This is a genomic window from Comamonas sp. FUJ_7 (assembly GCF_057369555.1).
This window is the reverse complement of the sequence record NZ_JBXXZI010000003.1, coordinates 55,668-109,178: the sequence shown is the minus strand read 5'-3', so window position 1 is coordinate 109,178 and position 53,511 is coordinate 55,668. Positions and strand designations below refer to the sequence as shown.

General features: G+C 57.5%; 60 protein-coding genes and 1 pseudogene (2 of these 61 running past the window's edge). 26 read left to right on the top strand and 35 right to left on the bottom strand.

Annotation, left to right across the window (positions count from 1 at the left end; translation table 11 throughout):
- From rpoH to AC2I9W_RS05965, 3 genes are all read right to left on the bottom strand, one after another.
- Positions 1-746 carry the 5' portion of an RNA polymerase sigma factor RpoH gene (gene rpoH, locus AC2I9W_RS05975; protein WP_486409098.1) on the bottom strand. Its footprint begins 199 nt before the window's first position, so 746 of the gene's 945 nt are visible here — the first part of the coding sequence; it begins with the start codon at positions 744-746; the stop codon falls past the left edge of the window.
- Between the two features lie 86 nt (positions 747-832).
- Positions 833-1,795 carry a LysR family transcriptional regulator gene (locus AC2I9W_RS05970; protein ID WP_486409097.1) on the bottom strand — a complete coding sequence of 321 codons (963 nt, stop codon included), beginning with the start codon at positions 1,793-1,795 and terminating at the stop codon, positions 833-835.
- Positions 1,796-2,809, bottom strand: a complete 1,014-nt coding sequence (locus tag AC2I9W_RS05965; RefSeq protein WP_486409096.1) for a Bug family tripartite tricarboxylate transporter substrate binding protein — start codon at positions 2,807-2,809, stop codon at positions 1,796-1,798.
- 111 nt (positions 2,810-2,920) lie between these two features.
- On the opposite strand from AC2I9W_RS05965, the gene AC2I9W_RS05960 reads away from it, so the two are divergent.
- Both AC2I9W_RS05960 and AC2I9W_RS05955 read left to right on the top strand, forming a co-directional pair.
- A complete protein-coding gene (locus AC2I9W_RS05960; protein ID WP_486409095.1) occupies positions 2,921-4,678 on the top strand; it encodes an IlvD/Edd family dehydratase in 1,758 nt (585 codons plus the stop codon).
- Between the two features lie 6 nt (positions 4,679-4,684).
- Entirely contained in the window at positions 4,685-5,365 is a 681-nt protein-coding gene (locus tag AC2I9W_RS05955; RefSeq protein ID WP_486409094.1) for a GntR family transcriptional regulator, read from the top strand.
- 5 nt (positions 5,366-5,370) lie between these two features.
- Here the strand turns inward: AC2I9W_RS05955 and AC2I9W_RS05950 are convergent, their stop codons facing one another.
- Together AC2I9W_RS05950 and AC2I9W_RS05945 are read right to left on the bottom strand one after the other, a co-directional pair.
- Positions 5,371-6,186, bottom strand: a complete 816-nt coding sequence (locus AC2I9W_RS05950) for a beta-keto acid cleavage family enzyme (RefSeq protein WP_486409093.1) — start codon at positions 6,184-6,186, stop codon at positions 5,371-5,373.
- 12 nt (positions 6,187-6,198) lie between these two features.
- The gene (locus tag AC2I9W_RS05945; RefSeq protein WP_486409092.1) at positions 6,199-7,185 is read right to left on the bottom strand and encodes a 3-hydroxyacyl-CoA dehydrogenase family protein; all 987 of its coding nucleotides are present in this window, start codon (positions 7,183-7,185) and stop codon (positions 6,199-6,201) included.
- 396 nt (positions 7,186-7,581) lie between these two features.
- Here AC2I9W_RS05945 and AC2I9W_RS05940 point away from each other — a divergent pair, with 396 nt between their 5' ends.
- Both AC2I9W_RS05940 and cutA read left to right on the top strand, forming a co-directional pair.
- Entirely contained in the window at positions 7,582-8,586 is a 1,005-nt protein-coding gene (locus AC2I9W_RS05940; protein ID WP_486409091.1) for a 2-dehydropantoate 2-reductase, read from the top strand.
- A 42-nt stretch (positions 8,587-8,628) separates the two neighbouring features.
- Positions 8,629-9,003, top strand: coding sequence for a divalent-cation tolerance protein CutA (gene cutA, locus AC2I9W_RS05935; protein ID WP_486409090.1), 375 nt, complete (start codon positions 8,629-8,631; stop codon positions 9,001-9,003).
- Between the two features lie 103 nt (positions 9,004-9,106).
- Here the strand turns inward: cutA and ftsY are convergent, their stop codons facing one another.
- Positions 9,107-10,273, bottom strand: a complete 1,167-nt coding sequence (ftsY, locus tag AC2I9W_RS05930; protein ID WP_486409089.1) for a signal recognition particle-docking protein FtsY — start codon at positions 10,271-10,273, stop codon at positions 9,107-9,109.
- 64 nt (positions 10,274-10,337) lie between these two features.
- On the opposite strand from ftsY, the gene AC2I9W_RS05925 reads away from it, so the two are divergent.
- From AC2I9W_RS05925 to coaD, 4 genes are all read left to right on the top strand, one after another.
- Positions 10,338-11,768 carry a M16 family metallopeptidase gene (locus AC2I9W_RS05925; RefSeq protein WP_486409300.1) on the top strand — a complete coding sequence of 477 codons (1,431 nt, stop codon included), beginning with the start codon at positions 10,338-10,340 and terminating at the stop codon, positions 11,766-11,768.
- A gap of 17 nt (positions 11,769-11,785) precedes the next feature.
- Complete coding sequence (locus tag AC2I9W_RS05920) at positions 11,786-13,138, top strand: M16 family metallopeptidase (protein WP_486409088.1); 1,353 nt, start codon at positions 11,786-11,788, stop codon at positions 13,136-13,138.
- Positions 13,135-13,839 (top strand): 16S rRNA (guanine(966)-N(2))-methyltransferase RsmD, encoded by a 705-nt coding sequence (gene rsmD / locus AC2I9W_RS05915; protein WP_486409087.1) that lies wholly within the window; start codon positions 13,135-13,137, stop codon positions 13,837-13,839. The genes AC2I9W_RS05920 and rsmD overlap by 4 nt, the downstream gene beginning before the upstream one ends.
- Before the next feature lie 160 nt (positions 13,840-13,999).
- Positions 14,000-14,494, top strand: coding sequence for a pantetheine-phosphate adenylyltransferase (coaD, locus tag AC2I9W_RS05910; protein WP_486409086.1), 495 nt, complete (start codon positions 14,000-14,002; stop codon positions 14,492-14,494).
- A 4-nt stretch (positions 14,495-14,498) separates the two neighbouring features.
- Here the strand turns inward: coaD and AC2I9W_RS05905 are convergent, their stop codons facing one another.
- The 6 genes and pseudogenes from AC2I9W_RS05905 to AC2I9W_RS05880 all read right to left on the bottom strand — a co-directional run bounded on the left by AC2I9W_RS05905 (position 14,499) and on the right by AC2I9W_RS05880 (position 19,629).
- On the bottom strand, positions 14,499-15,566 hold the full coding sequence (locus AC2I9W_RS05905; RefSeq protein WP_486409085.1) for a zinc-binding metallopeptidase family protein: 1,068 nt from the start codon (positions 15,564-15,566) through the stop codon (positions 14,499-14,501).
- Between the two features lie 127 nt (positions 15,567-15,693).
- The gene (locus tag AC2I9W_RS05900) at positions 15,694-16,014 is read right to left on the bottom strand and encodes a BON domain-containing protein (protein ID WP_158393255.1); all 321 of its coding nucleotides are present in this window, start codon (positions 16,012-16,014) and stop codon (positions 15,694-15,696) included.
- A gap of 58 nt (positions 16,015-16,072) precedes the next feature.
- Positions 16,073-16,594: a hypothetical protein gene (locus AC2I9W_RS05895; RefSeq protein WP_486409084.1), complete on the bottom strand. Its 522-nt coding sequence runs from the start codon at positions 16,592-16,594 to the stop codon at positions 16,073-16,075.
- 166 nt (positions 16,595-16,760) lie between these two features.
- Positions 16,761-16,922, bottom strand: coding sequence for a DUF1328 domain-containing protein (locus AC2I9W_RS05890; protein ID WP_158393253.1), 162 nt, complete (start codon positions 16,920-16,922; stop codon positions 16,761-16,763).
- A gap of 198 nt (positions 16,923-17,120) precedes the next feature.
- Positions 17,121-18,201: pseudogene (locus AC2I9W_RS05885) on the bottom strand (IS3 family transposase).
- Positions 18,202-18,279: 78 nt separating this feature from the next.
- A complete protein-coding gene (locus tag AC2I9W_RS05880) occupies positions 18,280-19,629 on the bottom strand; it encodes a sensor histidine kinase (RefSeq protein WP_486409083.1) in 1,350 nt (449 codons plus the stop codon).
- 133 nt (positions 19,630-19,762) lie between these two features.
- Here AC2I9W_RS05880 and AC2I9W_RS05875 point away from each other — a divergent pair, with 133 nt between their 5' ends.
- Positions 19,763-20,395, top strand: coding sequence for a response regulator (locus AC2I9W_RS05875; protein ID WP_158393249.1), 633 nt, complete (start codon positions 19,763-19,765; stop codon positions 20,393-20,395).
- 53 nt (positions 20,396-20,448) lie between these two features.
- Here AC2I9W_RS05875 and AC2I9W_RS05870 read toward each other — a convergent pair whose 3' ends face one another.
- From AC2I9W_RS05870 to gpmA, 4 genes are all read right to left on the bottom strand, one after another.
- Entirely contained in the window at positions 20,449-20,829 is a 381-nt protein-coding gene (locus AC2I9W_RS05870; protein ID WP_486409082.1) for a response regulator, read from the bottom strand.
- A 122-nt stretch (positions 20,830-20,951) separates the two neighbouring features.
- Positions 20,952-21,707, bottom strand: coding sequence for a HesA/MoeB/ThiF family protein (locus tag AC2I9W_RS05865; protein ID WP_486409081.1), 756 nt, complete (start codon positions 21,705-21,707; stop codon positions 20,952-20,954).
- A 77-nt stretch (positions 21,708-21,784) separates the two neighbouring features.
- On the bottom strand, positions 21,785-23,299 hold the full coding sequence (locus tag AC2I9W_RS05860) for a S41 family peptidase (protein WP_486409080.1): 1,515 nt from the start codon (positions 23,297-23,299) through the stop codon (positions 21,785-21,787).
- Between the two features lie 123 nt (positions 23,300-23,422).
- Complete coding sequence (gene gpmA, locus AC2I9W_RS05855; protein WP_158393241.1) at positions 23,423-24,166, bottom strand: 2,3-diphosphoglycerate-dependent phosphoglycerate mutase; 744 nt, start codon at positions 24,164-24,166, stop codon at positions 23,423-23,425.
- A gap of 287 nt (positions 24,167-24,453) precedes the next feature.
- On the opposite strand from gpmA, the gene AC2I9W_RS05850 reads away from it, so the two are divergent.
- The 4 genes from AC2I9W_RS05850 (at position 24,454) to AC2I9W_RS05835 (ending at position 26,982) form a co-directional block, all read left to right on the top strand.
- Complete coding sequence (locus AC2I9W_RS05850; protein WP_486409079.1) at positions 24,454-24,861, top strand: rhodanese-like domain-containing protein; 408 nt, start codon at positions 24,454-24,456, stop codon at positions 24,859-24,861.
- Positions 24,862-24,936: 75 nt separating this feature from the next.
- A complete protein-coding gene (gene grxC / locus AC2I9W_RS05845; RefSeq protein WP_486409078.1) occupies positions 24,937-25,194 on the top strand; it encodes a glutaredoxin 3 in 258 nt (85 codons plus the stop codon).
- 190 nt (positions 25,195-25,384) lie between these two features.
- On the top strand, positions 25,385-25,846 hold the full coding sequence (gene secB, locus AC2I9W_RS05840) for a protein-export chaperone SecB (RefSeq protein WP_158393235.1): 462 nt from the start codon (positions 25,385-25,387) through the stop codon (positions 25,844-25,846).
- Positions 25,847-25,971: 125 nt separating this feature from the next.
- A complete protein-coding gene (locus tag AC2I9W_RS05835) occupies positions 25,972-26,982 on the top strand; it encodes an NAD(P)H-dependent glycerol-3-phosphate dehydrogenase (RefSeq protein ID WP_486409077.1) in 1,011 nt (336 codons plus the stop codon).
- 261 nt (positions 26,983-27,243) lie between these two features.
- Here the strand turns inward: AC2I9W_RS05835 and lysA are convergent, their stop codons facing one another.
- The gene (lysA, locus tag AC2I9W_RS05830; RefSeq protein ID WP_486409076.1) at positions 27,244-28,491 is read right to left on the bottom strand and encodes a diaminopimelate decarboxylase; all 1,248 of its coding nucleotides are present in this window, start codon (positions 28,489-28,491) and stop codon (positions 27,244-27,246) included.
- A 148-nt stretch (positions 28,492-28,639) separates the two neighbouring features.
- Between lysA and AC2I9W_RS05825 the strand changes: the two genes are divergently transcribed.
- On the top strand, positions 28,640-29,563 hold the full coding sequence (locus AC2I9W_RS05825) for a LysR family transcriptional regulator (protein WP_486409075.1): 924 nt from the start codon (positions 28,640-28,642) through the stop codon (positions 29,561-29,563).
- On the opposite strand, the gene AC2I9W_RS05820 is transcribed toward AC2I9W_RS05825, so the two are convergent.
- Complete coding sequence (locus AC2I9W_RS05820) at positions 29,553-31,034, bottom strand: SulP family inorganic anion transporter (RefSeq protein WP_486409074.1); 1,482 nt, start codon at positions 31,032-31,034, stop codon at positions 29,553-29,555. The genes AC2I9W_RS05825 and AC2I9W_RS05820 overlap by 11 nt on opposite strands.
- A 308-nt stretch (positions 31,035-31,342) precedes the next feature.
- On the opposite strand from AC2I9W_RS05820, the gene AC2I9W_RS05815 reads away from it, so the two are divergent.
- Positions 31,343-32,287 (top strand): 5'/3'-nucleotidase SurE, encoded by a 945-nt coding sequence (locus AC2I9W_RS05815; protein WP_486409073.1) that lies wholly within the window; start codon positions 31,343-31,345, stop codon positions 32,285-32,287.
- A 15-nt stretch (positions 32,288-32,302) separates the two neighbouring features.
- Positions 32,303-32,971, top strand: coding sequence for a hypothetical protein (locus AC2I9W_RS05810; RefSeq protein WP_486409072.1), 669 nt, complete (start codon positions 32,303-32,305; stop codon positions 32,969-32,971).
- 57 nt (positions 32,972-33,028) lie between these two features.
- On the opposite strand, the gene AC2I9W_RS05805 is transcribed toward AC2I9W_RS05810, so the two are convergent.
- Positions 33,029-33,481 (bottom strand): MaoC family dehydratase, encoded by a 453-nt coding sequence (locus tag AC2I9W_RS05805; protein ID WP_486409071.1) that lies wholly within the window; start codon positions 33,479-33,481, stop codon positions 33,029-33,031.
- 110 nt (positions 33,482-33,591) lie between these two features.
- Between AC2I9W_RS05805 and AC2I9W_RS05800 the strand changes: the two genes are divergently transcribed.
- On the top strand, positions 33,592-33,993 hold the full coding sequence (locus tag AC2I9W_RS05800) for a hypothetical protein (protein WP_486409070.1): 402 nt from the start codon (positions 33,592-33,594) through the stop codon (positions 33,991-33,993).
- 178 nt (positions 33,994-34,171) lie between these two features.
- Here AC2I9W_RS05800 and panC read toward each other — a convergent pair whose 3' ends face one another.
- Genes panC through panB form a run of 3 tightly spaced genes read right to left on the bottom strand, consistent with a single transcriptional unit; the run spans position 34,172 to position 36,461 of the window.
- A complete protein-coding gene (gene panC / locus AC2I9W_RS05795) occupies positions 34,172-35,020 on the bottom strand; it encodes a pantoate--beta-alanine ligase (RefSeq protein WP_486409069.1) in 849 nt (282 codons plus the stop codon).
- An 11-nt stretch (positions 35,021-35,031) separates the two neighbouring features.
- A complete protein-coding gene (locus AC2I9W_RS05790; protein WP_486409068.1) occupies positions 35,032-35,556 on the bottom strand; it encodes a DUF2004 domain-containing protein in 525 nt (174 codons plus the stop codon).
- Positions 35,557-35,591: 35 nt separating this feature from the next.
- On the bottom strand, positions 35,592-36,461 hold the full coding sequence (gene panB / locus AC2I9W_RS05785; RefSeq protein ID WP_486409067.1) for a 3-methyl-2-oxobutanoate hydroxymethyltransferase: 870 nt from the start codon (positions 36,459-36,461) through the stop codon (positions 35,592-35,594).
- A gap of 154 nt (positions 36,462-36,615) precedes the next feature.
- On the opposite strand from panB, the gene AC2I9W_RS05780 reads away from it, so the two are divergent.
- The 6 genes from AC2I9W_RS05780 to yiaA all read left to right on the top strand — a co-directional run bounded on the left by AC2I9W_RS05780 (position 36,616) and on the right by yiaA (position 41,058).
- On the top strand, positions 36,616-37,353 hold the full coding sequence (locus AC2I9W_RS05780; protein ID WP_486409066.1) for a Crp/Fnr family transcriptional regulator: 738 nt from the start codon (positions 36,616-36,618) through the stop codon (positions 37,351-37,353).
- Between the two features lie 125 nt (positions 37,354-37,478).
- Positions 37,479-37,793 carry a DUF4148 domain-containing protein gene (locus AC2I9W_RS05775; protein ID WP_486409065.1) on the top strand — a complete coding sequence of 105 codons (315 nt, stop codon included), beginning with the start codon at positions 37,479-37,481 and terminating at the stop codon, positions 37,791-37,793.
- Between the two features lie 171 nt (positions 37,794-37,964).
- Positions 37,965-39,158: an aminodeoxychorismate synthase component I gene (gene pabB, locus AC2I9W_RS05770; protein WP_486409064.1), complete on the top strand. Its 1,194-nt coding sequence runs from the start codon at positions 37,965-37,967 to the stop codon at positions 39,156-39,158.
- Positions 39,155-39,787: an aminotransferase class IV gene (locus AC2I9W_RS05765; RefSeq protein WP_486409063.1), complete on the top strand. Its 633-nt coding sequence runs from the start codon at positions 39,155-39,157 to the stop codon at positions 39,785-39,787. Before pabB ends, AC2I9W_RS05765 begins: the two co-directional genes overlap by 4 nt.
- Positions 39,788-39,836: 49 nt before the next feature.
- The gene (locus AC2I9W_RS05760; protein ID WP_486409062.1) at positions 39,837-40,409 is read left to right on the top strand and encodes a DUF4274 domain-containing protein; all 573 of its coding nucleotides are present in this window, start codon (positions 39,837-39,839) and stop codon (positions 40,407-40,409) included.
- 133 nt (positions 40,410-40,542) lie between these two features.
- Positions 40,543-41,058, top strand: a complete 516-nt coding sequence (yiaA, locus tag AC2I9W_RS05755) for an inner membrane protein YiaA (protein ID WP_486409061.1) — start codon at positions 40,543-40,545, stop codon at positions 41,056-41,058.
- Between the two features lie 16 nt (positions 41,059-41,074).
- Here yiaA and AC2I9W_RS05750 read toward each other — a convergent pair whose 3' ends face one another.
- From AC2I9W_RS05750 to panD, 3 genes are all read right to left on the bottom strand, one after another.
- Positions 41,075-41,785: a tRNA-uridine aminocarboxypropyltransferase gene (locus AC2I9W_RS05750; RefSeq protein ID WP_486409060.1), complete on the bottom strand. Its 711-nt coding sequence runs from the start codon at positions 41,783-41,785 to the stop codon at positions 41,075-41,077.
- A gap of 130 nt (positions 41,786-41,915) precedes the next feature.
- Positions 41,916-42,281, bottom strand: coding sequence for a 5-carboxymethyl-2-hydroxymuconate Delta-isomerase (locus tag AC2I9W_RS05745; RefSeq protein WP_486409059.1), 366 nt, complete (start codon positions 42,279-42,281; stop codon positions 41,916-41,918).
- A gap of 33 nt (positions 42,282-42,314) precedes the next feature.
- The gene (gene panD, locus AC2I9W_RS05740) at positions 42,315-42,695 is read right to left on the bottom strand and encodes an aspartate 1-decarboxylase (protein WP_158393201.1); all 381 of its coding nucleotides are present in this window, start codon (positions 42,693-42,695) and stop codon (positions 42,315-42,317) included.
- A 350-nt stretch (positions 42,696-43,045) separates the two neighbouring features.
- On the opposite strand from panD, the gene AC2I9W_RS05735 reads away from it, so the two are divergent.
- Positions 43,046-44,074 carry a porin gene (locus tag AC2I9W_RS05735; RefSeq protein WP_486409058.1) on the top strand — a complete coding sequence of 343 codons (1,029 nt, stop codon included), beginning with the start codon at positions 43,046-43,048 and terminating at the stop codon, positions 44,072-44,074.
- Between the two features lie 287 nt (positions 44,075-44,361).
- On the opposite strand, the gene AC2I9W_RS05730 is transcribed toward AC2I9W_RS05735, so the two are convergent.
- The 3 genes from AC2I9W_RS05730 to AC2I9W_RS05720 form a co-directional block, all read right to left on the bottom strand.
- Positions 44,362-45,219, bottom strand: coding sequence for a segregation and condensation protein A (locus tag AC2I9W_RS05730; protein WP_486409057.1), 858 nt, complete (start codon positions 45,217-45,219; stop codon positions 44,362-44,364).
- A gap of 68 nt (positions 45,220-45,287) precedes the next feature.
- Positions 45,288-45,494: a DUF3460 family protein gene (locus AC2I9W_RS05725; protein WP_486409056.1), complete on the bottom strand. Its 207-nt coding sequence runs from the start codon at positions 45,492-45,494 to the stop codon at positions 45,288-45,290.
- Between the two features lie 65 nt (positions 45,495-45,559).
- Positions 45,560-46,018, bottom strand: a complete 459-nt coding sequence (locus AC2I9W_RS05720; protein ID WP_486409055.1) for a hypothetical protein — start codon at positions 46,016-46,018, stop codon at positions 45,560-45,562.
- Between the two features lie 107 nt (positions 46,019-46,125).
- Between AC2I9W_RS05720 and AC2I9W_RS05715 the strand changes: the two genes are divergently transcribed.
- Both AC2I9W_RS05715 and AC2I9W_RS05710 read left to right on the top strand, forming a co-directional pair.
- Positions 46,126-46,629: an outer membrane protein assembly factor BamE gene (locus AC2I9W_RS05715; protein WP_486409054.1), complete on the top strand. Its 504-nt coding sequence runs from the start codon at positions 46,126-46,128 to the stop codon at positions 46,627-46,629.
- 274 nt (positions 46,630-46,903) lie between these two features.
- Entirely contained in the window at positions 46,904-47,611 is a 708-nt protein-coding gene (locus AC2I9W_RS05710) for a YitT family protein (protein ID WP_486409299.1), read from the top strand.
- Between the two features lie 83 nt (positions 47,612-47,694).
- Here the strand turns inward: AC2I9W_RS05710 and soxZ are convergent, their stop codons facing one another.
- The 7 genes from soxZ to AC2I9W_RS05675 all read right to left on the bottom strand — a co-directional run.
- On the bottom strand, positions 47,695-48,024 hold the full coding sequence (gene soxZ / locus AC2I9W_RS05705; protein WP_486409053.1) for a thiosulfate oxidation carrier complex protein SoxZ: 330 nt from the start codon (positions 48,022-48,024) through the stop codon (positions 47,695-47,697).
- Positions 48,025-48,035: 11 nt separating this feature from the next.
- Positions 48,036-48,536: a thiosulfate oxidation carrier protein SoxY gene (locus AC2I9W_RS05700; protein ID WP_486409052.1), complete on the bottom strand. Its 501-nt coding sequence runs from the start codon at positions 48,534-48,536 to the stop codon at positions 48,036-48,038.
- Between the two features lie 159 nt (positions 48,537-48,695).
- On the bottom strand, positions 48,696-50,027 hold the full coding sequence (locus AC2I9W_RS05695; RefSeq protein WP_486409051.1) for an FAD-dependent oxidoreductase: 1,332 nt from the start codon (positions 50,025-50,027) through the stop codon (positions 48,696-48,698).
- Between the two features lie 202 nt (positions 50,028-50,229).
- A complete protein-coding gene (locus AC2I9W_RS05690; protein ID WP_486409050.1) occupies positions 50,230-51,252 on the bottom strand; it encodes a YeeE/YedE thiosulfate transporter family protein in 1,023 nt (340 codons plus the stop codon).
- A gap of 183 nt (positions 51,253-51,435) precedes the next feature.
- The gene (locus AC2I9W_RS05685; protein WP_486409049.1) at positions 51,436-52,713 is read right to left on the bottom strand and encodes an FCSD flavin-binding domain-containing protein; all 1,278 of its coding nucleotides are present in this window, start codon (positions 52,711-52,713) and stop codon (positions 51,436-51,438) included.
- A complete protein-coding gene (locus AC2I9W_RS05680) occupies positions 52,714-53,058 on the bottom strand; it encodes a c-type cytochrome (RefSeq protein ID WP_486409048.1) in 345 nt (114 codons plus the stop codon).
- 269 nt (positions 53,059-53,327) lie between these two features.
- Positions 53,328-53,511, bottom strand: partial view of a hypothetical protein gene (locus AC2I9W_RS05675; protein ID WP_486409047.1) — the 3' end only. 215 nt of this gene lie beyond the right edge of the window; only the last 184 of its 399 coding nucleotides appear in the window; its start codon lies beyond the right edge, outside the window; its stop codon occupies positions 53,328-53,330.

The following is a 53,511-nucleotide window of genomic DNA, read 5'->3' as shown; positions in this document are numbered from 1 at the left end:
AGGCCATCTGTGGCCAGATGATCGCGCTGGCGCGATTCAATCATGGCAGTGGGCTCATGGTTGGCATCGGCCAGATAAGCGATAGGTCCAAAAGACTGCTCGCCGTCATCGCTGGGCGAAGGATCCAGCAGCACATCCCCACCGGCCAGACGCGTTTCCATCTCCATGACCTCTTCACGCTTGACGTTAAGCTTGGCCGCCATGGCGTCAATCTCGTGAGTGGTTAGCGTCTCACGCATCATGGCCTCGTCATCAGCCATGGCAGCGTCAGACTTCATGTCGTGTTTCATCGAGCGCAAATTGAAGAACAGTTTGCGCTGGGCCTTGGTCGTCGCAACCTTGACCATGCGCCAGTTCTTCAAGATGTATTCGTGGATCTCGGCCTTGATCCAGTGCATGGCGTAACTTACCAAGCGTACGCCTTGATCAGGGTCAAAGCGCTTGACGGCTTTCATCAGACCCACATTACCTTCCTGAATCAGGTCGCCGTGAGGCAGGCCATAACCCAAGTACTGGCGGGAAATCGACACCACCAGACGTAGGTGCGACATCACCAGACGCCCGGCGGCGTCCAGATCATTGTGTTCTTTGAGCTTGCGTGCATATGTCTGCTCTTCTTCAAGGGTGAGCATGGGCAGACGATTGACCGCCGAGATATAGGCATCCAGGTTGCCCAGCGGAGGTACCAGCGCCCAAGGGTTCGCGGGCGCCAAGGCAGTCGCAATGGAGCCGGAGGCAGTTTTCATTGCAGGTTTCCTTTCTTCCATAATCTTCATATTAGCACTCTGTTAGAGGGAGTGCTAAAGACAAAGTTCCCGGAGAGATGTAAGGTTTATAGAACTTTGCATAGGCGCTGTCTAATTAGCAAACCTAGCGCTTGTGATGCAGAGCTTCGTGGAGTATGTCTACGTGTCACCATGCCTAATGGACGCTGAATCCCAGGTGCAGACAGCTGCACTTTCACGATGTGGTCAGTCTGAAGCAATGAAATTGCAGTTTCTGGCAAAGCACTTACCCCTAGGCCTTCTCTGACCAGTGCACCAATAGTTGCAATATGGTCGACTTCAAAGACAGGGTTGAAATGAAGGCTCATAGACAGCAGTTCGGCATCAATGTACTGACGAACACTTGCTGATCCAGACATGGAAATGTGCGGATAGTCCAATGTGCTTTCGATGGCGACAGGGCCTACTTGGTTGCACAAAGGGTGCCCTTCTGGGCAAATGAGAAGGAATTGATCTTCGGTCAATTGTTCGTAGGCCAAGTCTTCTTGCTTGGGGTCAGCCGCGGTCAACGCAAAGTCAACCTTGCCATTGCGCACTAAATCAAATGCAGGACCTGACAGGGTATCTAGCAAGGACAGTTGTACCCCAGGGTGCATTCGAGTGAACTCAGCAAATACCTTGGGAACAAGTGAAGCCGCAAGAGAAGGCAGCGCAGCTACTGTGACTGAGCCTGTTTTCAGCTGCACAGTATCGGATACTGCTCTTAGTGCGCGTTGTGTGTCGAGTAGGAGGCCTTGTGCATGGGTGATAAACACATGCCCTGCGTCAGTCAGCTCAACTGCACGGGTCGTCCGTTCAAATAGTTTTGCACCAATTTGAGCTTCTACTCGTGCGATTAGGGCAGAGAGCGCAGATTGCGAGAGGTGTACAAGAAGGGCGGCTTGGCCAAAGCTCTTGGTTTGGCTCAGGGCCACAACTGCCCTTAGGTCTTTGGTCGATAGGTTGGCTTCCACAGAAGTGAGTATAAGTAGCCACAGGGTTGCAGTTGCCTGCAACCCTGCTTGCTGCATTTACTCTGCCTTGATATTGCTGTCCTTGATCAGCTTTGCCCATTTTGCATATTCGGCATTGATGATCTTGGTCGATTCATCCGGTGTGCCATAGGTGGCAATGGTGCCCTGTGCGAGCATGGAGTCTTTGACGTCTTGCTTGGAAAGAATCACTTTCAATGCAGCGTTGATTTTTTGGACAACTGCAGCTGGCGTCCCTGCTGGGGCAGAGAGAGCAAACATTGAGCTCACTTGCATCTCTGGCAGGCCAGCCTCAACAGCAGTTGGGACGTCAGGGATTGATGGCACTCGCTCTTTGGTTGTGGTCGCCAAAGCCCGAAGTTTTCCAGCCTTGATTTGGCTCTGTGCGGCAGGGACCGTGTCGATCATTGCATTGACTTGACCGCCCAGAAGGTCGGCAAGCGCAGGACCGCTTCCTTTATAGGGAACATGAACTACGTCAACCTGTGCTTGACGTTGGAACATCTCGATCGCAAGGTGCTGAGGCGAGCCGTTGCCTGCTGATGCCAAGGTAACGGAGCCTGGCTTTTCCTTGGCGAGAGCTACTAGCTCTTTGACAGATTTCGCAGGGATATTGGGGTTGACGACAAAGACCAGTGGAACTGTTCCCACTACCGAGATATGCGAGAAGCTCTTGTGGATGTCGAATGGTGTGACAGCAGGAGTCAGCGCTGCATTGATCGTGTGGCTGGTAAACGCACCCATCAGCAAGGTGTAGCCGTCAGCGGGTGATTTTGCTACTTGCCCTGCACCAAGGCTGCCGCCAGCGCCCGCGCGATTGTCGACTACAAACTGCTGGCCAAGTGCTTCAGAAAGCTGTTTCGCCAATACTCGGCCGATGACATCGGTTGCTCCACCTGGAGCATAGGGAACAACCAGCCTGACGGGTTTGTTTGGGTAGTCAGATTGAGCTTGGGCAGCTTCTGTTGCACCTAACGCTACCAAGGCTGTTGCAGCCATGACCGAAAGAGTTGCTCGACGCGTCTTGAAGGTATTTCGACTTGTGAATTTCATGAGGTCTCCTTTAGGGTTTTCAGGGGTGCGCTTTCTTGTTTGAGCGCTCGATTTTTTTCTTAATCAATAATATTATTAATAATTAATGCATCAACCGTGGTTAACCCTCCCATGACGAACAAGCCAAAGCAACAACCCTCGATTCATCCTGAAGCTGCATCGAGCGGTATCTCCAAAGGACTCACTAACTATGGTGATCGTGGGTTCTCTCTTTTTTTGCGAAAAGCTTTCATCAAAGGGGCTGGTTACACAGACAAGGCTCTGGATCGGCCCGTAATTGGCATTTCGAACACAGGGAGTTCCTACAACCCATGTCACGGCAACATGCCGCAGCTGATGGAAGCGGTGAAGCGAGGCATCTTGATGGCGGGCGGCCTGCCGATGGATTTCCCCACCATCTCCTTGCATGAGAGCTTTTCTCAGCCAACCAGCATGTATCTGCGCAACCTGATGTCGATGGATACGGAGGAAATGCTTCGTGCCCAGCCTATGGATGCTGTGGTGCTGATCGGTGGTTGCGACAAGACAGTGCCAGCGCAGTTGATGGGCGCTGCTTCGGTGGGCCTGCCCGCAGTTCAATTGGTGACTGGTTCGATGCTCACGGGCTCGCATCGAAGTGAAAGAGTGGGTGCGTGTACGGATTGCCGACGTTATTGGGGCAAGTTCCGGGCAGAAGAAATTGATGCCGAAGAGATCTCCGATGTGAACAACCAACTGGTTGCTAGCGTAGGAACTTGCTCGGTGGCTGGGACGGCAAGCACCATGGCTTGTATTGCAGAGGCGCTCGGTATCGGCATTCCTGGTAGTGCAACACCACCTGCAGTCACTGCAGACCGCATCCGAATTGCAGAGCGCTCGGGTGAGGTCGCTGTGCAGATGGCGAGAGCAGGGTTGACGATTGACAAGATCCTTACCCCTGCAGCTTTCGAAAATGCGATGCGTGTTCTCTTGGCTATGGGGGGCTCTACCAATGCCATTGTTCACCTGGCTGCTATTGCAGGTCGACTGGGCTATGAGCTCGACTTGAAGGCTCTGGATGCTATGAGTCGCAATACGCCTGTGCTGTTGGATCTCAAGCCTTCGGGAGATCACTACATGGAAGACTTTCATGCAGCTGGTGGCATGCATACATTGCTGAGAGAGCTCAAACCTCTGCTGCACTTGGATGCGCTGACTGTGACGGGTAGAACTTTGGGGGAGGAGCTGGAGGCTGCTGGAGCAGACTTCAAGCAGCATGTAGTAAAGACGATGGATGCGCCCTTGTATCCTCAAGGAGGCATCGCAGTTCTGTATGGCAACCTTGCACCAGGTGGAGCGATCATCAAGCAGTCTGCCGCCACCCCTGAGTTGATGGAGCATGAGGGGCGAGCTGTTGTTTTCGAGAATGCCGAAGATTTGGCTGCGCGTATTGACTCGCCCGATCTGGATGTCCGAGCCGAGGATGTCCTCGTTCTTAAAAATATTGGGCCCAAAGGAGCCGCGATGCCAGAGGCTGGCTATCTTCCTATTCCCAAGAAGCTTGCTGCCCAAGGTGTGAAAGACATGGTTCGTGTTTCGGATGGGCGTATGAGTGGCACTGCGTTCGGCACCATCGTCTTGCACGTAACGCCAGAGGCTGCCATTGGAGGCCCTTTGGCTTGGGTTCAAACGGGAGACAGAATTCGCCTCTCTGTGCGTGAACGCAGTATTGAATGGCTGGTCAGCGAAGAAGAGCTGGCTTTGCGTCAGAATGCCAAGACTGTTCAAGTTCCATCCGCTGAGCGAGGCTACGCTCATCTGTTCAAGAAAACTGTTTTGCAGGCTGATCGAGGCGCAGACTTTGATTTCTTGACGGCCACAGAACGCAAAGGTTCGATTCCAAGGAGTTAAGTCCATATGCCGACGGGCGTTAATGCCAATGAGCGCCGTCCCACCGAGGACGGCGCATCTGCTATTGCCGCGATACTGGAGGAAGACATCGTTCTGGGGCTTTTGGCGCCCAGGGTGCGTCTTGTCGAAGATGATCTGATGGACAGATTTGGAGCCAAGCGCCATGTCGTGCGAGATGCGTTGGCTCAACTGGAGGTCGTGGGACTGCTTGAACGCAAGCGCAATATTGGCTCCATGGTGAAAGCCTTTGGTAAAGATGAAGTGATTCATCTTTATGAAATGCGAGAGATCCTTGAAGCCGAGGCGATGCGCAAGATACCGCTGCCTTTGTCTAGCGAAGCGCTGAGACAGTTGAAGAGCATTCAGGCCGGACATGACGAAGCGATCCAAAATCAGGATCCGCGCGGCATTTTCAGGACCAACCATGAATTTCATCGACTTTTGTTTGCTCAATGCGGCAATGCTTTCTTGTCGCAGTCCATTGAGGAATTCGCCCGTCGAACGCATGCGATTCGATTTGGTGCACTGATGTCCAGAGAGAGGCAGCTGCAATCGCAAAAGGAGCACCATGAATTGCTGACGTTGCTGGAGGCTGGTAAGAGAGAGCCGCTGATCGCCTTGACCTTGGCGCATCTTGTGCCTCCAAGAGATCATTACTTGAAGGCACAAGAGGCGTTGCTACCTTGAGGCGCTCAGTTCAGGAACAGGTCGCGGATGTTCTGAGCAGTGGCCAATGGGCGTCCCAGAGCCATAGCCCCCTGGGCCACTTGAGTGACCAAGGATGCATTGCTGGCAGCTTGCTCGCCGCTCTTGAGAAATAGATTGTTTTCGAAGCCAACTCGCGCATGACCACCCAAGCTTGCTGCAGCGATGGCGCATGCGTTTTCCTGAGGGCCAAATGCACACATGGCCCATGGATAGGCGTTGTCATTGACTTCAAGAAAAGGCAGCAGGTCGCTCGGCGACGAGGTTTGCCCAGCTGAGTAACGACCAAGCACAAAGAGCAGGAACCACTTGTTTTCCGGAATGACGCCAGATGCTCGCAGCCGTTGCCAAGCTTGAACATCGGCAGCGTCATAAAGAATCACCTGGGTCATCACATTGCTGTCTTTGAGCCACGTGAAAAACGCCTGGATATCAGACTCGGGAACCTCGGGCTTGAGAATTTCTCGCAGTCCCACGGAAAGTGCTTCTGGGCTTACGTCCCGAGCGACCTGCATTTGCTCATATGGTTGGTAAACCTGAGCAGCTTCGGTTGTGATCTGTACAACTAACTCCTGCCCAACAGCTTTACGCACCGCAGCAGTGGCTTCCAGATAGGCATGAGCATCCAGCAGGTGCTTGCCGTCTGGTTTGCGCACATGCATGTGAATCATGGATGCACCAGAGTCCAGGCATTCTTTGGCTGCTTGCGCCAGCTCTGCAGCTGTCAGAGGAACGTTGGCGTGCTGCTCTTTTGTCTTGTAAGCCCCGTTAGGAGCCACGGTCACGATCAAAGGTTGATTCATCATGAGCTCCTTTTATTGATCTGCAGCATCGCCAACAGGAGGCAATTCGCTCTTCAGAATCTCAAGACCTGCCAGCAGCGTTCTTTGATAGCGCTGCTTCTCTTGCGCAATGCTCTCAGGCGTCCACTTGAAGAAGCCTTCGCCGGTCTTCATACCGAATTTGCCTTCAGCCACTTTTTGGGCGAGGCATTGGCTGGGCTCTTTGTTGGCGGCAAGTGACGGATACATCGTTGTCCCGGCGGCGCAGTGAACTTCAAGGCCTGCGTGGTCGCGCTGCAGAACGGGACCTGCCGCGAGAAATCGAAAGCCGAAGCCAAAGCGCACTGCGGCGTCTACGTCTTCGGGTGAAGCAATGCCTGCGTCGATCAATGCAAAGGCTTCGCGTGCAAGTGCATGCTGAAGGCGGTTGGCGAGAAAGCCAGGAAGATCCTTTTTAACAAGGACAGGTACCATGCCGCATTGACGCATAAAGGCGTAAAGGTTCTCTGCACACTCTTTGTTGGATGCTTCGCCGCATACAACCTCAACCAGAGGTGTCAGGTGGGCAGGCATGAAAAAGTGCAGCCCCAACATGCGATCTTGTGTCTGCAGTCCCTCGGCAATCGCGGTGATGGGGAAGCTTGAGCTGTTGCTGGCTAGTAGTGCGTCTTTGCGGGCCTTCTGCTCAAGTTGCTTGAACAGAGCCTGTTTGATATCCAAGCGTTCGGGAATGCACTCAATCACAACATCGACGGATGCCCAGTCGATGTCATCCAGTGATGAAGCTACCGACAGTTTTTCAAGGTGTTGGGCCGCATCCAGTTGGTTGAGCCCATTCAGTACGAGCTCGGATACCTTTGCTGCACGATCTGAGTTGGACTCGATGACGGTCGTTTTGCTGCCACCACGACAAAGAACAACTGCAACGTCTGCTCCCATAGTGCCGCCACCAACAACAACGGCGTGTGAACGGGATGGGCGGAAAAAGTGCTTTGGTGCACTAAAGGTTGCTTTCTCCAACTGAGGTCTCCAAGTTTTTAATCTTGGAAAGAGTTTGATGTTATTTAATAAATTTGTTAAACAAATTTATTTTATTGATTGATCTGTTTTATTAATGAATAGAGTCTTAAAAATGTCTGCTGCAGTGAAAGGTAGTCCATTGCCATAAATGGTTAGTTCAGGCGATTGTTGCCGCTACCCTGAGCTTTCTTTTCAGAAAATACAAAACTGAGGAGGAAGAATTCTGGAAAGTAGAACTCTCAATGAGAAACGAGTACAAAACTAGCCTCTTCACGCAGCGCTAAGCCCTTGATTTTTGCGGAGGTGAGTACCAGGCTCCATGAGAATCGATAAGTTAAGTGCCTGCTGGCACTGAGCTGACATCTGCTTCCTTGATAGTTAGAACGAGAGACAAGAATGAATCCGAAAAAAGTGTGTATTTACGGCGCAGGAGCCATTGGCGGTTGGCTGGGCGTAGCACTGGCCAAAGCCGGCTGCGAGTTGAGCGCGGTGGCGCGTGGGCAGACGTTGGCCGCACTGCAGCACAACGGCCTGACATTGATGCATGGTGAGGAGCGCGAGACCGTGACCATCAACGCGCAACAAGACCCCGCTGCGCTGTGCGTCCAGGATGTGGTGGTGATAGCCGTCAAAGCCCCGGCCATGCCCGACGTGGCGCGCCAGATTGGATCTCTGATCGGCCCGCAGACTTTGGTACTGACGGCGATGAATGGCGTACCTTGGTGGTTTCTGGCCGGTGGTGTGGATGCCAGCCTGCGAGGCCTGCAGCTCAAGACGGTGGACCCGCAGGGCGATATTGCCCGAGCCATTCCCACGGAGCAGGTCATTGGCTCGGTGGTGCATGCCAGTTGTTCACTCGATGCGCCGGGCGTGGTGCGCCGTCACTTTGGCAACAGCATCATCGTGGGCGAGCCCATGGCGCTGCCCGGCGATGCTGCCACGGAACGTCTGCTGGCGTTGGGCGAGCTGCTGCGTGCGGGCGGGCTGGAGGTCAAGGTCTCGGGCAACATCCAGCGCGATGCCTGGTACAAGCTCTGGGGCAATATGACCATGAACCCCGTCAGTGCCATCACGGGCGCAACCACGGACAAGATTCTGGGCGACGAGTTGGTGCGCAACTTCATCACCGCCGTGATGTTTGAGGCCAAGGAAATCGGCGCGCGCATCGGCCTGCCGATTGCCGACAGCCCGCAGGACAGGCATCAGGTCACGCTCAAGCTGGGCGGCTTCAAAACCTCAATGCTGCAAGATGTGGAAGCAGGCAAACCTGTGGAGCTGGATGCGCTGGGGGGAGCGGTGCGAGAAATGGGCGCCATGTGTGGCATTCCCACTCCGTTTACCGATGCGCTTCTGGGGCTGACGCGGCTGCGTGCGCAGCAGCTGGGTTTGTATCCGTTGTAACGCTCAGAATATCTGGGCCGCCTTGGTTCTAGACTGGGCGACATGAACACCACATTGACCCAGACTGCACCCTCCCAGTCCTCTTCATCTCAGGATCTGCCTTGGAGCACGCTGTGCGTGGTGACCACGACCGTGGGGCATTCGGCGGAAGCAGAAGACATGGCACGGGCACTGGTGGCCGCGAAGGTTGCGGCCTGTGTGCAGACCGAGCGCGTCACCTCGTATTACGAGTGGGATGGGGTACTGCAGACCAGTGCCGAGTGGCGGCTGGTTTGCAAGACATTGCCTGAGGTGCTGCCGCGATTGACGCAACTCATTCGTGAGCAGCACAGCTATGAGGTTCCGCAGATCACCATGCGCACCGAACGTTGCCTGGGTGATTACGCCCAATGGCTCAAGCAGCAAGTGCAAGCCTGAAAGCGCGGGCTTAAATAAAAAAGGAGCGCCTTGCGCGCCCTTCAGTGCTCAATCTATCTGAAAACTCGATAGATAAAGCGCTGGCAGCTATGGTTCTTGTGCTTCAGGACAGCAGGGCCTGGGCGAATTCGCGGGCGCTAAAGGTTTCCAGATCTTCGATCTTCTCGCCCACGCCGATGAAGTAGACGGGCACGGGGCGCTCCTGCGCAATCGCAGCCAGAACACCGCCCTTGGCCGTGCCGTCGAGCTTGGTCACGATCAGGCCCGTGAGCTGCAGCGCATCGTCAAAAGCGCGCACCTGGGTCAGGGCGTTCTGACCGGTATTGCCATCGATGACCAGCAGCACTTCGTGCGGCGCCGTGCCATCGGCCTTGCTCACCACGCGCTTGATCTTTTTCAGCTCTTCCATCAGGTGCAGCTGCGTGGGCAGGCGACCTGCGGTATCGACCAGCACTACATCTTTCTTGCGTGCCTTGCCGGCAGAGACCGCATCGAAGCTCACGGCTGCGGGGTCGCCGCCATCCTGGCTGATGATTTCCACGGTGTTGCGATTAGCCCAGACGCCGAGCTGCTCGCGCGCCGCAGCGCGGAAGGTGTCGGCAGCAGCCAGCAGCACGGATTGCTCGCTGTCGGCCAGATGTTTGGTCAGCTTGCCGATGGAGGTGGTTTTGCCAGCGCCGTTGACGCCAGCCACCATGATGACGGTGGGCTGGTGCTCGCCAATGGACAGGGGCTTTTCCAGGGGCCTCAGCAAGTCGGTCAGCGCATCGGCCAGCAGCGCCTTGACGGCGGCGGGATCGGTGGTCTTGGTTTCCTTGACGCGGCGCTTCAAGTCGTCGAGCAGATGCTGGGTGGCCTTGACGCCGGTGTCTGCCATCAGCAGCGCATCTTCCAGCTCTTCATAGAGCGTGTCGTCAATCTGCGTGCCGGTAAAGACGGTGGCAATGCTGGAGCCGGTCTTGCGCAGACCGGCTTTGAGGCGTTCCATCCAGCTTTGACGGGAATTCTGGTCTTCTGGCTTTGCGGTAGGCTCGGGGGCTGCTACAAAATCCTGAGTGGTTGGCCGCTCTTCGCTGGGCTTGGCTGCAGAGCCGCCACCGAAGGTCTTGCTCCACCAGGAGCTGTTGCCATTTTCGGCAGACGCCGCAGGCGTATGCTGTGCAGCAGGCGTGGTCTGCTCGGCAGGAGCGGGCACCGCAGCGGCTTGGTCTGCGGGCGTGGTGTCCACCACATCGGTGGGACTGGGCTTTTTCTTGAAAAAACTGAACATTGGCTGGTTTTTAGAATCGCATCATTCTATGAAACATGTACGTGCACTCCCTGTACTGGGCTTAATGGCCTGTTTGAGCGCTGGGGCAGCCTTGGCTGCACCGGGCGCATCGTCGCAACCTGTGTCTGCCGCAGCCGTGCAAGCTGCACCTGCCGTGCAGCAGTTCACACTGAAGAACGGCATGCAGTTGATTGTGCAACCAGACCGGCGTGCCCCTACGGCCGTGCATATGGTCTGGGTACGTGTGGGCTCCATGGACGAGGTCGATGGCACTACAGGCATAGCCCATGCGCTGGAGCACATGATGTTCAAGGGCTCCAAGACCGTCAAGCCGGGCGATTTCTCGCGCCGCGTGGCGGCACTGGGAGGTCAGGAAAATGCGTTTACCTGGCGTGATTACACGGGCTACTACCAGCAGATTCCGTCCAGCCGGCTGGAAGATGTGATGAAGCTGGAGTCTGACCGCTTTGCCAGCAATCAGTGGCCGGACTCCGAATTCAAGAAAGAAATCGAGGTCATCAAGGAAGAGCGCCGCATGCGCACCGAGGATCAGCCGCGCGCCATGTTGATGGAGCAACTGATGGCGGCGACCTTCATGGCTTCGCCCTATCGCCGCCCCGTGGTGGGATGGATGAGCGATCTGGACTCCATGACGCCTGACGATGTGCGCGACTTTCACAAGCGCTGGTATGTGCCGGCCAATGCAGCCGTGGTGGTGGTGGGTGATGTGAATGTGTCTCAGGTGCGTGCCTGGGCCGAGAAGTACTACGGCAGCATCCCTGCACGGGCTGTGCCCGAGCGCAAGCCGCAGATCGAGCCCAAGCAGATCGGCGTGCGTCGCATTGAGGTCAAACAGCCCGCAGAGCAGGCCTTTATCGCCATGGCCTATCGCGTACCTACCTTGAACAAGGTGGAGAAGCTGCAGGCCGACGACAAGGATGCGCTGGCGCTGCTGGTGCTGACTGCCGTGCTCGATGGCTATGACGGCGCTCGTCTGGAGCGCGCTCTGGTGCAGGGCGAAGGCCAGGCCAATGGCCGCGTGGCAGACAGCGCAGGCAGCTCAGCCTCCATCATGGGCCGTGGCCCTAGCCTGTTCATGCTGACGGGCGTTCCCGCCAAGGGCAAGACTGCTGCTGATGTGGAGGCCGCCCTGCGTGCCCAGATTCAGAAGATCGCCCAAGAAGGCGTGCAGGCCGACGAGCTGGAGCGCGTGAAGACACAGTGGATGGCATCGAACGTCTATGAGCGCGATTCCGTTATGGGTCAGGCCCAGAACCTGGGCAATTACTGGATTCAGGGCATGCCGTTGGACGCAGAAGACAAGCTGCTGGCCGAGCTGAAAAAAGTCACTTCGGACGACGTCAAGGCCGTAGCCGCCAAGTACTTTGGTGACGACCAGCTCACGGTGGGCACGCTGGTGCCCCAGCCTTTGCCTGCGGGCAGCAAGGCTCGCCCCATGTCTGGCAAGGCCGATACAGGTGGCACTGTTCACTGAGCGCAGCGGAGAAAACAATGCAAACTATGAAAAAGATAGCTGCTAGCGCTTTTGTAGCAAGCGCTGGGTTGGGATTTTTAACGCAATCTGCTTGGGCCTTGTTGCCTATTGAACACTGGACTCAGCCCAGCGGCGCTCAGGTCTGGCTAGTGCAAAGCCCTGGCATCCCCATGGTGGATGTGCAGATTGACTTTGACGCGGGCAGCCGCCGCGATCCTGAAGACAAAGTGGGGCTAGCCGCAGCCGCAGCCATGATGGCTTCCAAAGGCATCAAGGCCGCGGGCGATGCGCCTGCGTTGGATGAAAATGCTCTGGGTCAGGCATGGGCCGACCTGGGTGCCAGCTTTGGTGCCAATGTGGGCCGCGACAGCTTTACCTATGGTCTGCGTTCACTGACCCAGCCTGATCTGCTGCAAAAAGCCGTGGCTTTAGCTGCGCGTCAGGTGGCGACCCCGAGCTGGCCCGAGGCCGTTTGGCAGCGTGATCGTGAACGCTGGAGTGCAGCCCTCAAGGAGGCCGACACCCGTCCTGGTACCGTGGCATCCAAGGCCTTTCGCAAGGCTGTCTTTGGCAACTCTCCCTATGGTTACCAGACCACGGTCGACAGTCTCGCCAAGATCGATATCTCTGCCATGCAGGACTTTCACCGCAAGCTGATTGCAGCCTGCCGCGCCAAGGTTAGCGTGGTGGGTGCTGTGAGCCGCCAGCAGGCCGATGCCATGGTCAAGCAGCTGCTGGGTCCGCTGCAGGCGACCAATGGCAATGACTGCGCGCCGTTGCCCGAAGTGGCCAAGGTGCAGGATTTGACAGAAGCCAAGGTCGAGAACATTCCGTTCGAGTCCGCCCAGGCCCAGGTCATCCTTGGCCAGCCCGGTATTGCGCGTAACAGCCCCGATTTTCTGGCCGTGATGCTGGGCAATCACATTCTGGGCGGCGGCGGTTTTACCTCGCGCCTGATGGAGGAGGTGCGTGAAAAGCGTGGCTTGACCTATGGCGTCTCTAGCGACTTTTCGCCGGGTCTGGACCGTGGGGCTTTTGTGATCGGTCTGCAGACCCGACCCGACCAAGCGGCAGAGGCTTTGAAGGTCTCTCAGGAAGTGCTGCGAAAATTCATAGCAGAAGGCCCGACCGAGAAAGAACTCATGGCGGCCAAGGACAACCTGATTGGTGGCTTTGCGCTGCGAATCGACAGCAACCGCAAGCTGCTGGGCAATGTGGCCAACATCGCCTGGAACGGCTTGCCACTTGACTATCTGGAGCACTGGACCGAACGCGTTCAGGCTCTGACCACCAAGGACGTAAAGGATGCCATGCAGCGCATGGTGCAACCCGAGCGCATGGTGACTGTGACTTTGGGAGCGAAACAATGAGCCGCAGTGCTATCAAGCTGCACACCCCGGCGGGCCGCAAGGCACTGGACAAAATGATTCAGGAGGGCGAGCGCAAGGCGCAGGAGCTGGCTGCGATCCGTCCCGGTCGTCCTGGCGTCAAGGCCGGGCCTTCAGTCAAGCCTGCTGCCACCGGTGCAGGTGAAATCCGCATCATTGGCGGTCAGTGGCGCCGCACGCGTCTGGCCGTGGCGCAAAAGCCTGGTCTGCGCCCCACGCCTGATCGTGTGCGCGAGACCTTGTTTAACTGGCTGGGTCAGGACCTGACCAACTGGAAAGTGCTGGACGCCTTTGCCGGTACCGGAGCGCTGGGCATTGAGGCAGCATCGCGTGGTGCCACCAGCGTCATCATGAACGAGCAGGATGCGGCCTTGGTGCAGCAACTGCAGCAACTGCAGCAAAAGCTGGACGCCAAGATGCTCAAGGTGCAGCGCGGCGATGCGCTGAGCTGCCTGAAGACCGTGACTGCACAGGATCTGGTGCTGCTGGATCCGCCGTTTGATCTGGTGGAGCTGTTCGAGCCCGCTTTGAAGGCCGCCATCAATGCGGTGGCGGACGGCGGCTATATCTATTTGGAAGCCCCAGAAGCCTGGAGCGAAGAGCGCTTGGCTGAGATGGGGTTGGAGCTGCATCGTTACCTGAAGGCGGGATCTGTCCACGCCCATCTGCTGCGAAAAAACTAAGCTGAATGCTATTGATATAAGAGCTGCTGGCGCTTTTCCATAAAGCGTTAGCAGCTCTTTTTTATCTAAATTTCATCTTGATAGAGGGCAAATGCATAATGCCTTGTCATGCTGCGCTGCAGCAGCGTTCAGTACAAGACCCGCAGGAGAGAGATAAGCCATGAGTCAGGATCTGATTGCCGTTTACCCCGGAACCTTTGACCCCATCACCTTGGGTCATGAAGACGTTGTGCGCAGGGCTGCGCAGCTTTTTGGCAAGGTGATCGTGGCAGTGGCGGCAGGGCATCACAAGAAGACGCTGTTCACGCTGGATGAGCGCATTGCCATGGTGCGCGAGGCTTGCTCTAAATACCCGCAGGTGCAGGTGGAGAGCTTTGACGGCTTGCTGGCGCACTTTGTGCTGGCTCGCGGCGCCAAAGCCATGGTGCGTGGTCTGCGTGCGGTGACGGACTTTGACTATGAGTTTCAGCTGGCAGGCATGAACCGTACCCTGATGCCGGATGTGGAAACTGTTTTTCTCACACCCAGTGATCGTTATCAGTTCATCAGCTCTACCTTTGTGCGTGAGATTGCATCGCTGGATGGTGAAGTGGACAAGTTCGTCTCCGAGGGCGTGCATACCAAGCTAATGGCCAAGGTCGGTCGCACGGCTTAGGCATTCAACGGCGTGGGCTTGGCAGTCCGGTGCGGTGACTTTGAATGACTTCGTGCACAAAGCGCAGCTTGTCCCAGGCAGGGGCCGAGATGGCGAAGGGATAGGCATCTCCGTGACCAAGGCTGCGATTCAGGCTGTTGTGTAGCAGCGTGAGCGGTATCCATTGGGACTGCATGATCGCAAAGTCAGTTGGCGCAGGCCCGAGCGGGTTCTGAATGACCTGTTGGCCTGCGCTGGGAGTATCTGGAACCGTGATGCAGGTTCCGTAGCTGGCAGCTGTCTCAAGCAAGTCCACCATATGCAGGTAATGTGCCCAGGTCTCTGCCCAGTCCTCCCAAGGATGGGATGCCGCATAGGCGCTGATGAAGTGGTTTTGCCAGCTGCTATCCAGCGGGTCTTTGCCATAGTGCTGCTGTAGAGCCAGAGCATAGTCTTGATGCTCATAGCCAAACAGAGCTCTAAAGCGCTCCAGGTTTGAGCTGCCCGCTATTAATTGGTCCCAGTAAAAGTGTCCCGATTCATGGCGCAAGTGTCCAATCAGCGTGCGATAGGGCTCCTGCAGTGCCAGACGACGTCTGGCGCGCTCATCATCATCCGCCTCGACGACATTGAGTGTGATCATGCCGCTGGCATGACCGGTCATCACAGGACTTTGCCCTGGTAGATCGGCAAGCAGGGCAAAACGGGGTTCGGCGATGCGATGCTCGCAGGGGTCTAGCAAGCCGAGTTTGGCCAAGGTATAGAACAGGCATCGCTTGGCAACTTCTATCTTGGCCCAGCGCAGCTCATTGATGGGATCCGTGTTGTCGGGCAGCCATTCAGTCTGGCGGCATGAAACGCATAGGTGCTGAGGGTCGGAAGCCTCAATCGCAAAATTACACAGGCTGATATTGTGACGATGGGCGCAAGGGCGGTAGCGTGCATTGGGGCTGACCATGGTGGTATCAGCGGCAGGTAAAATGCCAACACGCAGTTGGTCTGGCAAGAATGCCTGAGAAGCACCGCAATGCACACATTGCAGGCTTTCAAAGTAGATCAGGTGACCACAGGCCTCGCAGTTGAAAACTTGCATGCAAATACTTTAAGGGCGATGGCTTGCAAAACCACAAAAAAAGAAAAAGTCGGCTTGAAGCCGACTCTTGAGTGAGGGGAGAACAGGCTAGAGACATGGCCTGCCAACCCGGTGTGTTGTCAGAAGGTCAGGGCTTGACCACGATGCTGTTGCGCACTTCCCGTACATGCTTGGTGGTGCGAGCAATTTCCGCAGCACGTGCCTTTTCTGCTTCCGATTTGGCAAAACCTGAAAGCTGAACGACACCATTCATTGTTTCCACACTGATGGCGGTTGCAGAGACGCTCTTGTCTTCAGCCATTTTGGCCTTCACTGCCGTAGTAATTCCGGCATCGTCCACATAGGAGCCCACAGTTTGCTGATCACGAGCCACAGAGCAGGCTGTGGTACCAAGCACTGCGGTTGCTGCGACGAGGCTAAAAGCCAAAGCACGAGTCAAATTTTTCATCTGCTTTTCTCCTTTGGGTTGGAAATTTTTGCGTAAGGGTTTGCTATAAAAATAGGGGCTATTTTTTACGTGAGCGCCCCAGGAAAAAGGCCGTCGCAAGAGCGGCACCAGTGGCAGCCGCAATCATTATGGAGCGGCCCGGTTGCTCGACGACATACTTATTGGTTGCATCGGCTGCAGTATTGATTTGTCGGCGAGCCTTGTGAGAGCTTTCAGCCCAGAAGTTGATACTGCGTTCAGCCAGGTCCTGTGCACGGTGGGCCAGACTGTCTATCAGTGGACTCTCTTCTTCATCAGCATTGCGCATGTGACGCCCGGATGAGTCGATGGCTTCAGACGCAGTGCGACGTGCACGACGTGCAGTATCTTGAATCGTGTCAGTGATCTCGTCAGCAGCCTCTTGGCCATCTTGCAGCATTTTTTTGGCGGCTTGCTTGCCTGTATCCACTGCATCCTCTGCTACATCTGCTGCTTTGTTGGCAGCTTTCTTTGCTGCCTCCTTGGCATCAACTGCGATTTCTTTCGCTGCATCCTTGAGGTCTTCTACCGTGTCTTTGGCATCTTTTGCAACTTGGCTCATGGTTGGGAACTCCCGAAGTCTGGAAATTTTTGTGCTGGCAAGTCATAAAGCGTGCCATATCTTGGATATCTAAGCCTCTGAGGATCAGAAGCTGGCTCCAATGATGGCGAATCCTTAAATTTTGTGCAATGTATGACTACAAAGTTCTACATATTGACGGCAATCGCTACTTCTTGACTATGCCTACGAGGAAGGTAATGACTGCCATGACCAGAAAAACAAAAAACAGGATTTTGGCAATACCTACGGCGCTTGCTGCGATGCCGCCAAAACCAAAGACCGCAGCAATCAATGCGATGACTAGGAAGACGATGGCGTAGTGCAACATAATTTTCTCCATTGAAATACATGTCTCTTGATGGATTCAAAAGACCATGCTTCCACTGTAGAGAGTTGCTTGGTGGCCGTTTGCCGGTGAGATTCAGTCAGAAGAGTCGGAACACCAATGGGCCCAAGCGTAGGTCAATTTCGATAGCCTGAACAATATTGGTAATCCCCCCATAAACCACCGCTCTGAGAAGTAGAGCTATGCGGCCATGGCCAGCCGCTGTTTAGGGGTGATCCCGCCCAATGCCATGTTTGGGCGTTCATGGTTGTAGCGCCACATCCATTGCGTGGCGAACTCCCGAACCTCATCGAGGTCGTTCCAATAATACTGTGACAGCCATTCGTAGCGCACCGTTCTGTTGAAGCGCTCCACATAGGCATTCTGTTGGGGCTTGCCAGGCTGGATGTGCTCGATGCGGATTCCTTGGCTGCTGGCCCAGTGCAGCAACGTGGCGCTGATGTACTCCGGCCCGTTGTCACAACGTATCACTCGTGGCTTTCCACGCCAGGCGATGACCTGCGTCAGAGTCCGAATCACACGATGCGATGGCAATGAGAAGTCCACCTCAATGCCCAAAGCTTCACGGTTGAAGTCATCGATCACGTTAAGCAGCCGTATGCTGCGACCGTCTTCCAGTTGGTCATGCATGAAGTCCATCGACCAGACTTCGTTACAGGTCTCGGGCACCGTCAGTGGCTCAGGCTTCTCACGTACCAGACGCTTGCGTGGCTTGATGCGCAAATTCAGCTCCAACTCCCGGTAGATACGGTAGACGCGTTTGTGGTTCCAGGCAAAGCCACGCACATTGCGCAGATGAAGAAAGCACAGGCCAAAGCCCCAGTTGCGGTTGTTGTCGGCCAGGCGCAGCAGCCACTGGCCGATTTCGTCGTCCTCCATACTGCGCTGAGCCACATAGCGATAGCAGGCTTGGCTGATCTGGAATGCCTGGCAGGCAGACCGGATCGACACGCCGTGCTGCTGCATTGCGCCATCTCACGTCGGCGAGATGGCTTCACCACTTTTTTGCGAGAGCCTCCGAGACGATCTCCGCCTTGATCTTCTGCTCGACGTACATCTTGCGCAGTCGCCGGTTCTCCTCTTCGAGCTCCTTCATGCGAGCCATGAGCGAAGCGTCCATGCCGCCAAACTTGGCTCGCCACTTGTAGAACGTTGCCGAGCTGACACCCAGTTCACGACAGAGCTCGGGGACTGTCAGGCCCGCCTCTGCTCGCTTGAGTGCGTCGATGATCTGGCTGTCGGTGAAACGTGATTTCTTCATGGTAGAGATTCTCCTGTGAGAGTCTCTACTTCTCAGTGCGCTGGAATTGCGGGGGGATTACCTATTCACTTCTCATTTTTAGCTATTGATGCTGGAGAGAGGAATGACGGCAGAGATGGTAGTGCCCTTGCCAGGCTGCGAGGCTACTGTCAGCCTGCCTCCAACAGCCTCGACTCGGTGTCTCATGCCGGCCAGACCGTGTGAATTGGGGCGCATGCTAGCTGGCTCAAAGCCTTGACCATCATCTTGAATTTGCACTGCTACATACGTGGGGTAGTTGTGCACAGTGACGATCACATGGTTGGCTTTGGCGTATTTTCCGATATTGGTTAATGACTCTTGAACTATTCGGTAGACAGTCAATTGTGTGGAGTCCGGTAAGTCAACAGGCTCTAAACTGCATTCCACTTCAATGCTGCTGCGATCTCCGAACTCGCGAGTCAGAATCTCCAGAGCGGTGGTCAGCCCTAGGTTTGACAAAGAAGATGGGCGTAGGTTTTCAATGATGCGGCGCTTGAGAGCGATGCCGCTGTTGAGCGTTTCGATGAGATGGGTCACGCGCTCAGCGATTTCTGGTGCGGATATATCAATCTTGGACTTGAGACGAGCAACATCCAGCTTTGCGGCTGTGAGAAGAGAGCCAAGCTCATCATGCAGCTCTCGTGCTAGATGAGCTCGCTCGTCTTCTCGAACTTGTTGCAGATGGGTGGCAAGCTCAGTCAAGGTGGCAGTGCGTTCGCGTACGACTTCCTCCAGACGATTGCGTTCTTCGCGCTGAATCTCTTGCTCTCGAAGGTGAGCGTGTTGAAGCGCACTCGCCTGACGCAGATACATGAAGAACCCAAGAATTCCAAGGGCTGTGACGGTTGCAATGCCGAGGCGCGATAAGCCCAGTGTCTGATCGATATCGGAAAGGTTGGATTTGACGCGTTGGTCGATGCTGCGCATCAAAGACTGGGTATGAGTGCGTATGGCCTCCATGTTCTCTACACCCACATCCGTAAACATGACGAAGCGCCAAGCCTCAGTGTTTCCCTGCTGGTATAGGCGCAGGCTTAACTCCATCTCACTGGTTTTTCGCTCAATTTGTCTGGCAAGTGGCGTGAATATGGCCAGGTCTTTGGGGTCCATGATGAAGACCTTGCGCAATTCGTCCATGCTTCCGCCGATGGCTGTTATTGCGGAGGTATAAGGGGATAAATATCTATCCTCGCCTGTCAGCAGATAGCCGCGAAGACCTGTCTCCGCATCAAGCATTTGCTGCATCAGTGCATTGAGCTTGGCCCTTGTTGATTGATTCTGTGTAAGAGTTTCCAGTGCTTGTAATGAGCGCTTATAGCCAGCTTCATTAATGCTTACCATTAAGACTGCCGCAATGACTGCGATCGTCAGGCTGACTGCAATTTTGCGGATATTTGTCCAGCGCATCTACATCCTCTCACCTACAAGGCAAATCCCTGATATTCTGCATAATCCTAGCGTCAATGACTGACATCATAGTGCGGGTTTTAAGAATGTTATGCGCTTTGAGAGGAGCGCAACTTCCTGAAAAGAGGTGTTCATGATCAAAGTAGGCATAGTGGATGACCATGCAATTGTTCGATCAGGACTACGCCAATTCCTGTCGGAGCATGTGGATCTGAGAGTGGTCGGAGAGGCGGGTAATGGGCGAGAAGCCATTGACCTGGTTCGAGAGCAAGAAATTGACGTGCTGCTGATGGACTTGTCCATGCCTGGGCAAAGTGGCATCGATGCTTTAGCCATGCTCAGAGCCAAAGCGCCAGATATGGGGATTTTGATACTTAGTGGATACCCTGAGGAGCACTATGCAATCAATCTGATTCGACAAGGCGCTAGTGGATACTTGAATAAGGAGTGTGACCCTCAGGATATTGCAGAGGCAATTCGAACGGTGGCTTTAGGACGGCGCTATTTGACGCCTACTGTTGCAGATCTTCTGGCTCAACAGCTCAATCGCAAAGATGATGTCCCTGCACATGAGCAATTGTCTGAACGCGAGTTTCAAGTTTTCCTGAAGCTTGCCAGAGGAGAGACCGCAGGTGATATTGCGAAATCTCTTTCCTTGAGTGTAAAGACTGTGAGTACCTACCGAACAAGGCTTATGGAGAAAATGGGGCTCTCTTCAAATAGTGATTTGACTTACTATGCCTTGAAGAATCGCCTGATTGATTAATCAAAAATGCTAAATAAAAAAGGCTTGAATGTTCAAGCCTTTTTTATTTGGTTTCAAGCTTTACAATCGCTGAGATTGATGCAGAAGTCTATTAGGGTGTCAATTTCATTGGATTTGTCAAATACTGAGTTCGCATTGAGCTCAAGGCAGCGTTCTCTAACATCAGCTGTTGCATAGTTGCTCAGTACTACCAGTGTCTTGCTAGGGTCTCTATGTTGGAGCGAGGCCACGATACCCAGACCACTTCCTTCTCGCAAAAACAGGTCAACAATGACCAAGTCCCAAGCGTTTGAATGTTGACTCAACCATTGAATAGCATCAGTTTCAGTCTCTGCAGCCCCTACTGCTTCAATGTTGGCAAGCTCCGCCAGCGTCGCAATCAAATTTTCGCGAATCGTAGGGTTGTCTTCAACGAAAAAAGTACGTAATTTCACGGCAGTAGTTGCTTGATGAAGAAGTGACTTAGAGATTTCTGATTCTTCAAAATCTCATAAAGGTAAACTTATTACGCTCAAAGAGAAGCGCTATTGTATGGTTCTTTTTTATAAATAATTCCTTATGAGCAACAGGTTTCACAGGTTTCACAGGTTTTAACCCTAGCTAGTTTCATCCTACTCCACTCCATGGAGCGAGCGTCCAGCATTTGAAGTTGTCCGACAGAGGAATGGCCAAACCCGGCAATGATTTTCAATGCTTCTGCAGCCTGCATAGTTCCGATCAGGCCGACCACGGGGGCAAAGACACCCATGGTCGAACACTGCACTTCCTCAAATTCCGCATTGGGTGGGAAAACGCATGCATAACATGGACTGTCTGGGTTGCGAGGATCAATGACCATCAACTGACCATCAAAGCGGATGGCTGCACCTTCAATCAGGGGAACTTTGTGGCGTACGCAAGCTGTATTGATGAGGTGTCGGGTTTTGTAGTTGTCGGTGCAATCGAGGACAACACTCGCTTGAGGAAGCAGATCATCTAGCAAGGCTGGAGTTGCAAGCTGCTGGACGCAATGAATCTCGATTCCTGGGTTGATGGCTAGCACGGCAGCACGAATAGACTCTACTTTCGGCATGTCTATACGTTCCGTTGTGTGTGCTATTTGGCGCTGCAAATTGGTCAGGTCGACGGTGTCATTGTCGACAATGGTGATACGACCCACACCGGCAGAGCCAAGGTAAAGCGCGGCAGGGGAGCCGAGGCCGCCTGCTCCAATGATCACTACATGAGAAGCCAGGATGCGCTCCTGACCATCGATGCCGATTTCATCGAGCATGATGTGGCGAGAGTAGCGCAGCAGTTGGTCGTCATTCATCGGTTTGCTTCCATGATTCCAAGAGAAAAGCCGGGCAAGCCCGGCTGATCCTATTGAGTGGGCTGCCAGCCCGGGGACTAATTTTTATTGTTATCCGATTCGATTTTTTCAGGAGCCTTCTTGGACTCGGATGACTTCTTGTCGGCAGAGGTTTCATCGCCAGGCTTTTCTTCGGCTTTGCGCTCCGTCAGAGTTTTGCTGACTTTGACGGGCTGTCCCTTGAGCTTGTTCAATGCTTGTTGCAGTTGGAAATCTTTTTCCGAGCCGAACTCAGGCAAGCGGCGCTCTGCTACAGGCTTCTTGGCCTCTTCTTCCAGACGCTTTCGCGCTTCTTCGCGAGCCTTCTCAAGCGCTTCGTTCTTGACTTCGGCTTCTTGCCCGCTGGACAGGTGCTTTTCCAAGTCTGCTTCTCGCATGCCCAGAGCGGCATACAGATTGCCTTCTGCAGTTTCATCAACCATCAGATCAGGGACAATGCCCTTGGCTTGAATGGATTTTCCGCTGGGTGTGTAGTAGCGTGCTGTCGTCAGCTTGAGTGCGGTCTCGGGACCCAGTGGACGAACGGTTTGTACCGAACCCTTGCCAAAAGACTGGCTGCCCATGATGGTGGCACGCTTGTGATCTTGCAGTGCACCGGCCACGATTTCGCTGGCAGAGGCCGAGCCTTCGTTGACCAAAACCACCAGCGGCAGCTTTTTCAAGGCAGCAGGCAGGCGTTGCAAAGGATCGCCAAAGCCTCGTGGGGCATAGAACTCGGGCGAGGCTTTATAGACAGCCTTGCTTTCAGCCAACTGGCCATTGGTGGAGACCACGGGGACATCGGGCGGCAAAAAGGCTGCAGAGATGGCCACCGCAGCATCAAGCAAGCCGCCTGGATCATTGCGCAGATCCAGTACCAAGCCCTTCAGGTTGGGGTCCTGCTTGTAGATCTCTTCGACCTTGCGGACAAAGTCATCGACAGTGCGTTCCTGGAACTGGCTCAGACGAATCCATGCGTAGCCAGGTTCGACCATCTTGCCCTTGACAGACTGAGTCTTGATTTCCTCGCGGATGATGGTGACGGGGAAGCTGCGACTCTCGTCCTTGCGCAGGATGTTCAGGCGTACTTTGGTGTTGGGTTCACCACGCATACGCTTGACGGCATCATTGAGTGACAGGCCTTTGACTGCCGTGTCGTCGATCTTGGTGATCAGATCGCCAGTCTTGAGCCCAGCACGAAATGCCGGAGAGCCTTCGATGGGAGAGACGATCTTGATCAACCCATCTTCCATGGTGATCTCGATGCCTACACCCACGAATTTGCCGGAAGTGCCTTCCTTGAATTCTTTGTAAGTCTTCTTGTCGAAGTACTGCGAGTGGGGGTCCAAGCTGGAAACCATGCCGGAGATGGCATCGGTGATCAGCTTCTTGTCGCTGACCTGCTCAACATAGTCGGTCTTGATCAGGCCGAAAACGGCTGAAAGCTGCTGGATTTCCTCCAGTGGCAGAGGCGTGACACCCCCACGGGCCAGCGTCTGCAGGGATACGGTAGTCAATGCACCAGCGACCACGCCTACAGAGATCCAGCCTGCAATTTTGATTTTTTGACCCATAGCACCCCTTAAACCATTCGCAATATACACCTTGGACGACAGAAGACTTATGAGGTTCCATAGGCCTTCTTTGACTGAGTCAGCCCTGGTTCAGCGCGCCGAAGCCAGGGCTGTGTATGGGACTCAGGCCTTGCCTTGAGCTGCCACGGCTGCTGCTGCCTTGGCGGCGGCTTCCGCGTCGCCAAGGTAGTAGTGACGGATGGGCTTGAGGTCAGCGTCCAGTTCGTAGACCAGAGGAATGCCGTTGGGCACGTTGACGGCCACGATCTTGTCGTCAGCAATATTGTCCAGATATTTGATCAAGGCGCGGATGGAGTTGCCGTGAGCCGCCACGACCACGCGCTTGCCGGCCTTGATGGCGGGGGCAATGGACTCGTTCCAGAAGGGCACGACGCGCTCGACCGTGTCCTTGAGGCATTCGGTCAGAGGAATCTGCTCGGGCTGCAGCTTGGCATAGCGCACATCGCTGCGTTCGCTGCGCGGGTCTGTCGCTTCCAGAGCGGGAGGCGGCACATCGTAGCTGCGGCGCCAGATCAGCACTTGCTCGTCGCCGTACTGCTTGGCCATGTCAGCCTTGTTCAGGCCTTGCAGACCACCATAGTGACGCTCGTTGAGGCGCCAGCTGTGCACCACGGGCAGCCAGGTGCGGTCCATTTCATCTTGCACATGCCACAGAGTGCGAATGGCGCGCTTGAGCACACTGGTGTAGGCCACATCGAAGTCATAGCCTTCGGCCTTGAGCAATTGGCCGGCCTTCTTGGCCTGTTCGACGCCGGTGGCAGTCAGATCCACATCGGTCCAGCCGGTGAAGCGGTTTTCAAGGTTCCAGGTGGATTCACCGTGGCGGATCAGAACGAGCTTGTACATGGATTCTCTCAAAGTAGCGAAGCAGTAATGACTCAAAGTCAAAACCGCACATTCTAGAGGCAGGCCCTTTGCCCAGGCCCTGGATATGGAAAGAGGGTGCCGGCTTTTCTCCTTGCTGGGCTGGATTCCTGTGGGGCTTTTCGGTCATTGAAGAGAGCGCCTGCTCTCTTGGCGGGCTATGCCAGACGGGAGTGAGGGATTGAAGAGTGCAGGTTGGAAGGATGAACTCAAGGCTGGAAACGCTCTCAGCCTCTAAAATCAGCAGGTTTGCCATCCCAAGGAATGACGTGAATTTCATCATTGAAAACTGGTATTTGATCCTGATTGCTGTGGCGTCAGGCGTGATGCTGCTTGTGCCTGCATTGCGCGGAGCCACAGGTGGCTCCCTGTCCGCAGCCGCTGCCGTGCATCTGATCAACCGCGAAAAAGCGGTGGTCATTGATGTCTGTGAGCCTGAAGAGTTTGCTGCGGGCCATGTCAATGCAGCCAAGAACCTGCCTCTGAGCCAGTTGGAAGAAAAGCTGCCCACGACCGTCAAGAACAAGCAGTTGCCTGTTGTGCTGGTCTGTGCCTCTGGTGCTCGTGCCGTGCGTGCGGAAGCCGTGGCCAAGAAGCTGGGCTACGAAAAGGCCCAGGCACTGGCAGGTGGCATGAAGGCCTGGCGCGATGCCGGCCTGCCGGTTGAAAAAGCCTGATTCAGCCCTCAGCTGTTTATTTTGAGCGGTGCAGCAGACGCCTGTACCGACAGAGAGATCAAAGGAAGTTGCCCCATGCAAGCCGTAAAGATGTACACCACCGCCGTCTGTCCATACTGCATTCGTGCCAAGCAGATTCTTCAGTCCAAGGGCGTGGAGAACATTGAAGAAGTGCGTATCGATTTCGACGTCGCTGCACGTGAGCACATGATGCAGGTTACTGGCCGCCGCACTGTGCCTCAGATTTTTATTGGCGACACCCATGTGGGGGGCTGCGATGACTTGATGGCCCTGGATGCCAAGGGCGGCTTGGTACCTCTGCTGCAAAGCTGACTGAGCTCGCTACCACTAAGACATGAAATTGCACTTTGGGCTGCTTGCTAAGATGAAGCCCTTGGCTGTCACTGCATAATGCAAAGCGCTATTTCATGGAAATGCCTGCTGTGAAGATAGCCTAGTGCTGATTTTCATCGCAGGCATTTGCATTTCCCCCTCAAGATTTTTCTGAAAGACCAAGTTCATCATGGCCGAACAAGACAACAGCCCCGTGTTCCAGATCCAGCGCGTTTACCTGAAGGACCTGTCCCTGGAGCAGCCGAACTCTCCCGCCATCCTGCTGGAGCAAGAGCAACCCAGCGTGGACATTCAACTGGGCGTGGAAGCCAACCCCGTGGCTGAAGGCGTGTACGAAGTGGCTGTGACTGCCACTGTGCAGACCAAGATTCAGGACAAGACCGTGTTCCTGGTCGAAGCCAAGCAGGCCGGCATCTTCGAAATCCGCAACGTGCCCGAAGACCAGATGGGCGGCGTGATCGGCATTGCCTGCCCCCAGATCATCTACCCCTACCTGCGTGGCAACGTGGCTGACGTGGTGACCCGCGCCGGCTTCCCTCCCGTGCATCTGGCCGAAATCAACTTCCAGGCCATGTACGAGCAGCAGCAAGCCGCTGCCGCAGCACAAGCCGAAGGTCAGCTGGCTCAGTAAGACCGTAAGCTCGTTGCCAAGACCGACTCCTGCGCCGTGCAAGAATCGGCATCAAGGCACAAAAAAAGAGGCCCTGGAGGCCTCTTTTGCTTATGGGCTGTGCGCAAACTGCTATCAAACTTCCTATGAACATTCTTGTCATCGGCGCTGGAGCCTGGGGTACGGCCATGGCCATCAGCGCGGCCACCCATCCGGACCAACGCAGCGTGCGCCTATGGGCGCGTGATGAGGCGCAGGCCCAGCGCATGCAGTCTGATCGTGCCAACAATCGCTATCTGGCGGGCATTACCTTTCCCGAAGCGCTGCAAGTGGTCAGCGGCGATGTGATGGTGCAGGTGGCTACAGCCGATCTCATCGTGCTGGGCACGCCCATGGCGGCGCTGCGCCAGTGGCTGATTCAGCTCAAAGACTGCCGCATGCCCGTAGTCTGGCTATGCAAGGGCTTTGAGGCCGTGCCTGCCGATGCACCGGCCGGCAGCTTTGGCCTGATGGCGCATGAGGTCTGCCAGCAGGTGGCACCGCAGCTTAAAAGTGGCGCGCTCAGCGGCCCCAGCTTTGCGGCCGAGGTGGCGCGCCAGCAGCCTACGGCGTTGGTGGCAGCCAGCGCCCATGAGGGCGTCAGCGAGCTGCTGGTCAGCGCTTTTCACGGTGAGGCCATGCGTGTCTATGCCAACCACGACATCGTGGGCGTAGAGGTCGGCGGAGCCGTCAAGAACGTGCTGGCCATTGCCACTGGTTTGTGCGATGGCCTGAGTCTGGGGCTTAACGCCCGCGCAGCTTTGGTCACCCGTGGCTTGGCGGAAATGACCCGTCTGGGCGTGGCACTGGGGGCGCGTACCGAAACCTTTATGGGACTGTCCGGTCTGGGGGATCTGGTGCTGACTGCCACCGGCGATCTGTCGCGCAATCGCAAGGTAGGACTGCTGCTGGCCGAAGGCAAGACGCTGGAGCAGGCCGTGACATCGCTAGGCCATGTGGCCGAAGGTGTGTACAGCGCCCGCACAGTGCTGGCGCGAGCCCGTCAGGCGGGCGTGGAGATGCCGATCACCGAAACCGTGGTGGCCTTGCTGGACGGTCAATTGCCCGTGACGGAAGCCGTGCAGCACCTGATGGCGCGTGACCCGCGCGGTGAATAGGCTGTATAGGCTGTAAAAACAATAGCTACTTGCGCTTGGTATTCATAGATTTCGGATGCTTTTGCATCTGAAAGTTAAAAAGAGCGAGCGCTAGCAGCTATCAAAAATATAAAGCAGCCTGAGAGAGGGATGTGTGACCTAAACAGCAAGCAAGAACCGCCTCGCGGCGTTGCTGTCCTCCCCCTTTCGCATTGCGGAGTAAAGCGAGAGAGGGGGAAGGCGTGGATCGGTCCAGGAAGAGCGCCTCAGGGGGAGCTTGAGTTACAAGCCTAGTTCCAGCGCCAGCAATTCTTCAACGGTTTGGCGGCGGCGAATCAGCTGCGCCTTGCCGCCATCGACCAGCACTTCGGCGGCCAGCGGGCGGGTGTTGTAGTTGCTGGACATGGAGCTGCCATAAGCGCCCGTGTCGTGAATCACGAGCAAGTCGCCCACGCTGGCGCCAGCCAGAGAGCGCGGCAGCACCACGCCGCCGTCGCCCTGGGTGAATACGTCGCCCGATTCGCACAGCGGGCCGGCCACCACGCTGTCCTGCGCAGGCAGTTGCTGGCCATCGCGGCGCAGCACTTCCATGCCGTGGTAGCTGCCGTACATGCTGGGGCGCATCAGTTCGTTAAAGCCGGTGTCGACCAGCACAAAGTGGTTGCTGCCCGCATTCTTGGTGGCGCGCACGGTGCCCAGCAGCACGCCGGACTCGGCCACCAGGAAGCGGCCGGGCTCCAGCTCCAGACCCAGGCTGTGGCCGACGATGGCTTCGGCCTGCTTGCGTGCGGCATCCCACAGCCCGTGGTAATGGTGGGTGTCGATGGTGGCGTCACCTTGCTTGTATGGAATGGAGAGGCCGCCGCCAGCGGAAATCGCATGCAGGTCCACGCCTGCTGCCTTGGTGCGTTCCACCAGCTTGACCATGGCGCCGCAGACTTCCTGCAGATGGCCGTAGTCCACGCCGGAGCCGATGTGCATGTGCAGACCGGCCAGCACCAGGCCGCCGTCAACGATAGCCTTCAGCGCGGTTTCCAGCTCGGTGTGCCAGATGCCGTGCTTGCTGTGCTCGCCGCCGGTATTGGTCTTGTTGCTGTGGCCGTGGCCAAAGCCGGGGTTGATGCGCAGCCAGACATGGTGGCCCTTAGAGACGGCAGCCAGCTGGTGCAGCATGTCAATCGACCCTGCGTTCACAGGCACCTTGTGCTCCACCACGGTGGCGAGAGTCGCTTCGTCCATTACGTCGGCGGTGAAGACGATGTCGGCAGGTTCGCCAAAGCCGGGCGTAAAGCCCGCAGCCAGCGCACGCAGAATCTCGCCGCGCGAAACCGCATCGACCTTCACGCCTTGCTCGCGCATCAGCTTGAGGATGTGGATGTTGGAGCAGGCCTTCTGCGCAAAACGCACGGTGTCGAAAGCCTTGAGCTGGGCAATGCGCTCGCGGATGGTAGCGGCGTCATAGACCCACAGCGGGGTACCGAATTCGTCGGCCAGATTCCAGAGTTGGGCGGGAGCGAAGGGATTGGACATGGTCTTGAACTTTCATAGCTGTCAACGCAGGCTGCATCTAGGCATCAGGCCTTTTTGCTCACATTAACGGGTATGTTGCCCTTCTCTCTGTATTCAGTCCAATGCTTGTTTTTGTGAAGTTAATTCATTATGGATATGCTTATGCGCCATGAATGAACTCCAGACCAGCCGCATCACCCATCGCCATATCGAGGTCTTTCGCGCCGTGATGACGGCGGGCAGCGTGACCGGGGCTGCGGCCTTGCTCTACACCTCGCAGCCTACGGTCAGTCGTGAGCTGGCGCGCATGGAGCAACTGCTGGGCTATGCGCTGTTCGAGCGCGTGCAAGGCCGCTTGCGCGCCAATGCGCGCGCGCTGCTGCTGTGGGATGAGGTGCAGCGCAGCTGGCAGGGGCTGGAGCGCGTGATTGACCGCGCGCAGGAGCTGGGACGCCCGCAGGCCGCCCATATCAGCGTGCTGTGTCTGCCGGCGCTCAGCCATGCCTTGCTGCCGGGAGCGCTGGCGCGATTGCGAGCAAGTCACGGCGAGGTGGCCGTGAGCGTGAGCACGCAGGAAGCGCCTTTGCTGCAGGAGTGGATGGCGGCCCAGCGCTTTGACCTGGGTTTGAGCGAGCAGGCCGATGCACCGCCGGGCACCCGCAGCCAGCCTTTGCCTGCCATGGATGAGGTGGCAGTTTTGCCAGCCGGGCATGCACTGGCGCGCAAGCCACTGCTACAGGCCGAGGATTTTGAGGGGGAAAGCTTTATCAGCCTGGCGCGCGACGATCCCTATCGTGTGCAGATCGACGCCGTGTTTGCGGCTGCTGGCGTGCAGCGGCAGACCGGGCTGGAGACAGCTAGCGCAGTTGCCGTCTGCGCCATGGTGCAGCATGGTCTGGGTGTGGCCATCGTCAACCCGCTGACGGCACGGGCCTGTGCCGGGTCGCAACTGGTGGTGCGTCCGCTGGCTTTTTCCATTCCCTTTCAGGTGCACATGCTGCTGCCGCTGCACCGGCCTGCGGACGGCAGCGTGCAATGGCTGGAGCAGGCTTTGCTCCAGCAGGCGCAGAGTTTGCTAGAACCTAAACCTTGATGCGCTCAATCAGGCGCTGGCTGCTGGCATCCAGCCCGCGCACTTCCACGTCGCAGCCATGCTGGCGCAGGCGTTGCACCACCTTGTCCAGAGCACCAATGGCCGTGATGTCCCAGAAATGCGCACCTGTGACGTCGATGCAAACCGGCTGACCGGCGGCTGAGCGCACGTCAAAGGCCTCGATCAACGCATCGGCCGAGGCAAAAAATACCTGGCCGCTCACCGTCCAGGTTAGTCGCCCGCTGGATTGATCCACATGGCTTTGCACGGTCAGCATGCGCGCCACCTTGACGCTGAAGAAAACGCCAGACAGCAGCACTCCGGCGATCACGCCAGCCGCCAGGTTGTGCGTGGCGATGGTGATGACTACGGTCAGCAACATGACAGCGGTGGACATCAGTGGCAGGCGGCGCAGGCTGCCCAGTGAGCGCCATTCAAAGGTCGATGCCGAGACCATGACCATGATGGCCACCAGAGCAATCACCGGAACTTTGGACACCCAGGGCTTGAGCACCACCATCAGCACCAGCAAAAAGACACCGGCAAACAGGGTGGACAGGCGACCGCGACCGCCATATTTCACATTGCCCACGGCCTGACCGATCATGCCGCAGCCCGCAATGCCACCGAACAGGCTGGATGCCACATTGGCCAGACCCAGACCCGTGCACTCCTGGCTTTTGTTGCTGGGCGTGCCGGTCAGGTCGTCCACCACGGCAGCGGTAAGTACGGACTCCAGCAAACCCACCATGGCAATGGCCAGTGCGGGCAGAGCAATGATGCGCAGCGTCTCCAGACTGGCGGGGATTTCGGGCAGGGCCAGCAGCGGCAGGCTGTCCGGCAGATGCCCCAGATCGGCCACTGTCTTGAGCGGCAGACCCATGAAGCTGCCCAGCAGCGTCAAGATCAGCACGCAGATCAGCGGGGAGGGAATCAGCGTCAGCGCTTTGATCTGCAGTTTCTGCCCTAACCAGGGCAGGCCGTAGATCAGGGCCAGACCCAGCGCCAGCATGGCCCAGGTGACGGCGTTGGCGCCCTGCAAATGCGGTAGCTGGGCCGAGAAAATCAGAATAGCCAGTGCGTTGACAAAGCCCGTGCGCACCGAGCTGGAGACAAAGCGCACCAGAGAGCCCATCTTGCACAGCCCGAAAGCGATCTGCATGGCCCCCGCCAGCAGACCTGCTGCCAACAGATATTGCAGACCGTGCGATGCGACCAGCGGAGCCGCCACCAGCGCCACCGAGCCGGCCGCTGCCGAGACCATGGCCGGACGTGCGCCAAACACCGCAATCACGATGCTGATGATGAAAGAGGCATACAGCCCCACCGCCGGGTCCACACCCGCGACAAAGGAAAAGGCAATGACCTCGGGAATCAGCGCAAATGTGGCAACGGCACCGGCCAGCAGTTCACGCGGCACGCTGGGTGCCCATTCGGCACGCCAACGGTTCAGGGTAAAAGGGGAGTTCATATCGCAGCAGCAAGTGAGGCGCTACCTGTGCAGGGTAGGCAGTGCCGGTGGGCGATATTAAGCAGTGCTCCGGTTTTTTGCTGCGCGAGGGGCAGTGAGTGAGCAAAGTACTGTTTTTCCCGTGCGCTGCAAAAGCTTGCAGTGGTTGAAGGCCATAAGTGATTTAAGCAATCAAGCTTGTTTTTCATCCCCCATTCAAACTACATGCAACTCATAGCGGGGATTTCAAAACCTTCCTTTAATCTGCTCTTGGCCTCTTAGGCCGCAGCAGATCAATCAAAGGAACGGGATACATTTTGGATAAATGGATGATTTCCGCCGCTTGTGCACTTTTGCTGTGCAACAGCGCTCATGCCTTGAATATTGTTGTCAGTAACGACGATGGTTTGACCAGCAATGTCAAGGCTCTCTATAGCAGTCTGAAAGCGGCTGGCCACGATGTCATTGTTTCCATCCCCTGCACTCAGCAAAGCGGCCGTGGCGGCGGGGTGGTGATGTACAGCACCACTACTATCAATGCCTTGGCAGACACGGATATCACCAAAGACAACGGCTGTCGTAATGGCGCGGCCGCTATTGGGGATCCCTCAGCGGGCCCCATGAAAAAAGCTGATTTCACCAACGGAGACTGGCATTACGTTCATGGAACTCCTGTCATGGCATTAATGTACGGCTTGGATGTGCCTGCCATGGCGCGCTGGAACAAGAGTCCTGATCTGGTGATCTCCGGGCCGAACGAAGGCTTCAACCTGGGATCGCTCAATATCACTTCCGGCACGGTCGGTATTTCACAGTTTGCGCTGATTCGTGGTATTCCGGCCATAGCCATCAGTGCCAGCTCAAAAACGGTGGATGACCCAGCGCTAGCCAACCCCAAGTCAGAAATTGCCGCAGCGCTGACAAGCCAGCTGGTAAAGGCTTTGGCCGATCAGGCCAAAACAGGGAAGTTGCTACCCGCCGGCATGGCTTTGAATGTCAATATTCCCGACAGTGCAAGCGTCACAATGCCGTTCGCCTTCAGCAAGCAGGGCAGCTTTGATCTCTATGAAATTGGTTTTACCAGCAAGGCGCCGTTCAACTACCGCCTGGTAAAGCAAAGCAATCCAGCCACGGCAGAGGCTCATCAAAAGGAAGATGAATCTGTGGTGGTGAGCGACAGAATTTCTGTGTCTGCCATGCAGCTGGCATATGAGGCTCGCCCCGCAGCGCAGGAGTGGCTGCGTCTGCGAATTGATCAGATCAGAACCAAGTAACGGGAGGGAAGGCTGATGAAGAAGTCATTCCCTCTGGCACTGCTGACGGGAGCAGTCTGCATGTTGGTCGCCTGTGGCGGGGATGGTGTGGAACCGCCCTCTAAGCCTGCTCCCGCCGCAAAGCTGAATATTCCTGACCTGGGCCCAGGTGTCTATACGGTTTCCTCAGAGCAGGGCGCGGACCTGATCGTTGGCAGATATACGGCTGGCGCCGATGGGAGCAGACTGCTGTATTTCGTGGATGCAGGTGAAAAAGTGAAGACGGCTTTGGCTCGAACAGGTGACAAATCGAAATTCACGCTGATTGCAGGTGCTCTGGAATCCAGTGACGTGGTTTTCCTGACGTCGACGTCTCAAAGCAGCGAAATACTTGAGGTGAGCGCTGCTGCGGGTAGTTATCAGGTGCGCTTGCCGAACTCTGAGGTTGCAGAGTTTTCGATTCTGGATAGCGGTGTTTTACAAGCGACTGCTGGCGAACAAAACAGTTGCAAGCTTCAAGGCTCGGTGTCGGCTACGTCATTGCCGAACATGCTGAAGCTCAAACTCTCCACCACAGCCTGCGCCGCACTGGCGCCTGATTTTGAAGGCGTGCTGGTTTTGAACAGTGATGAAAAGCCAGCGGCCTATCGTTTGCTAAGCACCGATGCGACGACCTTGCGGGACTACTGGATTTACCGCAACTGAGCAGGGAGCATCCAACCCATAAAGCGAGTGTCCACAAGGCACTCGCTTTTTTGTCTTTCAGGCCTCAGGACGCTTGAAGCAGACCATCTTGGGCCTGAAGCGCTGCAACACCTCGCCGCGCTGATTTTTGGTCTGGGAAAGCACGCGCACCATGGCGCGGTTGGGTTTGGACTTGGAGGGGATGATCTCCACAACTTCGGATTCCACATGCAGCACATCGCCGGGGCGCGTGGGCTGGGGCCAGGCCAGCTCTTCCATGCCGCCGCCAATCACGCCATCGGCCAGGGGAATGCTTTGCGTCACCAGCAGCATGCTGATGGAAGCCGTATGCCAGCCACTGGCGGCCAGACCTTGAAAAAAGGTGTGCTTGGCAGCTTCGGGGTCGGTGTGAAAGACCTGCGGGTCGAACTGCTTGGCGTAGGCGATGATTTGCGCCTCATCCAGCGGGTAGCCTTCGCTGATGAATTTTTGGCCCACGTACAGGTCGTCGAGATAGAGCTTTTCGCTCATATTGGCTCCTTGGGGTTCTGGCGTCCGGTGCCACGCAGTATGAGCGAGCCTGCTTGGAGCTGCTGTTGCCAAGGTGCCAGCCTGAGTTCTCTGCGGCTATGCTTGGCCGCATGATTTTTGAGCTTGAAGATTCCGAGGTCGCGCAGGTCAGCCTGGAGGGGGATGGATTGCAGGTTCGCTTCTCTGCAGCACGCTTGTATGACGCTGAACGAACCGGTGCTGGAGAGGGGGTGTGGCAGCCTTTGCTATTGATATGCAAGCGGCTTGCGCGGGTGGATAAAGGGGTTGCGGTCGATTTGACTGAAATTCTGTCAGCCGTAGGTCGTGTGCAGCACGCGCAGCTGCAGATTGCCGGGCAGCGCTTGCGCAGCCTGCCCCTGCCTTTTGACAGCGATGCCAACTTTGCTCTGGAGCTGGAGTTTGCGGGGGGCTTGCTCTGCCGACTCAAGGGCCAGGGGCTGGAGCTGAGAGCTATGCCCAGCCAATGCGCTGTGGGCTCTTACCAGTGTTGAGCTGGCTTTGAAAGCTGGCGGCGTGATCATTGCAGCAGGCGTATCAGGCTGGCGCGGCGCAGATCAGAGACAGCCTGCAAGGGCTGCCCTGCAGCAAGGCTGTCGTCCCTCTCCCGCATTGCGAAGCAAAGCGAGAGAGGGGAAGGCGCAAAGCGCCTCAGGGGGTGATTTCGAGAGCTTAAAACTCCAGGTTGTCGATCAAGCGCGTGCCATTGGAGCCGCCCAGGCGTGCTGCACCCAGTGCGACCAGATCGCCGCTGCGGGCATCGGCGGGCTGCTGCAGGTCGCTGCGCTGGCGCACTGTCAGGTAGTCAGGCTCCCAGCCCTTGGCGCGTAGGTCGGCCATAGCCTGGACTTCCAGATCGGCCAGCTTGCCGCCCTGGCGCGCAGCGTCAGACAGCGCTTTGAGGGCTTGCGACAGCGCCATGGCTTGCACGCGCTGCTCGTCGCTGAGGTAGCCATTGCGCGAACTCAGGGCCAGGCCGCTGTCGGCACGGGCTGTAGCGCAGCCGATGATCTCAATTGGCAGCGCAAACTGCTGCACCATGCGGCGGATCATCATCAGCTGCTGATAGTCTTTTTGCCCGAAAACGGCCACGCCGCCGCCGGTGGTGGCAAACACGGCCTGGAACAGCTTCATGACCACGGTGCAGACGCCGGTGAAGAAGCCGGGGCGGAACTCGCCCTCCAGAATATCGGCCAGTTGTGCATCGGGTTGCACCTTGAAGGTCTGAGGCTCGGGGTAGAGGTCTTTTTCCTTGGGGGCGAAGACGATGCTGCAGCCTTCGGCCTTTAGCTTGGCGCAGTCGGCATCAAATGTGCGTGGGTAGCTATCAAAATCTTCGTGCGGCAGAAACTGCAAGCGATTCACAAAGATACTGGCCACGGTGACATCAGCCTTGTGGCAGGCTTCTCGCACAAGGCTGAGGTGGCCTTCGTGCAGGTTGCCCATGGTGGGCACAAAGGCCGGGCGCTGCACGCCCGCGAGAGCGGCGCGCAGATCGGGGATGGTGTGAACGATTTGCATGATCGAAGTTTTCAGCTTTCCCAAGCGATTTCAGTAATGTTTCCCTGTGCATCGCACTTCACGGCCAGGATCTGGTCGTTGCCTTTGGGGTCCAGGCGATAGTCCAGCACCACAGGCTCGTCGTCATGGCTGCACCAGAGGCTGATGTTGCTCAGCTGCAGCGCAGCGACAAAGTCGGCTACCTGAACATGCTCCTGACCTGCGGCGTCTGCTTGTTGCAGCAAGGCCTGCATGGTGGGCATCTTGGCGGCGCTGTCCTGGCGGGCCGCATCGGTCAGCATGTGGATGAAGTCGCTTTCTGTCTGCAGATGCTGGATCAGGGCGGCGCGGGCTTTTTGATCCAGCTGGGGCAGCATGTCCAGCGTGCTGGCGAAGTCATCGAGCAGGGCGGCATCCAGCGAGGTGGCTGGATCGGCCCAGAGCCAGGTTTCAACCGCTTGGCCGTTCAGGCTCTGAGGGACTTCCCAGATCACGTCCGTGTCCTGCAGTCTGACCGTGGACAAAAGACCGAAATAAGCGTGGGTGAGTGTGTTCAAGAGAAGTCCTTTGGGGAATGTGCGCGCTGGCGTTTTTACCAGGCGTGCAGTGCGTTGTCGGGGAATGTTCCGTTTTTGACCGCTTGCACATAAGCCTCCATTGCGCCCTTGACGCTGCCTGCATCGGCCATGAAGTTGTGCACAAATTTGGCCATCTTGCCCAGGTTCACGCCCAGCATGTCGTGCAGCACCAAGACCTGACCGGCGGTTCCGTTACCCGCGCCAATGCCAATGGTGTGGCAGTCTTTCAGCTCTTGCGTCAGCTGGGCGGACAAGGCGGCGGGCACCATCTCCAGCACCAGCATGCTGGCCCCGGCATCCTGCAACTCCAGCGCATGCTGGCGCAGCGTGGCGGCGGCTTGCTCGTCCTTGCCTTGCACGCGGTAGCCGCCCAGGGCATGAACGGTCTGCGGTGTCAGGCCCAGGTGGGCGCAGACGGGCACGCCGCGATCGACGAGAAAGCGCACGGTAGGTGCAGTCCAGCCGCCGCCTTCGAGCTTGACCATATGCGCGCCGGCTTGCATCAGCTGGCAGGCGCTGCGCATGGCTTGCTCGGGGCTTTCTGCATAGCTGCCGTAAGGCATGTCGGCGACAACCCAGGCTGTGCCCTGGGCACGGTGCAGGCCGCGCACCACACTTGCGGTGTGATAGTTCATGTCTTCCAGCGTCACACCCACGGTGCTGTGCAGGCCCTGGCAGACCATGCCCAGCGAGTCGCCCACCAGAATGCATTCCACGCCAGCCGCGTCGGCGACGGCGGCAAATGTGGCGTCATAGGCGGTGAGCATGGTGATTTTTTCACCGGCAGCACGCATTTGCGCCAGACGCGGCAGGCTGATGGGGCGGCGCTGAGGCTGGGGCGAGGAGGGAGGGATGGTGCCGTAAGGCGTGCCGGTGGCGGTCATGTGTGTCTCCTGATGGGGTTTGTTGGTATGGCTTGCAAGGCAAATTGTGCGCGAGTCTATGCGATGCTGCACTCGCACAACAACTGCAAACAGACCATTTCCCTTTTGCGGGCTGTCACTATGCTGTGAGCCAATCTGTTTGCCGGACGTCTTTATGTCGCATTCAACATCGACGCCTATTGCCCCTGAGCTACCCACGCCGCCGGTCATGGCCTGGCAAGGGCTGCGCAATATACGTTTGCTGGACTCGCTGACGGATGACAAGCTGGCACAACTGGCCGAGCGCTGCCACTGGCACAGGCTGGAGGCCGGGCAGGTGCTGCATGGGCCGTATATGGATCAGCGGCTATACATGCTGTGCGCTGGCAGTCTCAGTGTCAGCAGTTATGGCGTCAACGGGCGAGAGCTGATGCTGGGCCAGATCACGACAGGGCGATTTTTCGGGCCTATGACGCAGCCAGATGCCAATGCGCAACTGCCTGTCGAGGTTCAGGCTACCGAGTCAAGCCTGGTGGCATCGCTCTCCAAAGAGGAGCTGGAGGCCCTGATCGCCAGTGACGTTCAGGTTATTCGTGTGGTGATTGAACATCTGGTGGAGCTGTCGACCATGCTGGCGCGCCGCGTGGTGAACATGGGCACGCTATCGGTGCGCGGAAGACTGCATGCACAGTTGCTGGAGCAGGCGGAGAAAGAAGGAATTCAGGACGATCAGGCCTTGCTGAGCCCGTCGCCACGCCAGAACGACCTGGCGCGCATGCTGGGCACCAGCCGCGAAGAGGTGGCGCGTGAGATGTCCCGCCTGACCCGTCTGGGGCTGCTGCGTCGTGAGGGGCGCAATCTGCGCATTTGCCATATTGATGGCCTGCGCTTGCTGCTGGAAGAAGCGCGCTGAGTGAGCCGGGTTTAGGGCGAAATCAATTTCGGCGTGAGAAAACGCACAGACCCGGAAACGGGGCGTGACGCATAGTCCAGTCATACCGCTTTGAGGCTTTGGCCTTGTGATTGAAAAGGATTGAAATGCGCTTCGCTACCCGCTTGCTTGCTACCGTTGTTTTGACCGCCAGCGCCGCTGCTGCCATGGCTCAGGATCTTCCTCAGGCCGCTTCCTCCAACAGCGGCAAGAGCCGTGCGGAAGTACTGGCTGATCTGGAAATGTTCCATCAGTCAGGGCTGGGCTTTCTGCCATCGCCAGTGGGCTATGTCGAGTCCGAGCACAGCCCTGAATATCGCAAAGCCTATGCCGAGTATCAGCGCCTGCTGGCCAGCCCTGCCTACACCACGGCAGTGGCCAAGTACCAGTCGGGCACTGCTGCGCAGATGACGGCGGAGTAAGCCTTCCGGATCTCTCTCATAGCTGTCCGATAGAGACAGCCCTTTGGTGGATGCGCGCTGACGGCCTGGGGCCAGCAGCGCGCTTTTTTATGGGTGTTTGACTCTGGAGAGGTTGACTCAAGCTTGATAGCATGGAGCGCTTATTGATAGTGCGCTTGCAAGCGATTTGACTTGAAAACCGTTCTTGATTTCACCGCACCCTGGCATCAGAGTGATGCCCGCATTCAGCATGGCTTTGGCGTGCCGGAGGCTGTTTTGCAGGCACACCGCCCTCAGGAGGTCCCGGCTGTGCTCGAGGCCGCGCAGCAAGCCGCAGAGCGTGGTCTGTGGTGTGTGGGCTGGCTGGCTTATGAGGCTGCCGGCGCTTTTGACCGTGCTTATGCTGCGGCTGTGCATGCGGCTTCACCGGGGCAGCCCTTGGCCTGGTTTGGCGTGCATAGAGCACCCTTGGTGGCGGAGGTCGCTCCAGCTTCAGTCCCAGAGATTCGGCTTGCTCCCATGCGCTGGCAAGCCGCGCTGGAGCGTGGGCAGTTTGATGCCGATGTGGCGCGCATTCATGCGGCCATCGCAGCAGGCGAGTGCTACCAAATCAATTACACAGCCCCCTTGCTGGCAGAGCTGGGTGAGGTTTCCGGTGTTGACACTTCTGCTGTGGCACAAGCCATTTTTGCGCGGCTGCAGCAGGCTCAGCCCGGCGGCTATGCAGCCTTGATAGACAGCGGTGAGATGCAGGTGCTTTCCGTATCGCCTGAGTTGTTCTTTGACTGGGACGGTGAGCAGATTCTGACCCGCCCCATGAAAGGGACGGCCGCCCGCGGCAAGACCCCTGAAGCGGATGCCTTGGCGGCACAGACCATGCGCCAATCGGCCAAGGAGAGGGCCGAGAACGTGATGATTGTGGACCTGCTGCGCAATGACCTCTCGCGCATTGCCGTGCCACACAGTGTGAAGGTGCCGCAGCTGTTTCAGGTTCAGCCCCTGCCCGCAGTCTGGCAGATGACCTCAGACGTGGTGGCTCGTACCCGTGAGGAGGTGCGCTTGGCGGATGTGTTTGCGGCCTTGTTCCCCTGTGGCTCGATCACAGGGGCGCCCAAGCGCCAGGCCATGCGACTGATTCGTGAACTGGAGCCAGAGCCGCGAGGTGTGTACTGCGGTGCACTGGGCGTGGTGCGGCCAGGAGCTGCCCCCGGGCGTATTCATGCCACGTTCAATGTCCCGATTCGCACCGTCGTGCTGAAAAATGGACGTCTTCGTTGCGGTATTGGTAGTGGTATCACGGCCAGCGCCAATGCGGCGGGTGAGTGGATGGAGTGGCAGCACAAGCAGGCCTTTCTGAATGTGCTGGAGCAAGGAGAGGGCGCATGAGCACGAATTTTGAAATTCTCGAAACCCTGGCCCTCAAGGATGGGCAGTGGCAGAACTGGCCTTTGCATTGGGCGCGTTTGCAGATTACGGCACAGCACTTTCGCTACCCGCTGATGCAAATGCAGCTGGAAGCCGATATGCAGCGGCTGGCGCAGCAGCTTTACCCGCTGGGAGACTGGCGTGTGCGTCTGGCACTTTCGGTCAGCGGCGCCGTGCAGTTCACGGTCGAAGCATTGACGCCCAGTGCAGAGCCGGTAGTGCTGCAACTGGCCAGAGAGCCGATTGCCAATGCCGTGGCACATAGCGATGTGGTGCGCTTCAAGACTTCGGTGCGGCAGCATTACAGCGCGTTCGCTCCCCAGGGGGCAGGGATTTTTGACACCGTGCTTTTTAACGAAGACGCTCAGATCACCGAGGGTACGCGCGGCAATATTGCTTTGCAGCTGGATGGGCGCTGGGTCACGCCGCCACTGCAGTGCGGACTGTTGCCCGGCGTGGGGCGCGCATTGGCGCTTTCGCAAGGGCGCTTGCAGGAGCAGATCGTGACGCTGGAGGATGCCCGCCGGGCGACGGCCTGGGCGTTCATCAATAGCTTGCGTGGCTGGCTGGATGCACGTTTGCTCGGCTAAGCGGGGGTTGTTATTGTGCGGACATTGCTAACCAGCAGGAATCACCACCATGGATGACGATGACTTTGAGGCGCTTTATCTGGACCTGATGAAGGAGTTTCTGGACACTGCCAGTGCGCTGCAGTGGCTGGCAGTGGTCACCACCATGAACTATGACAACGGCAGCGCATTGCCGGACTGGATCAGCAAGCACCCCAAGCTGGAGCCTGCAGTGGCCAAGGCGCTGTACTGGTATCAGCAGCCAGGCTACTTTCAGCATTACGCTTCTCAAGACAAGGTGCCAAGCATCAACCGCAAAGGCTGGGCGCGTGTCCATGCGCTGAGTCAGCGCTTTGAGCAGGGCAAGCTGGCGCCGGCGACCATAGGCTGGGACCCGGCCAATGACCTGGCCTCTCCCACGGGCGACGAAAAGCACCCCGGCTACGACTGGACCAGCGAGGCCGTGAAGGGAAGCGAAGCCCAGTGGCAGATTCCTGCGGTCATGCTGCAGGCTGTTCCCGGCGAGCAGCCGGATATCTATGCCTATGTTGACGAGCAGGGCTGGGAGGACGGCATGCCCCCTCATGTGCAGGAAGCCTTGAACGCCGCCATGGATGGGGACGACGCGGGAGATGAAGATTAAACCTTCGCTTGCCGAAGGTGAGAGATAAAAAATAGGGCTGCAGGTATCAATTGAAGATACCTTGCACAGAAAGTGATGGTGTGTAGGGAGCGAGTTTTTAGGATTCGCCCACTACAACTTCTGAGGCAAGCTCATGAACTCTCAAACCATCACCAGCCACAAGCCTTCTTCCGCTTTTGTCGGCGCATCCTGGGCTGCATTGCTGCTGGGTATCGTTGCCTTTCTGGTCGGGCTGTGGAATGCGGGCATGCAGCTCAATGAAAAAGGCTTTTACTTGGCCGTGCTGGTGCTGGGCCTGTACGCGGCGATCTCTCTGCAAAAAACCGTGCGTGACAAGCTCGAAGGCATTGCCGTGACCGGTATTTACTACGGCATCAGCTGGGTGGCGTTGTTGATTGCCGTGGTGCTGCTGGGCATGGGCTTGTTCAACGCCACGCTGGAGCTGAGCGAAAAAGGCTTTTATGTCATGGCGTTTTCGCTGGCCCTGTTTGGTGCGATTGCCGTGCAGAAAAACACCCGAGACAGCTTGAGCGCCAATGATGGCGACACAGAGCGTAAGCGTCCCAAGGCAGAGCGCAGCAGCCCCGCGCTGGTGGCCGATTCTGGCAAGCCTGACGATGTGCCCGAACTGCTGGCGAACAAGCACTAAATCCGTTCAGTCAGCTCTATTCTTTATCCGGACTACTCAGCTCGAAAGACCCCAGCTCATCAGGCGCTCTCTGGAGTGCCTGATGGCTTTGGCGCAGCTGCATTTGCTGCGCCACAAAGCGCTCAAAAACCTGCTTCAAGCCCGTAACAGCTGGCGCATCTGCGGGCCAGCTCTGCAGGTGAGCCAGTGCCATGCTTGCAGCCTCAAAGCTGGAGAGCTGGCCAGGCAAATGTGCCTTGCGGATGGCGTAGCCAGAATCCCCGGCATCCTGCAGCGCTATGCGGGGCAGAGCTTGCAAAGCCGGGTTGAGGTAGAGCATCTTGCGGCTTTTGCGCCAGGTGCCATCAATAACCACCAGCCGCAGGTGCTCCGGTGCGTGCGGCCAGGGCTTGGGCAAAGCGCCAGCCTGTGCCAGGCCCAGAGCGCTATCTTGCTCCAGGGTGTCAGGGTAGAGCAGCAGGCAATGGCGTGGCTCTGGATGGCTCCAGCTGCCATGCAGTGCCTGCCCAAGTTCTGCATCATCGAATTTTTCACCCACCAGGATGCGGCTGTGCGGCAGGCATAGATGTAATAAGTGTCCTGTTCCCTTGGCTTCATGCACTTCCTGGGGGTGCATGAGAATCAGCACTTCAACCTGATGCTCGATCGCTTGGGCCAGCGGGCAGACACAGGTGCGCAGTGCTCGCAGGCAGTTGGGGCAGCGGGGGCGAGTATCGGTTTTGCTCATGATTTGAGAGCTTCTTGCGCTTGTGGGGTATGCGGTAGAGGTTGTTTTTATCTCAAATCCATAGCCCTGAAATCACAACGCCCGCAAGCACAGGCTGCGGGCGTTGTGATTTCAGGGAAAAGCGGGAGGCTTACAGGCGACCTTTGAAGTAGGTGGCCTTGTCCATGTCGGCAATGTCCACGCTCAGCTGCACCATGACGCCTGCAGGGTGGGGTACCACGCGGCGCAGCACTTCAGCGATGCCATCCGACATCTGCTTTTTGGCCTCGGTGCTGCGGCCGGCCATCAGCTTCAGCTCCACATGGACAAAGCCACGATTGTCGGGCTGGTTGCCGATGTAGACCTTGTTCATGTCCAGGCACGCAATGCGCGCCTTCACATCGGCTTCGTCGGGCACGGTGGGGTGTGCGCAGACCACGGCGTTGATTTCTCGCATCAGCTCGCGCTCGTTCAGGCCGCTCAGGTTATCGGTGTATTCAATATGCAGATGGGGCATGGTGTGCTTTCGCTCAAGGACAGATACCGTGCATTACAGCATCTGGGTTGGCACTTTGTGGCGCAACTCGACTTGCTGGTTCTGCTCGTTCACAAACACCAGCTGAGGCTGGTGCTCGGCCACATCTTTTTCATGCACCTGGGCAAAAGCCGCAATGATGAGCAAGTCGCCCACGCTGGCGCGGCGTGCAGCGGAGCCGTTGACGGAAATCATGCCGGTGCCGCGCTCGCCCTTGATGGCGTAAGTCACAAAGCGTTCGCCGTTGTCGATGTTCCAGATATGGACTTGTTCGTTTTCGGCAATATTGGCCGCATCCAGCAGATCTTCGTCAATGGCGCAGGAACCTTCGTAGTGCAGTTCGCACTGAGTGGTCTTGACACGGTGAATCTTGGATTTGAGCAGGGTGCGGAACATGATCTTGTCTCTCTGTGGCGCTTTGCGTGTTAGTTGAATGGTGCAGGTCTGTGCCTGCAAAAATCACGCAAGTCTAAATGCGATCGGTGAAAACCATGTAGTTCGTTGAGGGCATTGGCAGCGCAGTGCTGCAAAGCAGCATTCCAAATGTCGATGGCACTGCCAGCGGTTGATGAAGGCTGGCCCAGAGACTGACGGTGCAGCTGTTGTTTTTCGGTCAACCCCAGGGTTGTAACTAATGTTTCATTTTCACTTTGTTTAATGACTTCAGTCCCAGGCAGGGCCCTGGCCAAGGCTGGCCACAGTGGTATTGCCTGGACTTTCTCATTTCTACCAACACAGTGAACCGTATGAAACGAACTCTTCTTGCCCTTGCCGCCCTGAGCGCATCTGCCACTGCCCTGGCCCAGTCCAGCGTGACCGTTTTCGGTGTGGCCGACGTGTCTGTGGCTCACATTTCCACTTCTGGCAAGAGCGTCTCCGGTCTCGCCAACGGCGGCAATTCCAGCAGCCGCCTGGGCTTTCGCGGTGTGGAAGACCTCGGTGGTGGCCTGAAGGCGGGCTTCTGGTTGGAAGGCAGCATCAGCGTGGACGACGGTACAGCCGCTGGTTTCAAGTTCGATCGCCGCTCCACGGTCAGTCTGCTGGGCAACTTCGGTGAAGTGCGTCTGGGCCGCGACAAGACGCCCGCCTATCAGAACCTGGAAACCTTCCATGCCTTTGGCGACACCGGCATGGGTGCCATCAATGGCCACAACCTGATCAGCAGCTCGGCCGAAGGCACATCGGAAGGCTCCAATCCCAAGCGCAACTCCAACGCCATCACCTATCTGCTGCCCAAGCTGGGCGGCGTCTATGGTCAGCTGACACATAGCTTTGGTGAGCAAGCTGGCGACCATAGCCTGGCCAGCTCTACCGGCCTGCGCCTTGGCTATGCCAACGGTCCTCTGAATGTTGCAGCAGCCTACGGCATTGCAAAGGGCGGTACTGCCGCTGTGGGTGTGGACTACAAGAACTTCAACCTGGGCGCTTCCTACAAGTTTGGTGCCATCACACCGATGCTGCTGCTGGCCTCTGAGCGCGGCAACAACAAGCGCGTGGATTTGTACAGCGTGGGTGTGAAGCTGCCTTTGGGTGCTGGTGAATTGCGCGCTGCTTACTCCTGGTACAAGGACAAGAAGAGCGACAACGCTGACTCCCAGCGCCTGGCTCTGGGTTACGGCTACAAGCTGTCCAAGCGCACTGAGCTGTACGCCGCCGTGGCGCGCATGAGCAATGATGACAACGCCAAGCGCAAGCTGGGCTCGTCGCTGGCACCTACACCCAATATGGGCAAGAGCATGACCGGCTACGAAATCGGCATGCGCCACAACTTCTAAGTAGAAGTCGCCTGAATGTGAAAGCCTCAGGCTTTCACATCGGCCGCTATTGCAAGGTCAGGCCTTCGGGTGGGGAAGCCTTTGAGCCTTTGCAAAACAAAAAGCCTCGCGATGCGAGGCTTTTTCGATGGAGAGAGCCACGATGACGAAACCGATGTGAGAGCAGCCTTTGACGCGGGGTGTTTGAACAGGCACACCCCAGCAAAGAGACAGCCAGCAAGCGCCGCCGCGCAGCGAGGCTGTCGTCCCCCTTGGGGGAAGCGGCAAAGCCGCTCAGGGGAAATCAATCACACAGGGGTGTAAGCCAGACGCACATAAATCGGCGCATAGGCCTCTGCCTGGGTGATTTCGATCAGAGTCTCTTTGGCCAGCTCCAGCATGGCGATAAAGGTCACCACCAGCACCGTCGATCCTTTTTCGGGATTGAAGATGCGCTCGAACTCCACAAAGCGCTGGCCTTGCAGCTGCTTGAGGATCTGGCTCATGTACTCGCGCACCGACAGCTCTTCGCGCGTGATCTTGTGGCTTTGCACCAGCTTGGCCCGCTTCATGATGTCGCGCCAGGCGGCCTGCAGTTCGCTGATTTCCACATCGGGAAAGCGCGGTTGCAGGCTTTGCTCGATGTAGACCGTGGCCTTGAGGAAGTCGCGCCCATAAGTGGGCAGCTGCCCCAGTTGCTGGGCGGCCAGCTTCATCTGCTCGTATTCCAGCAGGCGGCGCACCAGCTCGGCGCGCGGGTCTTCGGCTTCCTCGCCGTCCTCCTGCTTCTTGGGCGGCAGCAGCATGCGAGATTTGATCTCGATGAGCATGGCGGCCATCAGCAGGTATTCGGCCGCCAGCTCCAGATTGCGGCCACGCACCTCATCGACATAGGCCATGTACTGGCGCGTGACATCCAGCATGGGAATGTCGAGGATGTTGAAGTTCTGCTTGCGGATCAGATAGAGCAGCAAGTCCAGTGGGCCTTCAAAGGCTTCGAGGAAGACTTCCAGCGCTTCAGGCGGGATATACAAATCCTGCGGTAGCGCAAACAGCGGCTCGCCATACAGACGCGCCAAAGCCACCTGGTCAATCACCGCCGGTGACGAATCAGGTGCATCCGGGCTCTGACCCGGCAACAGATTCTGTGCTTCAGCCTCACTCATAGTCTGCTATGTAATATAGAGCTATGAGCGCTTGATGGGTAAGCGCTAGAGGCCGATTTCATTGAAAATCAGGAGTGGTTGGTCTGGTACACGTAGGGCTTTTGATCCACACGGCCAGCGCGCAGGTCTTCCCAGACTTCGTAGTTCACATCCTTGTCCCACAGGAGACCTCGACCGGCCAGCTGCTGCTTTTCCAGCTCGGGCTTTTGCTTCTTCAAATCATTGATGAAGTTGGTGGTGTCGGAACGATAGTCGGGGCGGCGGAAGAAAGACATATGTGTAAAACCTCTCAGAAGCGGGGATTTTAGCCGCTCGTGAGAGGAAAGCCTGCTTTGGGCGATTACAGGTCCTTGAGGCAGAGTTGGGCGAACTCCTTGCAGTCGTCCGAGGCCAGGGGCGAATCGATCACTTTCTTCAGCACCGCGGCAAACTCGGCGGCTCCGACCGGGTTCGGGTCACCGCGCTGAAGGTCTTCGTTCACGCGCATGGTGCGGTCGAGCCAGCCGATGACCTGAACGCTGGGCTGGCGCTGCAGCGACTCCAGCAAGGCCGGGCTGTAGGCGGCCATGGGATGCTCTTCGATCAGGCTGCCAAAGGGGCCGGGGCCGCCGTAGTCCAGCTCGGGGTAGGCTTCAATCAGCGCCAGGATATGGGGCAGGACCTGCTCCAGTGTGCTGGCTTGCAGTGTCTCCAGGTGCTCGTAGACGGGGTCGATGATCAGCCATTTGTCGTGCTGTTCGCTGGCTACCTGGGCGGCGCTGTGGAATTGGGAAAACAGTTCTTCGATGGGGGCGCTCACGGGATATGGCTCTATGGGTGACAAGCATTTGCAAAACAGGCCTGCTTGAGAAGGTGTCTTGCTGTCAGAATTCGCATTCTGTTTGGCAATCATAGTGATTCAAGCCCATGAATATTTTTTCCCGTGTGACAGCCGCTCTGGCGGCTGCAGCGATCAGTACCTTGAGCCTGATGGGCTGCGATGAGCAAAAGATCAAGGAACTGGAAGAAGGCCTTTCCACCGAGTTTGATGTGCGGGCCAAATTCGGTGAGCCAGAGCGCATCTGGCAGGAGGCGGATGGCTCGCATACGCTGGAGTACAACCGCCAGCCCGCCGGTGCCAAGAACTACATGATCACCATTGGCACGGACGGCAAGATGAGTGCGCTGCGCCAGGTGCTGGCTCCGCATGTATTTGCCCAGATCGTGCCGGGACTGGAAGAAAACGAGGTGCGCCGCATGCTGGGCAAGCCTGCCAAGATGATGACGTACAAGCTCAAGCAGGAAACAGACTGGGACTGGAACTACATCGACCCGCCCACACGTGAGATGCAGTTCACTGTGACCTTTGGCCCCGACGGCCGTGTGCTGCGCACCATGAACCGCGAACGCCTGCGCGACGAGCCGCGCTGATCCGCTCTTGCGGCTAAAAGCTGGCCGTGTGGCAAAAGCCCTGTCTGTAATGCACAGACAGGGCTTTTGCTTTTGAAATGATAGCTGCTAGTGCTTTGCTGGTCTTGGTTTGAGGGTGAAAATGCTTGAAGTCGCCAGTTCTTGAGCGAGTCCAGACTCTTGCGGTTGCTTGTTGCATTGCAGCAAATAATGCGCACAAAGCATGAGTCCATCCGTAAAATTAAGGGGTTCCCGGTGTTACCCGCACTGGTCAGCCCCGGTCTTTATCGAGACCCTGGGTGTTTTTCTTGCTGTCTTACCTGACATGTCCGCACCGCTATCGTCTCCGGCCAGCTCTGGCCTAGCCCGCAGCCTCGATGCAGCTCCCGCCTCTGTGGCAGCCAACCTGGGCTTGCGCCATGGCCGCTTTGAAGATGCGCAGGCGCTGTTCACCGGCTCGCTGTTTGTCTCCATCACCATGATGCTGTTTGCGCAGGCGGGCTTGCTCACCGGCAGCACGGCGGGCATCGCATTCCTGCTGCACTATGTGACGGGGCTGCCTTTTGGCGCCATCTTTTTTGTCATCAACCTGCCGTTTTACTGGTTTGCCTGGAAGCGCATGGGAGCGGAGTTCACGATCAAGACCTTTGTCTCGGTGGCCATGCTGGCGCTGATGGCCGATGTGGGCCCGCGCTTTATCCATATTGACTATCTGAATCCGCTGTATGCAGCGGTGGCCGGTGGCTTGCTCATGGGGTCGGGCTGCCTGTTTCTGGCGCGCCACCATTCCAGCTTGGGCGGGGCCACCATCGTCTCGCTGTATCTGCAAGACCGCTACGGCATTCGCGCCGGCAAGGTGCAGATGATGATTGACTGCACCGTGGTGCTGCTGGCCTTGGCCATCGTTCCTTTTGACCGCGTGGCCTACTCGGTGCTGGCGGCGGTCATCATGAGTCTGTTCTTGTGGGTCAGCCACCGCCCTGGTCGCTATCAGGGCAACTGAGCGGCTCAGACTTCGTCAAAAAGCCCCGCCCGGTCAACACCGGTGCGGGGCTTTTGCATGGGGGTTATCAGATGTGGAGCTCATCAGGCGACGGTAATCGCCTTCTGCGCGCTCACGGTCTGGCCTTGCTCATCCTTCCACAGCATGTGCAGCTCGCCGCTTTCGCGGGCGATAAAGGTGAACTCGATATAGGGATTCTGGGCAATGGAAATACCGGGCTCCCAGGTGAACAACAAGCTGTTGCCCAGCTTGGCCTCAAAGCGGTTGACGATGTTGCGCGGGCGAATCTTGCCTGTGGCCGGGTCGGTGCGCAGGCCGCTTTCCATCACATGCTCCATCTGCGCACGCACGCGCAGTAGTTCGCCCTTCTTTGGCGTGGCATTGCTGATCCAGACGCGAGGGGGTTTGCTCATCACAATTCCTTTCACATGCCGCAGCCGCTGGCGGCCACTGTGGTTGCCTGCTTGGCGATCAAGACTTTGCCGCTCTTCATGCGCGCCAGGGCATGTACGGTTTGCGACTGCGACAGGCGAATGCGCACAGCGGCTTCGGCCGTGCCTGCTGCTGCGGTGAACTGCAGGCGGCAGGCCAGAGGGGAGGGGTTGAGTTCGGCCAGCACGATGATCTCCTCGCACCAGTCCTGCTCGGTAATGGGCAGCGTCACCTTGACCTTGACGGGCACGGCGCTGGGGTTGTCGGCCAGCACCGGCACATCCAGCTGCAGGCCTTCAGTCTGCGTGGGTTTTCCGCTGCTGAACTGCTCCAGGATTTTTTTGAACTCGGCCGGGTTGGGGGCCAGAGGGCCGACCAGAGGAGTCTTGGCTGCAGGGCTGGCCTGGGCGAAGGCGGAAGCCGGCAGCGCCAGACTAGCCCCTGCAGCTGCCGCGCTCAGCACCATGCTTCTACGGGTGGTGTTCTTGAACATGTCTCTTCTTCTATCAAATGCATGATTGCATGCAATCAGCGGTTAAAACAGGTATGGCCCAAGTGGGAGACTCCGAACAAGGGCTGGCCCGCAGCGATGGCGTCGTCCCCCTCCCGCGTAGCGAGAGAGGGGGAAGCGGCCAAGCCGCTCAGGAGGAGATCAGACCCCCAAAAAATCACTGAACTTGTCATTGATCCAGGCAAAGTCTTCCTTGACCAGATCGGGCGTGCGCACATCCATGTCGATCTGGGTCTGGTTGACCTGACCGCTGGCGTCCACCTCGTACTCGAACTTGACCGAGATTTCTTCCTGCGGATCGCCGTTGACCATCATGTAGCAGAGGTTGTCGGGCAGGCGCGCCACGACTTCCTTGCCAGAGACGCGCTCTGCAATGTTCTGGGCCACGATCTTGCCGATGTAGTTAGCCACATGGCCGCTCTTGGGGTAGTGGCCGAACTGGGGCGAGATGGCTCCCATCAGGTCGCCCACAAAGTAGACGCGGTCATCCGTCTTGGCGTGGAACAGGCGGTTGTGCATATCGGCCCAGCCCGTGGGCTTGCCGGTGGTGGCGTCCTTGCCGATCAGATCGGCCTTCCAGACCATGTCGGCCGCCTGATGCGGGGGCATGAGGATGGCGTCGTCAAACTTGAAGTCGCCCGCTGCAGTCTTGATCTGCTTGTTGAAGGGGTCCACTTCCTTGACGCCGGCATTGGGCACATGGGTGATGATGTCCGCGTACAGCTCTTCAAACGCCTGCTTGTAGCCCACGCCGATGGGGGCAATCTTGGGCTTGGGGTCGAGGATGACGATCTTGCCGGGAATCTTGTTCTTCTTGATGTGCCAGGCAATCAGGCAGGCGCGCTCGTAGGGCGAGGGCGGGCAGCGATGGGGCGGTGGTGGTAGCGTCATCACCAGCGTGCCGCCCTTGAAGTTCTTGACCTTGCTCTTGAGCGAGAGCATCTCCTGATTGGGGATATAGGCATTGGGGAAGTGCGTGCGCGTGTGCTCGATGGCGCGCTGGTCGTTACCAAACCAGGCCTCGTAGTCGTTGCGAATGCCGCCCGAGAGAATCAGAAAGTCATACTCGATCAGGCCATGGGCCGTGCGCACCCGTTTCTTGTCGCGCTCAAAGCCCGTGACTTCGGTCTGCAGCAGCGTGTAGCCGTATTGGTTGGCTGGGTGCAGCATGTCGCGGTTCACAAAGTCTGTGCCCACGATGTCCACCAGCCATTTGTTGCTCATGGGGCCGGACCAGAAGGTCGCATTGCGCTCCAGCAGCACGACGTCGGAGTTGGGGATCAGCTCGCGCAGGTAGCGCGCAGCAGTCATGCCACCCCAGCCACCGCCGCAGATCACAATGCGCGGGCCTTTGCCTTTGCGCGGCAGGATGGGGGACTGGCTGGAGATGATGGAGGGCGCAGCCAGTGCGGGGGCTGTTGCGGCACCCAGCGCGAGAGCAGGGGGAGTCCAGAGGAAATGGCGACGTTGCATGAGCGTTGCTCCTGTGAGGGAAGGGGGCTGAGCAGCGTCCGCTGACTCAGCAGAAGGAAGCAAGCTTGGGCGCGGCGTGCAATGACACGCAGCCTCTGGGAGAGCCTCTCAGCCGACACGCGGCACAAGCAAAGCTGGTAACTGCAGATTCTAGGGGCTGGCTTTGAAGAGGGAATGAGGAAATAACCAAGTGAAGCCTGCGCTATTTTTTACGCTGCAAAGCCAGCGCGGACAGTGCCCCCAGCAAGATGCCTGTAATGGCTGGTACGCTGGCCAGTGACAGTGTGGACAGCCCCGTCAGCCCCTGACCGATGGAGCAGCCTGCAGCCAGCACGCCGCCAAAACCCATAAACAGACCACCGCCTGCGCTGGCAGCCAGTCGAGCGGTGGTGTCAAAACTCTCCCAGCGGGCTGTGCGGTTGATCTGTGCGACAACAAAGGCCCCTGCAAGCACGCCGCCTGTCAGGACTAGACCAATGCCTGGCTCGCGGCCCACGGACAGTTGCAGGTACAGCAGGCTCTCGGCAATGGGGCCGATAAAACTCAGCGATGTGAGCTTGGCAGGTTCAAAATCATCGACACTGATATGTGCGGTGATCCACCAGCCCCCCGCAACCAGCAGGCCAATAACCAAGGCGCTGATGAGTTGAACCGGGCTCTGGCGCAGCGCAGGGCGCCACAGGGCGTAAGCCACGAGCAGCAGCGCAGCCGGTACGGCCAGCACCAGACCGTTTGCTGCAGGCAGATAGGCAGGCAAGGTGGAGTGTGTGAACGTGACGGGTGCCAGAGTCTGCAGCCACAGTCGCACAGGGGTGAGTACGCCGGTCATGGCCAGTTGCGCGCCCAGCGCCAGAAATACGATGGTGACCAGAGAGCGCAGATTGCCGCCCGCGAGCAAAACCAGAGAGCGCGCCCCGCAGGCGCGTGCCAGCACCATGCCGACGCCAAACAGCAAACCGCCAATCAGCACGCCAGCGATGGAAAAGCTGGGCCGCGCAATGGCGGCCTGGCCCAGATCAAGCATTCCCAGAGCCTGTAGCCCCTGCGAGGCCAGCAAGGCCACGGCCAATGCCAGGGCAAAGGCCTGCAATGCAGGAGTCTGGCCCGCAGCGACTTCGGTATCTCGCCCCATTTGCTGGCGCAGCCCGCGCAGCAGACAGAAACGCCCCAGCCGCGCGGCAACGCCAAAAGCCATGCCCAGCAAAAAAACAGACCACAACAACATATCGATGACTTAAGCAAGGCAAGCGGCAGTGCCGCCTTGAAATACGGCTGCTGCCGGCTTAGGACGCGCTGGGGAGGGCCGCCAAGCAAGGGCCGTCCCGCAGCGATGGTGGCGTCCCCTTCCCGCAGTGCGAAGCACGTAGAGAGAAGGGGAAGGCGCAAAGCGCCTCAGGGGATGAACCAGTCAACCACCCCAGATATCCGCGCTGATCGCCTTGTACCAGGCTGCGCCGTAGTCGGCCTCGGCCTTGCGGAAGGCGGCATTGCCATCCATGGGGCTGACGCCGCCCGACTCCGGTACTTCAATCAGCTTGCCAGCCGTGCTGCGGTAGACGCCGGCGACCGAGATGCCGTAGTCCGTGCCAATCAGGCTGTAGCAGGTGTTGGCAAAGGCAGCTATGTGCAGGGGCTGGCCCGTCAGCTCGGCAGCAATGGCGGCAGCGGCCACCTTGCCCTGCGTATTGGCCGCAAAGCCCGACTTGGGCATGGGCGCGGCAATGGTGGCATCGCCCAGCACATAAATGTCCTTGACCCGGGTGGATTCAAAGCTCTCAGGCTTGATGGGGACCCAGCCGCTGGCATCCGTCACACCTGCCCGGTCGGCGATGAAGCCAGCCTTTTGGGGCGGGATGACGTTGAGCACATCGGCTTTGTGCTTGGTGCCGAACGAGCTTTCCACTTCCAGGTTCTTGGCATCCACGCGGGTGACCTTGCCGTCGTCGGCCTGCTTGACCCATTCGATCATGTCGCCATACAGCGCTTTCCAGCCCTGCATGAACAGGCCTTGCTTGGAGAAGGCATCCTTGTCGTCCAGCAGCAAAATTTTGGACTTGGGTTTGTGCTGCTTGAAGTAGTGCGCCACCATGGCTGCGCGCTCATAGGGGCCAGGCGGGCAGCGGAAGGGGTTGGCAGGAATCACCATCACAAACTTGCCGCCATCGGGCATGGCTTGCAGCTGCTTCTTGAGCAACTGGGTCTGCGCGCCGGCCTTCCAGGCATGGGGTGCCAGCTGGGAAGCAGCCTCGTCATAGCCTTCCAGTGCATTCCAGCGCATATCGATGCCGGGCGACAGCACCAGCTTGTCGTAGCTCAGCGCCTGGCCGTTGGACAGCAGCACGCGCTTGGCGTCGCCCAGCACATGGTCGGCACGTGCATGAACGATGTTCACGCCTGCTTTGCGCAGGCCGTCATAGCCATGACCAATGCTTTCCCAGCTACGCAGTCCAGCCAGATAGAGGTTGGAGAAGGGGCAGGTGTAGAAGCGCTCGGCAGGCTCGACCAGTGTGACCTGAATATGCGGCGCAAACTGGCGCAGATAGCGCGCAGCCGTGGCTCCGCCAAAGCCGCCGCCGACGACAACGACGTGGGCGGATGCGGCCTTGGCCTTCACGATGGAGGGAAAAGTCAGGCTGGCAGCGCTGGCGGCAGCACCGCCCAGAATTTGACGACGATTGATCTGCATTTAGCGCCCCTTCTTGCTGAACCACTGGGCCAGCGCTTTGAGTTGTTCGTCGTCATAACCCTTGGCAAGACGCGTCATCACCGTGGCATCTTTGGCCGTGCCAGCCTTGAAGGCCTGCAGGCGTTCAAGCAGGTAGGACTCGGGAAGGCCACGCAACTGGGGCATGCCGCCGGTAGAGCGGCCATCGGGTCCGTGGCAGTTGGCGCAGCTGGCAGCTAGAACGGCTACATCCTGAGCGCGCAGCGATGTCGCGGCAGGCGTCGCGAGACTGGGTAGCGGAGCTGCCAGAGCCAGCGCCAGCCACAGCGCAGGGCGCGCTGAAGTGAGCAAAGATTTCGGTTGCATGGGGCCTCCCTTGTTTCCCGACCATGGCGGTACGGGTGATTGATGACCTCAATGCTTGGGCGCAGGCGACGTTGATGTGCTGCAAATTTTTAACAGGCAGCACGATTCGCTGCGAAGCAAGCAAGGTGGGCAGCCTCGAATTCTAGGAATTGGGGGCAGTGCGACAAGCCGAATACCCCGATGGTGTAACAGGAGGTTTTTGGTTATTTAGTTATGCACTTGCTTTGTGCTTGGCAGGGCAGACAGAGGCTTTGGAAAAGCACTTCTTGCTATTGAATAAATAGCTGACAGCGTAATTTCAGTAATGGTTTTGGCGTGATATATGAATTTTCAGCGTGAGGCTGTGGCAATGCGGATGGCGTTGCCGGAGGCTTGTCTGGAGTCGCCTCCAGTGCCTCTGCTGGGGTGGATGATCCGCTGTCCCGGTATTGAATATTCATGCCACTGGAATCC

What these genes read in the sequence shown, in the direction of transcription:
- AC2I9W_RS05815 (WP_486409073.1), top strand. Translation starts at nt 31,343, where the DNA reads ATGATTTCCGCCGCTTGTGCACTTTTGCTGTGCAACAGCGCTCATGCC.
- AC2I9W_RS05880 (WP_486409083.1), bottom strand. Translation starts at nt 19,629, where the DNA reads ATGCGCTGGACAAATATCCGCAAAATTGCAGTCAGCCTGACGATCGCA.
- panD (WP_158393201.1), bottom strand. Translation starts at nt 42,695, where the DNA reads ATGTTCCGCACCCTGCTCAAATCCAAGATTCACCGTGTCAAGACCACT.
- AC2I9W_RS05685 (WP_486409049.1), bottom strand. Translation starts at nt 52,713, where the DNA reads ATGCAGATCAATCGTCGTCAAATTCTGGGCGGTGCTGCCGCCAGCGCT.
- AC2I9W_RS05920 (WP_486409088.1), top strand. Translation starts at nt 11,786, where the DNA reads ATGCAAACTATGAAAAAGATAGCTGCTAGCGCTTTTGTAGCAAGCGCT.
- lysA (WP_486409076.1), bottom strand. Translation starts at nt 28,491, where the DNA reads ATGTCCAATCCCTTCGCTCCCGCCCAACTCTGGAATCTGGCCGACGAA.
- AC2I9W_RS05745 (WP_486409059.1), bottom strand. Translation starts at nt 42,281, where the DNA reads ATGCCCCATCTGCATATTGAATACACCGATAACCTGAGCGGCCTGAAC.
- AC2I9W_RS05950 (WP_486409093.1), bottom strand. Translation starts at nt 6,186, where the DNA reads ATGAATCAACCTTTGATCGTGACCGTGGCTCCTAACGGGGCTTACAAG.
- AC2I9W_RS05905 (WP_486409085.1), bottom strand. Translation starts at nt 15,566, where the DNA reads ATGCAAGTTTTCAACTGCGAGGCCTGTGGTCACCTGATCTACTTTGAA.
- ftsY (WP_486409089.1), bottom strand. Translation starts at nt 10,273, where the DNA reads ATGTTCAGTTTTTTCAAGAAAAAGCCCAGTCCCACCGATGTGGTGGAC.
- AC2I9W_RS05940 (WP_486409091.1), top strand. Translation starts at nt 7,582, where the DNA reads ATGAATCCGAAAAAAGTGTGTATTTACGGCGCAGGAGCCATTGGCGGT.
- grxC (WP_486409078.1), top strand. Translation starts at nt 24,937, where the DNA reads ATGCAAGCCGTAAAGATGTACACCACCGCCGTCTGTCCATACTGCATT.
- AC2I9W_RS05900 (WP_158393255.1), bottom strand. Translation starts at nt 16,014, where the DNA reads ATGAAAAATTTGACTCGTGCTTTGGCTTTTAGCCTCGTCGCAGCAACC.
- AC2I9W_RS05690 (WP_486409050.1), bottom strand. Translation starts at nt 51,252, where the DNA reads ATGTTGTTGTGGTCTGTTTTTTTGCTGGGCATGGCTTTTGGCGTTGCC.
- AC2I9W_RS05805 (WP_486409071.1), bottom strand. Translation starts at nt 33,481, where the DNA reads ATGAGCGAAAAGCTCTATCTCGACGACCTGTACGTGGGCCAAAAATTC.
- AC2I9W_RS05780 (WP_486409066.1), top strand. Translation starts at nt 36,616, where the DNA reads ATGTCGCATTCAACATCGACGCCTATTGCCCCTGAGCTACCCACGCCG.
- AC2I9W_RS05955 (WP_486409094.1), top strand. Translation starts at nt 4,685, where the DNA reads ATGCCGACGGGCGTTAATGCCAATGAGCGCCGTCCCACCGAGGACGGC.
- AC2I9W_RS05730 (WP_486409057.1), bottom strand. Translation starts at nt 45,219, where the DNA reads ATGAGTGAGGCTGAAGCACAGAATCTGTTGCCGGGTCAGAGCCCGGAT.
- secB (WP_158393235.1), top strand. Translation starts at nt 25,385, where the DNA reads ATGGCCGAACAAGACAACAGCCCCGTGTTCCAGATCCAGCGCGTTTAC.
- AC2I9W_RS05925 (WP_486409300.1), top strand. Translation starts at nt 10,338, where the DNA reads ATGGCCTGTTTGAGCGCTGGGGCAGCCTTGGCTGCACCGGGCGCATCG.
- AC2I9W_RS05970 (WP_486409097.1), bottom strand. Translation starts at nt 1,795, where the DNA reads ATGCAGCAAGCAGGGTTGCAGGCAACTGCAACCCTGTGGCTACTTATA.
- AC2I9W_RS05865 (WP_486409081.1), bottom strand. Translation starts at nt 21,707, where the DNA reads ATGAATGACGACCAACTGCTGCGCTACTCTCGCCACATCATGCTCGAT.
- AC2I9W_RS05800 (WP_486409070.1), top strand. Translation starts at nt 33,592, where the DNA reads ATGATTTTTGAGCTTGAAGATTCCGAGGTCGCGCAGGTCAGCCTGGAG.
- rsmD (WP_486409087.1), top strand. Translation starts at nt 13,135, where the DNA reads ATGAGCCGCAGTGCTATCAAGCTGCACACCCCGGCGGGCCGCAAGGCA.
- coaD (WP_486409086.1), top strand. Translation starts at nt 14,000, where the DNA reads ATGAGTCAGGATCTGATTGCCGTTTACCCCGGAACCTTTGACCCCATC.
- AC2I9W_RS05965 (WP_486409096.1), bottom strand. Translation starts at nt 2,809, where the DNA reads ATGAAATTCACAAGTCGAAATACCTTCAAGACGCGTCGAGCAACTCTT.
- AC2I9W_RS05775 (WP_486409065.1), top strand. Translation starts at nt 37,479, where the DNA reads ATGCGCTTCGCTACCCGCTTGCTTGCTACCGTTGTTTTGACCGCCAGC.
- AC2I9W_RS05680 (WP_486409048.1), bottom strand. Translation starts at nt 53,058, where the DNA reads ATGCAACCGAAATCTTTGCTCACTTCAGCGCGCCCTGCGCTGTGGCTG.
- AC2I9W_RS05890 (WP_158393253.1), bottom strand. Translation starts at nt 16,922, where the DNA reads ATGTTGCACTACGCCATCGTCTTCCTAGTCATCGCATTGATTGCTGCG.
- AC2I9W_RS05735 (WP_486409058.1), top strand. Translation starts at nt 43,046, where the DNA reads ATGAAACGAACTCTTCTTGCCCTTGCCGCCCTGAGCGCATCTGCCACT.
- AC2I9W_RS05960 (WP_486409095.1), top strand. Translation starts at nt 2,921, where the DNA reads ATGACGAACAAGCCAAAGCAACAACCCTCGATTCATCCTGAAGCTGCA.
- gpmA (WP_158393241.1), bottom strand. Translation starts at nt 24,166, where the DNA reads ATGTACAAGCTCGTTCTGATCCGCCACGGTGAATCCACCTGGAACCTT.
- AC2I9W_RS05820 (WP_486409074.1), bottom strand. Translation starts at nt 31,034, where the DNA reads ATGAACTCCCCTTTTACCCTGAACCGTTGGCGTGCCGAATGGGCACCC.
- AC2I9W_RS05810 (WP_486409072.1), top strand. Translation starts at nt 32,303, where the DNA reads ATGAAGAAGTCATTCCCTCTGGCACTGCTGACGGGAGCAGTCTGCATG.
- cutA (WP_486409090.1), top strand. Translation starts at nt 8,629, where the DNA reads ATGAACACCACATTGACCCAGACTGCACCCTCCCAGTCCTCTTCATCT.
- AC2I9W_RS05700 (WP_486409052.1), bottom strand. Translation starts at nt 48,536, where the DNA reads ATGTTCAAGAACACCACCCGTAGAAGCATGGTGCTGAGCGCGGCAGCT.
- AC2I9W_RS05860 (WP_486409080.1), bottom strand. Translation starts at nt 23,299, where the DNA reads ATGGGTCAAAAAATCAAAATTGCAGGCTGGATCTCTGTAGGCGTGGTC.
- AC2I9W_RS05875 (WP_158393249.1), top strand. Translation starts at nt 19,763, where the DNA reads ATGATCAAAGTAGGCATAGTGGATGACCATGCAATTGTTCGATCAGGA.
- AC2I9W_RS05725 (WP_486409056.1), bottom strand. Translation starts at nt 45,494, where the DNA reads ATGTCTTTCTTCCGCCGCCCCGACTATCGTTCCGACACCACCAACTTC.
- AC2I9W_RS05895 (WP_486409084.1), bottom strand. Translation starts at nt 16,594, where the DNA reads ATGAGCCAAGTTGCAAAAGATGCCAAAGACACGGTAGAAGACCTCAAG.
- panC (WP_486409069.1), bottom strand. Translation starts at nt 35,020, where the DNA reads ATGCAAATCGTTCACACCATCCCCGATCTGCGCGCCGCTCTCGCGGGC.
- yiaA (WP_486409061.1), top strand. Translation starts at nt 40,543, where the DNA reads ATGAACTCTCAAACCATCACCAGCCACAAGCCTTCTTCCGCTTTTGTC.
- AC2I9W_RS05695 (WP_486409051.1), bottom strand. Translation starts at nt 50,027, where the DNA reads ATGCAACGTCGCCATTTCCTCTGGACTCCCCCTGCTCTCGCGCTGGGT.
- AC2I9W_RS05765 (WP_486409063.1), top strand. Translation starts at nt 39,155, where the DNA reads ATGAGCACGAATTTTGAAATTCTCGAAACCCTGGCCCTCAAGGATGGG.
- AC2I9W_RS05760 (WP_486409062.1), top strand. Translation starts at nt 39,837, where the DNA reads ATGGATGACGATGACTTTGAGGCGCTTTATCTGGACCTGATGAAGGAG.
- AC2I9W_RS05825 (WP_486409075.1), top strand. Translation starts at nt 28,640, where the DNA reads ATGAATGAACTCCAGACCAGCCGCATCACCCATCGCCATATCGAGGTC.
- soxZ (WP_486409053.1), bottom strand. Translation starts at nt 48,024, where the DNA reads ATGAGCAAACCCCCTCGCGTCTGGATCAGCAATGCCACGCCAAAGAAG.
- AC2I9W_RS05750 (WP_486409060.1), bottom strand. Translation starts at nt 41,785, where the DNA reads ATGAGCAAAACCGATACTCGCCCCCGCTGCCCCAACTGCCTGCGAGCA.
- AC2I9W_RS05715 (WP_486409054.1), top strand. Translation starts at nt 46,126, where the DNA reads ATGAATATTTTTTCCCGTGTGACAGCCGCTCTGGCGGCTGCAGCGATC.
- panB (WP_486409067.1), bottom strand. Translation starts at nt 36,461, where the DNA reads ATGACCGCCACCGGCACGCCTTACGGCACCATCCCTCCCTCCTCGCCC.
- AC2I9W_RS05835 (WP_486409077.1), top strand. Translation starts at nt 25,972, where the DNA reads ATGAACATTCTTGTCATCGGCGCTGGAGCCTGGGGTACGGCCATGGCC.